Raw genomic sequence first — 56,592 nt, forward strand, 5'->3', positions numbered from 1 at the left:
GGTCTTGTACCGCAATGACAACGCGTGCGATGCCCGCAGCAATCAAGGCATCCGCACAAGGCGGCGTTTGGCCATGATGCGCGCAAGGTTCAAGCGTGACATAGGCTGTGGCGCCCTGCGCCAGTAATCCGGCTTGTTGTAAGGCGACAGGTTCGGCGTGGGGGCGCCCACCGGGTTGGGTCCAACCGCGACCGACAATGCGGCCCGCGTTGACGATGACACAACCAACCGCGGGATTGGGCCCTGTATTGCCCTGTCCACGCCGCCCAAGGTTTAGGGCGGCGCTCATATAGCGGGTGTCTTCTTGTGCGTTCACTCGTCTATGGCTGTGTCGGGACGTAGTTCCTGCACGAACTTATCGAAATCGTCCGCCGCTTGGAAGTTCTTGTAAACGCTGGCAAAACGCACATAGGCGACGGTGTCGATACGGTGCAACGCCTCCATCACGATTTCGCCGATGGTGCCTGATTGGATATCGGTTTCGCCCATAGATTCCAGACGACGCACGATGCCAGAAATCATTTGATCGATGCGCTCGGGATCGATGGGACGTTTCTGCATCGAGATGCGGATCGAGCGTTCTAGCTTGTCACGATCGAAATCTTCACGTTTGCCGTTGGTCTTAACCACCACAAGATCGCGCAATTGCACGCGTTCATATGTGGTGAAACGGCCTCCGCAGGCTGGGCAAAAGCGGCGACGGCGGATGGATACGTGATCCTCCGCTGGTCGGCTGTCTTTTACCTGAGTGTCTATGTTGCCGCAAAACGGACAGCGCATTGCCCATCCCCCTATGAAAAATCTGCCTGTGGTAGGGGTTTTCCCCTGTTCCACGAAACTATAGAAGGTTCACTAGGTTTTGGGTAGTCCAGAAATTGCGCCGCTACATAAGGCGTTGCGTCGTAACATCACGCCACTAACGGCGCAGCAAAGTGTTGGGGCCTGTACGAACGGCGATGTTAGTCAGGTCGCTGCAAAACGCATAAGCATGAGAAATCCTGTAAGACAGGCCCGATCTGCGCAGCCCCGGCCAAACCGAAGGACGAGCACCCTTGATTGGCACCGTGCTAAACACAACACCCTTTCGCCCCGGCATAGATTGCGCCGGACCACGTGGCGTGGTGATCGTCAGATTGCCCTGTCGCAGCCCCAAGCCTTTGCGCGCATAAATACTTGCCGCGCACCAGATTTGAGAGTTGCCCGCGCCGTCCGCCTCGATCACTTCAAACGAGTTTGCGTCAATTTGTGCAACGGGCAGTGTGAAGTTTTCGTTAAACCGATTGCTTTGGGCGGGCAGCAACGTTGGGATCGCCAACAATGCCGCTATTGCAAAAGCCGTTTGACGTTTCCGCATGAGAAATCTCCTGTGCTGCACACATTGCTGATCGGCGAGGCCCTGGTCATCTTTTGGGGCGGTCAACCTTACGAACCAACAACACGCACTCTGACATAGAACTGGGGTTCGTTCGAGCGGCAGATGGCATAGGCGTGCGCTTGTGAGAATTCCTGACCCGCTGTGCGGATGCTTTCGGAATAGGATTTGAACGCGTCCGGAACGGGCTGAGTTGTAAAGATCACGCTTTTACGGCCCGGGAAGGTCGTCGACGGGCCAACTGCCTGCTTAACATAAAGTTTGCCACCGCGCTGTTTAAGATAGTGGCGGGTAAACCGCGCCGCAGCGCACCACATTAGCGATCCATATGCGCCATCGTTCACGACAGCCTCGAATGTATTGGCATCGATGGGCCGGACTGGAATACGTACTTGTCTTTCAAATTGAACACGTTGCGCCGCCACAACTGTCGGCAAGATAAGCGCAAGCACAAGAAGAGGCACGGTAACAGATTTGAACATGTTAAACTCCCTTAGGGCTAACGTACCTTATACCAAGTTCACGTGGGCATCAATTTTGGCGGGGTTGGCTCACAACCCGTTGATCACCCAAGATGGGCAACCACGGACCGTACCTTGGGTGCGTCACGGTGTTCGAACAGGTAAATTCCCTGCCATGTGCCCAAGGCCAATCGTCCATCCGTCACAGGAATTTGCAGGCTGACCGGTAGTAACGCCGACTTGATATGCGCAGGCATATCGTCGGGGCCTTCGTACGTGTGGGTCAGATACGCCATGTCAGGATGGGTGGTCGGCGGCACAAGGCGTTTAAAGAAGTTGGTTAAATCAACTTGGACCTCGGGGTCCGCATTTTCCTGAATGAGCAAAGAACACGACGTGTGTTGCACGAAAAGGGTTAGCAAACCGGTCCCTTGCGCCCAAGTCATCACATCTCGGGTGAACTCATAAAGGCCTTGGCCCGAAGTGCGCATGTCGAAGGTGGTTTGACGCATCACTTGCAGCCCCGCGTCACCGGAAAATCCGGTCGCCCTGCTCATCGATCATCTGTTTGGCCTTGGCGATTGAAGTCGCCTCCGCTTGGCTCAAATCGCCGATGGTATCGGCCCGCACAAGCGTGTGGATTTTCGTCTCATCATCGATCTGCTTTTCGATGCGGGCCGAAACACGATAGGCCGTGCCCTCGCGGATAGGTGTCGGTGTAATAGAATAGTCTTTGTAGGATTCTGCCGTGGCTTTCGCAGGTGTTTCAGCGCCACTGCCACCAAAGAGCTTTTTTAGAAACGACATCGAAGACCTCGATTAACAAACGTGTACCCCGGCCGCCAACGACGTGTCGGCCGGGGTACTAAAATCACTGATCCAAGAACGAACGCAGCTTGCGGCTACGGCTTGGGTGTTTGAGTTTGCGCAGCGCTTTCGCCTCGATCTGACGGATACGTTCGCGCGTCACGCTGAACTGTTGGCCAACTTCTTCCAGCGTGTGATCGGTGTTCATCCCAATGCCGAAACGCATGCGCAGCACACGTTCTTCGCGCGGCGTGAGTGAGGCCAGAACCCGCGTCGTTGTTTCCTTGAGGTTTTCCTGAATGGCGCTGTCCAAAGGCAGCACGGCATTCTTGTCCTCGATGAAATCGCCAAGTTGGCTGTCTTCCTCGTCCCCGATAGGGGTTTCGAGGCTGATCGGTTCTTTGGCGATTTTCATCACCTTGCGGACCTTTTCCAAAGGCATTTGCAGCTTTTCTGCCAATTCCTCTGGGGTGGGTTCGCGACCGATTTCGTGCAGCATCTGACGACCTGTACGGACCAGTTTGTTGATCGTTTCGATCATGTGCACTGGAATACGGATCGTGCGCGCCTGATCTGCAATAGACCGGGTAATCGCCTGACGGATCCACCACGTCGCATAAGTCGAAAATTTGTACCCGCGACGGTATTCAAATTTGTCCACGGCCTTCATCAAGCCGATGTTGCCCTCTTGAATGAGGTCAAGGAATTGCAAGCCGCGGTTGGTGTACTTTTTGGCAATCGAAATAACGAGGCGCAGGTTGGCTTCGACCATTTCTTTCTTGGCCTGACGGGCCTCTTTTTCGCCCTTCTGAACCTGCTGCACGATCCGGCGGAATTCAGAGATATCAAGGCCGACGTATTGACCAACTTGCGCCATGTCGCCGCGCAGTTCTTCGACTTTTCCGGTGGAGCGTTCGATGAACATCTGCCAGCCGCGTCCAGTCTTTTCGCCCATTTCCTCAAGCCAAACCGGGTCAAGTTCACGGCCACGATAGGCGTCGACAAATTCCTTGCGGTTGATGCGCGCTTGGTCGGCCAACTTCACAATCGCAGAATCGATCTGCATGATGCGCCGGTTGATGCCGTAAAGCTGGTCAATCAGTGCTTCGATACGGTTGTTGTGCAGGTGCAATTCGTTGACCAGCAGAACAATTTCCGACCGCAACTTTTGATACCGGTCCTCTTGGGTATTCGAGAACGTGTCGTCTTCGTTCAAGGTCGCAGAAATCCGGCTGTCCTGCATTTCGGACAACAGACCGTAATGGTCGGCAATAACTTCCAAAGACTCCAAGACTTGCGGCTTCAGCGCGGCTTCCATTGCCGCCAGCGACATGTTGGCCTGTTCATCCTCGTCATCGTCGTCGTCTTTGGCGATGGGGTTGCCATCCGCGTCAAGTTCTTGCGCGTCATCGGTTTTTGTTTCGGCGTTTGGATTTGCCTCAACGACAGGGGCTGTGACGGTTTCGCCCTCTTCGCCCATTTGGGTACCAAAGGTCGCTTCAAGGTCGATCACGTCGCGCAGCAAAATGTCTTCGCTTAGAAGTTCGTCGCGCCAAATGGTAATCGCTTGAAAGGTCAGTGGGCTTTCGCAAAGCCCAGCGATCATAGTGTTACGACCGGCCTCGATACGCTTGGCGATGGCGATTTCGCCCTCGCGGCTGAGCAACTCAACCGAACCCATCTCGCGTAGGTACATCCGTACGGGGTCGTCTGTACGGTCCAGTTTTTCTTGGCCTGTTGCGCCAAGTGTCAGATCGCGCGTGCCCTCGGTGGCCACAACATCGGTCGAACCTTTCAGTTCTTCTTCTTCAGCTTCTTCGTCTTCGATGATGTTGATGCCCATTTCGGACAACATCGACATCACGTCCTCGATCTGCTCAGAGCTGACCTGATCGGGCGGCAAGACGGTATTCAACTGGTCGTAGGTGATATAGCCCTTTTCACGGGCCTCGCCGATCATCTTTTTGACGGCGGCCTGACTCATATCAAGCGAATGCTCGTTGTCCTGATCGTCAGTCTTTGAGTCTTCGTTCGTGTCTTTCGCGGCCATTCTGGGCTCCTTTACGGGGGCTCATGAGCGATTCGTTTGACCGATTCGCTAAAAGAATCATTTCGTGATCTGGGTGATTCGGCCACCCTCTTACATGCATTTTCTTAAGCGTTCGCGGCTAAAACGCATCACCGCCCCGGTTTGGAAAAAGTTATCTGGTCCATTAAGGACGCAAAGGCATCGCGTTCGCTCTTGCTCATACGTGCGCCATTTTCCCCTGTGTCGTATTCTGCGCTGTCTTCTTTGCTGGTTTGGCTGGCATTTGCTGCCGCCGCCGCGGCCTGACTTAAGCGCCAAGTCACCCCTTCATCTGCGACCCCTTCCAGGTCCTGCACCGCATCCGCGATTTCCGCATCCAGTCCCTTGGCCGCATTTATCTTGGCCAGTTCCTCGGCCACTGTCATGCGGGCCGTGTCGGCGTCGCCAGGTGTGCGGATGCAAGGTACTAGTGCCACATGGCGTGAACCCATAAGGTTATCAAGGGCATCTGGGCCCAGAGCGTTCAAAATATTTTCGCGCAACACCTCTGGTCCGGCGTGGGCATGGCGCAAAATCATGTCGCGCAGAACCGCATGATCAGGATCGGCGCAAGCCAGCGTTTCCAACCCGCTTTCGAAGTCTTCGGCAATGGTCGGCGAACAAATCAGCGACGCAAGGATGACCATTTCACGCAAATGCGCGGTAACTTGTTCGTCCCCGGCCGCAAGCGCGGATGACTTTGTGCTGGGCATCGGCGTGGGTGGTTCCTGCCAACTGCCGCCGCGTTTGCCTTTGCTGGGTTGCCACCCGCCGCTGCGTTGTGCGGGTGCGCGTTTGGCGCGGAACAGATCCCAACGCAGGTCTTTGATTTCCTGACCATAGTGTTGCCGGATCGAAGGGTCTTTGATCAGCTTGATCTTGTCGCGCAGGTTTTTATCAAGCGCTGCTTTGCGTTCGGGGCTATCAAACACGCGCCCTTCGGTTTCGCGTTGCCACAGCAAGCGGACCATCGGCACCGCTTCGTCCAACAATTTCTGCAACGCTCCTGCCCCTTGGGATTTCAACAAATCGTCCGGGTCTTGCCCTTCGGGCATCAGAGCAAAGCGCAAGGATTTCCCAGCCTCAAGAGCAGGCAGCGCCAAATCGATCAGCCGCATCGCGGCGCGCAGGCCTGCCGTGTCGCCATCGAGCGCGATGATCGGTTCATCCGCGACGCGCCACAACATAGCCAGTTGATGCTCGGTGATCGCAGTGCCAAGCGGCGCAACCGACGCACCAAACCCGGCTTCGGCCAGCGCAATCACATCCATGTACCCTTCGGCCACGATCAGCGGTTGCCCCTTCTTACCCGCCGCAGTGCGTGCGGGGCCGTGGTTGTACAGACTGCGCCCCTTGTCGAACAATTCAGTCTCGGGCGAGTTCAGATATTTGGCGTTGTCATTTGGATCCATCGCGCGGCCACCAAAGGCGGTACAACGTCCACGTGCATCACGGATCGGGAACATGATCCGCCCGCGAAAGGTGTCATAGGGCTTGCCGCCCTTTTGACTGGGCTTGCCCAAACCGGCACCAAGGATCAAATCATCCTCGACCCCTTTCGCCTTCAGCGCATCCCACAACCCTTGCCACGCATCCGGAGCAAACCCGATTTCCCAACGGTCTTGCGCCGCAGTACTTAATCCGCGCCGATCAAGATAGTCGCGCGCGGCGGAAGCGCCACCGGTTTTGAGTTGCAGGCGGAAATGCTGCACCGCCTGCTCCATCACCTCGGCCAATAACGTGCGACGGTCTGACTTTTCCTGCGCACGTGGATCGCGTGCCGGCATCTGCATGCCCGCTTCGCCCGCCAAAATCTCGACCGCTTCCATAAAGCTCACGTTTTCGGTTTCGCGCACAAAACTGATGGCGTCACCTTTGGCCTGACAGCCAAAGCAATAGTAATAGCCCTTGCGGTCATCGACGTGAAAGCTGGCCGTCTTTTCGTGATGGAACGGGCACGGCGCCCACATGTCGCCCTTGCCCTGATTGGATTTGCGCGCATCCCACATGACTTTACGCCCGACAACCTGCGTCAATGACAGGCGGGTGCGTATCTCGTCAATAAATCCCGGAGGCAGGCTCATGCCTTATAATATTGGGCGGCAGGGGACAAAGTCGAGTCCCCGCCTGCCCGATCTGACTATTGCTGTAGGCAAAGCTCGTTCCACGCCGCACTCAGATCTTCGTTGCGGATGGTTTTACGCTTTTGTTCGTACACCCAAGGGGTGATCAGCGGGATGGCGTTGTTGAACTTTTCGGGCCATTCAGGCGAAGACGCGATGATATGGTCCTGCACCTCACGTTCGCCCACACGGTCAAGGCGCGCGGCCTGAATGGCAGCCACAACTTGCGCCTGATAACCACAAGACTCTTCTTTTGTCTCTTGGGCCAGCGCGGGACTGGCAAAAGCGACGGTGGCAAGGATCAAGGCGAAACGGATCATGAGATACTCCAACAAAATAGAATCGTCGCGCCACGTTATCCGCGCGCGGCGACGCTTGCCATGGCTCTTTCAAGATCGTGAAGCAAAGTCCCCGCCATGGCGCGAAACACAAGAATGACAAAACGGTCCGCGCCAATGCGTGTCAGCGACCCATTCATGTGCTGAATTTGCGTGCGCGCCGTGTGCCCACGCTTAAAGGTCGCCGCCGATAGTTCGATGGGAACAAGGCGCGCAAGCACGTCCTGCACTCCCACCCCAGACAGCTGAACTGCGCACCACGCATCGGATTGATCGGTAAGTGCTGCATACTTTGACAACTCGGCATCCGGCGCAGGCCCTGCCAACAACACCATGTCGCGCCCAAACCAGATCGCGCGGACCCCGTCCTTGCCCGTGGCGCGCAATGGGGCCGGCCATGCGATGTCATGGGCCGCTTTCAGTGCATCACCTGCCGCCTTGTCCTGCCCTTTGTAGGGAGCAACTGACGTCAGCACGCCCAGATCGATTTCGGCCAATGTCACAGTGCCAATGGTACGTGGGCTGACTCCATCCAGCGGTGTTTTTGCAATCAACTCAACCACGCACGCGCCCTCCTTCGGGATCAAAGACCACGGGGTCACACAATTCCAACCGTGTTTGGACACCACGCAAATGATCGACCATATTCAACACCTCGCCGTGGCGGCTTTGCCCGTCCTTAACAAAGCCCATCCCGAGGAAATGCCCCATCGTCGGAGAAAACCCAACCGAAGTCACATAGCCCTGGTCATGGGCACGCACCGCTTCTTGGTCATCACTGTATATATGCGCGCCAGCCGTCAGTTGCTTGACCGGGCCGATAGGTTTCATGCCAACCAGTTGTTCGCGCCCCTCTGCAACAAAACCGGGGCGCATGGCCATAGTTTTGCCGATAAAGTCCTTTTTCTGCGACAGCATCCGCCCCATCCCGATGTCTTGGGCCGTCACACGGCCGTCGATCTCGCTGTGGGTGATAAAGCCCTTTTCGATGCGCAACACATTCAGCGCCTCCATGCCATAGGCGCCGCCTTTCAGCGCCTCGGCCTGCGTGACCAGCGTGCGGAACAGCGCGTCGCCATAACGCGATGGCACCGCAAGTTCATAAGCATGTTCCCCGGAAAACGAGATGCGGAACAACCGGCCCTTTATGCCCTGCACGGTTACATCGCCGCACGCCATAAAGGGCCAAGAACCGCCATCAATCGGCGCATCAAGCAGCCCATTTAAAAGGTCGCGTGCTTTGGGGCCTGCAACCGCAAACTGCGCCCATTGTTCGGTCACCGACATAATCCGCACGTCCCATTCGGGGTGCAATGCTTGGGTCACGAACTCAAGATGGCGCATGACAAGCCCGGCGGCGGCAGTGGTCGTGGTCATCACATAATGATGCGGCCCCATCCGCGCGCAGGTGCCATCGTCCATGACATGACCATCTTCACGCAGCATCAACCCATAACGCACGCGCCCTTCTTTCAGGGTCGAAAACAGGTTGGTGTAAACGAAATCCAGTAACTTGGCCGCATCAGGCCCCTGAATGTCGATCTTACCCAATGTTGAAACATCACACACACCCACCGCTTGGCGGACATGGCCGACTTCGCGGTCGCACGCCTGCCGCCACGTGGTTTCGCCCACCGTTGGAAAGTACGAAGGACGATACCACAACCCAACAGCAATCATCGGCGCGCCCATGGCAACGCTGGCCAAGTGGCTTGTGGTTTTACGTTCCGGCGCAAAACCCGCACCCTGCGCACCAGCACCAAGGGCCGCCAACGCCACAGGACTGTAAGGCGGACGAAAAGTGGTTGTGCCAGTTTCTGGAATTCCGCGGCCAGTGGCGTCCGCCAATAGCGCAAGCGCCGTGACGTTGGAGTTTTTGCCCTGATCGGTCGCCATCCCTTGGGTGGTATAGCGCTTCATATGCTCGACCGAAGTGAAATTCTCGACCGCCGCCTGCTTGACGTCCTTAACGCTAACGTCATTCTGAAAATCAAGCCACGCACGCCCTTTGCCCGGAACAGCCCAAAGCGGGGCAATATTATAAGGCGCATCATCCGCCACAGGCATCTCAACCACAGCCGGTTTTATTCCCAAAGCCTCAACACTGACGCGAGCCACAGCCGCCCCTTCGGCCAAACAAGCAGCGGTCGAAAACGCGCCATTGCATACGCCAGCCACATCCATACCCGGAATGGAACCAGGAGTGGGCACAAAACTGACAATGTCAGCATTCCACGTCGGGCGCTCGTTCATATGGCACGTCATATGCACCGTCGGGTTCCAGCCACCTGAGACCGCCAGGCAGTCCGTTGCAATCCGTTCTGTGCCCGATGCACTTTGCACAGTGATCGATTCCAACTGCTTGCGCCCGGCACTGCCCGACACCATAGCACCCGCCATGACACGATAATCGCCCAGCGCCTTTGCATCCGCGCGACTGTCGATGACTGCCGCCACATGCACACCTGCCTCGACCATATCAATGGCGGTGCGATGCGCGTCATCATTGTTGGCAAACACCGTCACAGCCGACCCCGGCGCAACGCCCCAACGATTGAGGTAAGCACGCACAGCCCCCGCCCCCATGATGCCGGGACGATCGTTGTTCTGAAAGGCGATGTGGCGCTCAATCGCGCCAGCGGCCAGCACCGAACGCTTGGCGACAATGCGCCAGAATGTTTCTTTTACCGCACCACGGGGCACACCTTGGCGATGATGGTTTACCCGCTCAAGCGCCCCAAAGGTGCCGCCATCATAGGCACCTGTCACAGTCGTGCGCGACATCAGACGAACGTTGTCCATCGTCGCAAGGTGCGCAACCGTATTGGCCGCCCATTCAGCCCCCGCAATCCCGTCAACAAACTGCGTTTCGCCGTTCAGGCGGCCACCCATCACGCTGTCTTCGTCCGCCAAAATCACCTGCGCGCCCGACTGAGCAGCAACCAACGCCGCCATCAACCCCGCAGGCCCGGCCCCAATCACCAACAGATCGCAGAACGCATAGGCCTTTTCATAATGATCTGTGTCCTTGACCGGCCCCAACGCACCAAGTCCCGCCGCACGACGGATCGCAGGCTCATAGACCTTTTCCCAAAACGCGCGCGGCCACATGAAGGTCTTGTAGTAAAACCCAGCCCCCAAAAACGGCGCTGCCAAATCGTTGACGCTTAGCAGATCAAAACCCAATGACGGCCAAGCGTTCTGCGGGCGCGCCTCTAAACCATCATAAATCTCTTGCACGGTCGCGCGCACATTGGGATCCGTCGCAGGCCCGTTGCCAACTGTGACCAGTGCATTAGGCTCTTCGGACCCCGCAGTCAGAATCCCGCGCGGGCGGTGATATTTAAATGATCGACCCACCATGCGGACATCATTGGCCAACAACGCCGAGGCCAAAGTATCACCATCAAAACCGCGGTACGTGTTGCCATCGAACCGAAACGAAACGGGGCGCGAACGATCGACTAAACCCTTGCCTTGAATTCTCATCGCGTGACCTCCAAAGCCAATTCAGCCCCCTTGACCTCATGGGTCACGGTGTCACGCACAACTTTCAACCACGCACCACACCCCGCATCATGGCTCCACAACTCCTCTAAATCGCCCGCCGGATTTTCGCGCAGATGCAAATACTCGTCCCACGCGGCTTCCCCTGCATCGGCAGAGGGGCGGTTCAACATGACAGCCGCCCCCTGATAATAAAATTCGCGCACATCCCGCGCGCCACAGATCGGACAGGGCAGCCGCATCAGAACTCTCCCACAGGCTCAATAGCCTTCATCTTCATTGTTCCCAAAATACTCATGTCCACGCCATCCTCTCAGTGCAGATTGTGCTGAGAGCCAGTGGCCTCTTCATCCATAATGCCCGAACCGGTACGAAAACGATCCAAACGATGGCGTACAGTGGTTGGATGCGGATTGCCCGTCGCCAGCAAATGCGCAAACGTATGGCCCGAGGCAGGCGTCGCCTTGAAGCCGCCGTAACACCAGCCCGTATTCACGTACAAACCCTCGATATCCGTGCGGTCCATGATGAATGTTCCATCAGGCGACATATCCATAATACCCCCCCAACTGCGCAACATCCGCGCCTTACCGATCTGCGGCATCAACGTCATCGCGGCCTCAGACACGTGTTCAACAAGCGGCAAATTACCTCGCGCGGCGTAACTGGAGTACATGTCGAGATCGCCACCAAAGACCAATCCGCCCTTGTCGGATTGGCTGATATAAAAATGGCCCATGCCGTAGCTGACCACATGATCCAAACAGGGTTTCAAGCCCTCGGTCACAAAGGCTTGCAACACGTGGCTTTCAATGGGCAATCGCATCCCCGCCATCGCCGCCACCTGAGAGGACCGCCCCGCAGCCACCATGCCCACCTTTTTCGCCCGGATTGGGCCGCGTGTGGTCTGAACGCCTTTCACGACACCGCCTTCGACATCGATGCCCGTAACTTCGCACTGTTGGATCAAGTCCACGCCCCGATCCGAGGCCGATCGTGCAAACCCCCACGCCACCGCATCATGGCGCGCCGTGCCGCCACGGGGATGGTAAAGCCCACCAAAAATCGGAAAACGCGTCTGATCGAAATCCAGCATCGGAAGAATTTTCTTCACGCCCTTCGGATCAAGCAGAACAGCGTCGTCGCCTTGACCCACCATTGTGTTACCGCGACGCGCAAAAGCATCGCGCTGACCGTCAGAATGGAACAAGTTGATCAGCCCACGTTGCGAGTGCATGACATTGTAGTTCAGGTCTTCTTCCAGCCCTTCCCACAGCTTTAGTGAATGGGAATAGAATTCAGAATTGCCCGCCAGCATGTAATTGGCGCGCACAATCGTGGTGTTGCGCCCCACATTGCCACCACCAAGATAGCCCTTTTCCAACACGGCGATATTGGTCAAACCATGTACCTTGGCCAGATAATGCGCCGTGGCCAATCCATGCCCACCGCCGCCAATAAGAACGATGTCATACTCGTCTTTAGGTTCGGGGTTACGCCAATGCGGCCCCCACCCCTTGTTGCCGGTCAGCCCTTCGGCCAGAACCTTCAGCCCTGAAAACCGCATGCACACCTCCGCGTTTATCCATCATAACACCTTGAACATCCCACAACATGAAGCAAGAGCGTAAGGCGTTGCATATTTGTATTCGACATGGTTCTGCCTATCTGTGACGGGAAATAAGGCAGCTTTTTAGATACATTGTTCACGCTTTTTTTCCTATTCATCCTCCACGACTTAAGTCAGGATCACTTTCACCACTCAAAAACGGAAAACTATCCATGCTCAAAAACCTGCTTCGCGGATTGACGCTTGCAACCCTGATGACCACGGCGGCCAATGCGCAAGACTCAGGATTTGAGTCTCCGACAATTCTGATTCTAGGGGACAGCCAGATTTCTTTTGGCTCTGGCCCGGTTTTTCTGGAGTTCTTTGAGAATATCAAAAGCCACTGCCCCCCTTCGGCCAAGCAGGCCAAAAATCTTGAAGCGCTGGCGGATATGAAAGTGGCCGTGATCGGGGTGCGCTCAACTTCATTGCCATCTTGGACCGCGACCATGGGGCGCGCCAAGGGCGCAATCTGCGATGTTGATCCCAAATGGCAAGTGAATGCCGGCACCTATGGGTTCATCAACACGACTGGCAACAAGTACAAGCAAATCGGAAGGGGCGAAAACTATCAGTTCTGCGCCAAGAACAAATCGGCCTTCGAGGTCATGTTCCGATCTGACTATTATGACCCAAAGTTGATCTTGCTGTCCTTCCTTGGCAATTCGGCCAAAACTTGGGCGAACGATTATAAAAAGGCGCTTCGGGATGTACGCAAGATGAACGCACAACTGCCTGCAGGCACGCCATGCATCTTTATGACAACCGCCCCCAGTTATTCCAAAAAAATCACGGACTTACGCATCAAAGCACAAGCCAATCTAGAACGCGCATTTGTCGAATCCGGCAGCCAGTGTAGTTTTATCAAGGGTGCAACACCGGAAACGGTCGCAGCCAATCAAGGCAACCGCCACTATTTTCGTGTGAACAAGTCGGGAAAGGTCAAAGACCCGTTCCACCCGAACACGAAGGCCGCCGAAAATTTCTTTATGATCGCGATGGATGACATTTGCACCGCAGTCTACGATCAAATTGATGCGGCCATGCCTGCCTTAGGCAAATAAGTATCAGGCGGGGCGTTAACCTCGCCTGATAGCTAATCAAAGAACTTACAATCCCTTGGCGCGATAGCTGTCCGCGATCTTTCCAATCGACACAAGGTACGCCGCCGTGCGCAAATCATCGACATCGTCGCGTTCATGCCAAACGGACGCCATCGACTGATAGGCCGCGCGCATCGTGTCATCGAGGCCCGAGCGGACCAATTCCAGCTCCCCCGCGCCGCGCAGATATTTCTGTTTGAAGTTCGGGCTTAGTTCCCAGCCGATGCCACTGTCAGAACTCAAACGTTCCAGTTCATCAATGATAAGTTGGTGGCGTGCCTCTTCTTGGCGGCGCTGCATGCGACCAAAACGAATGTGGCTCAGGTTTTTGACCCATTCGAAATAGGACACGGTCACGCCGCCCGCATTGGCATACATGTCGGGAATGATAACTGTTCCCTTCGCACGCAAAATGTCGTCAGCGCCCGCGGTAACAGGGCCATTGGCCGCCTCAATGATCAAAGGTGCTGTGACGCGTTCGGCATTGCTTAGATTGATGACACCTTCCAAGGCCGCCGGAATCAGGATGTCGCAATCCTGCTCCAAAACACTTGCGCCATCTTTCACATAAGTCCCGCCGGTATATCCGCTCACGCCGTCGTTCTCCGCGATCCATGTACGGACAGCTTCGACATCAAGCCCGTCTGGATTGACCAACGCGCCGTCACGTTCAATGATCCCCGTGATCTTGCAACCGTCTTCTTCGCTTAGGAACTTGGCAGCATGGTAACCAACATTCCCGAGGCCCTGCACAACCACTTTTTTACCGTCCAGCGTGCCCTCTAACCCGGCTTTCTTCTTGCCTTCAGAGTCGCGGAAGAACTCATGAAGCGCATATTGCACGCCGCGCCCCGTTGCTTCGGTGCGACCTTGAATACCGCCTGCATTGGTCGGCTTGCCGGTCACACAGGCAGACCCGTTGATGTCGGTTGTGTTCATACGTTTGTATTGGTCCGCGATCCAGGCCATCTCGCGTTCGCCTGTACCCATATCGGGGGCGGGTACGTTTTGGCTTGGGTTGATCAGATCGCGCTTGATCAGTTCATAGGCAAAACGCCGGGTGATCAATTCCAATTCAGATTCGTCATATTGGCGCGGGTCAATGCACAATCCCCCCTTGGACCCACCAAAGGGTGCTTCGACCAAAGCGCATTTATAGCTCATCAAAGCTGCCAAAGCTTCGACCTCGTCTTGGTTGACCCCCATTGAATAACGGATGCCGCCCTTGACCGGTTCCATATGTTCCGAGTGAACCGAGCGATATCCCGTGAAGGTTTGGATCTGGCCGCGCAGACGCACACCAAAACGCACTGTGTAAGTCGCATTGCAAACGCGCACCTTTTCTTCGAGCCCAGGGGATAAATCCATAAGTGCCACGGCACGATTGAACATGATGTCGACGCTTTCTCGAAAGCTTGGCTCATTCGGGGTATTCATGTTGGCCTCCTGATAATGACGCGGCGGTGCATCTTGGATCACTCTGTCACTTCGACGACAGCGATCAACCATAAACTGCCAACATTTTGTGCAAACTTGAAAATGCTTGGTCCACAGCCTTGGAACGACGTCTTCGTTAACAAATCGTCAACAATCGCCCCAAACGCCTTAAACTAGTGACAATCATCTTAAAAACACCTTAGCACTTTCCCGATTTCGCCCGAATTCGAACACATTCGAAGGTCATCAAAGCAATTGGAAAATTAGGCATACCCGCCAGGAAACCATCGAAAGCAAGGTGTATCATGTTAGTGAACACGACATCGAAATCGAAAGAAAAGTGCGCTCTGAAACGCTGCGCCGTTCATTTTGTGCATGACGAGAGCGGCACAATGACAATGTTCGGGACTATGATGATCCTGATGATGATCCTTGTGGGCGGTATCGGCGTCGACTTGATGCGAAACGAAATGGAACGGACACGCGTCCAAGCCACGCTCGACCGGGCAGTATTGGCCGCGGCCGACCTGGATCAAACCCTTGAGCCAGAGAACGTTGTTAACGACTACTTTAACAAGGCGGGCATGTTGAACTACCTGACCTCGGTCACCATCGACGAAGGTTTGAATTTTCGCACCGTAACGGCAAATGCACTGTCGACGACCCCGACACAGTTTATGCGCCTGATGGGCGTCAGTGAACTGAGCGTCCCCGCAAGTGGTCAAGCCGAAGAACGTATTTCCAACGTAGAGATTTCGGTTGTGCTTGATATTTCGGGCTCGATGGGCCGGAACAACAAAATGGAGAACTTACAAGACGCCGCCAAGGCATTTGTAGACTCTGTCATCCGAGATGAAACTGAAGACCTCATTTCGGTCTCGTTGATCCCATACACGGCGCAAGTTAACGCGGGCTTTGAGATCTTTGACGAATTGGACATTAACCACGTTCACGACTTTTCGTATTGCGTCGACTTTGAAATCGAAGACTTTGACATGGCCGCGCTGGACTTTGGCAAAACCTACGAACAAATGCAGCATTTTGAGGCAAGCTCGACCTTTTCACGGCCAATTGCCAATCCCGGCTGCCCGCAGCAACAATACGAAGAAATCCTGCCCTTCAGCCAAAGTGAAAGCGGCCTCAAGGCGCGCATCGATGAATACCGCGCGCGTGCTAACACCTCGATCCATTTGGGTATGAAGTGGGGCGTGGCCATGCTTGACCCAAGCTTCCGCCCTATTACTCAGGCCCTCGCGCTTGATAACTCGATCGACTCGGCTTTCGGCACCCGTCCAGCGTCCTATAATGACCCAGAAACGCTGAAAACTATCATCTTGATGACGGACGGCGAAAACGTGGACACCGTGCGCATCCACCCTCAGTACTATGCCCAAGAAAGCCACTATGTTCACTGGTCACGTTTCCCGCTGTACTGGTACTACAACAACTTTGTTCGCAGAAATCCGCAAAACTGGTACAATACAAAGTACACCGCCAGTCAAGCTGACACGATGTTAGGCAACATCTGCACCGCAGCCAAAGCCCACGGCATTGTTGTCTGGTCTGTCGGCTTCGAGGTGACCAACACTGCCGCCACCATCATGGAAGACTGCGCCTCCTCCCCTAGCCACTTCTTCCGAGTGGAAGGTGTTGAAATCAGCGAAGCTTTTGAAGCCATCGCCACACAAATTAACCAACTGAGGCTGACACAATGATACGCAAAGCCAAGCATTTTCTGCGGCGCTTCCGCCGCGAGGAAGACGGTCAAATGGTGATTGAATTCGCCCTCGCCGTGCCCCTGATCTTCACGCTGTTTTTGACTTCGGTTGAAATGGGCATCTACGCCCTGCGCCAGAACTTTCTAGACCGTGGTTTGGATTTGGCAGTGCGTAACGTCCGTCTGAATACCAGCGCCAACTTTACGCACGACGACATCAAACAGATGGTATGTGACTTCTCAGGCTTCTTGCCTGACTGCGATGTCGCTCTGAAGCTCGAGATGAACCCGATCAACCCACGTTCGTTCAACGGGTTCCCCAGCACAGCCGACTGCGTCGACACCTCGCAGCCCGTAACACCATCGCGGTCCTTTGTGAACGGTGGTGAGCACCAGCTGATGTTGCTGCGCGCATGTTACAGTTTTGACCCCGTCTTCCCATCCACGGGACTTGGATTTGCGTTTACCAAAGACGGCTCTGGCCGCGCAAAAATGGTATCGCTGTCCGGGTTTGTACAGGAGCCAGGATAATGAAACGCTTGAACACCTATTTGCGCAATTTTCGCGACGACGATCAAGGCAGCATCGCGGTTGAGACAATTATCATCCTACCCGTTATGTTCTGGGCCTATTTGTCGATGTTCGCGATATTTGATGCGTATCGCCAACACGCAATCAATCAAAAGGCAGCTTATACAATTTCAGACGTCATCTCTCGGGAAACGAACGGGATTGATGATGCCTATATGAACGGCACGCGTGACTTGTTGGGATACTTGACAGCCAATGAATCGGCGGACGTTGCTCTTCGGGTCACAAGCGTTCGGTATAATGCAAATGACGACGCCTATCGACGCGATTGGTCCGAGGCTGAAGGGTGGGTAAACCCACTTAGCAACAACGACGTGTCAGCGCTTGAAGACGATCTACCTATCCTGCCGCACAACGAACGGGTTGTGGTTGTTGAAACCTTTGTGCGGTACGAACCGCCCTTCAACACTGGGCTAAAAAATCGCACGATCCACAACTTTGTTTTCACCCGCCCGCGTTATGCGCCTCAGGTGCTGTGGGTGGGCGAATAAGGCTTAATCAGGATCTTGTTCGGCCAATATGCTTGCGATCACTTCGGCCATGTATTTGGCTTCGTGGGCGGGGGTCATTCCCCCCACTCCGACCCGAGACCACAAAGACCACCAAAGCCCCGGGCGCCATGCGCGGGGCTTTGGGCTGTTAAGGCGCAACAAAAAACCGTTGGACGGTTTGAAAGCGAACATGCCGCGATCTAGGCCTGCTACCTCGTCCATGCGCGCCAAAACAAAACCCGTCTTTTCACGCAGTTCTTGCCGCGTGAGTTCCAGCGTCACGGACGTCGACCGCCGCATTTGTTCCGCGATCCAGATCGACCCAGCCCCCAAAGCCACTAGAAATAGCTGCCATCCAAAGGACGGAGGGCGGGCAAAGGCCACATAGATCACCATCAGCGACAGTATCCAAAGTGAACCAATGCCAAGAATGCGCCGCCCAGGCGAAGCAGTGATCGTGGCCAAAACGGTTTCGGTATCGGGGTCAGTGTCAGAATTTTGCATATTCTGCACCTAGCCCGCCGCTTTCCGGCTCACAAGCCCTCTCAGCGGCGCACGATCACCTCGTCGCCTTGTTCTTCGGGTTCGTCATCGGTCATTTCCGCAGGAAAACCCGGGGCGGTGACATCAAGGCCCGTGGATTCTTCGAGGCGTTTAATGATGTTGGGCGACAGCTCGCGCGGGCCGAACCGTTCAATCCGGTCGTTAAAGATGTTGATCAGCAGCGGGTTCAGTTCAAGCGGCACGCCCGCCCGGTCGGCCACGTTTTGAAACAGGCCGATGTCCTTGGCCACCAGATCCATGGTGAACGAAATATCGCGACTGCCGTTCAAAATCACCTGACCTTCGGTTTCATGCACAAAGGAAGTGCCCGAGCTGATCGCCATTGCCTCGTAAGCCACGCCAAGATCCATGCCAGCCCCTTTGGCCACAGTCAGCGCTTCGGCCACGCTGACCAAATTTGCGGTCGCCAAAAAATTTGTCAGCACCTTAAGAACCGAAGCCGACCCCAGATCACCCGTATGCAGCACCCGCCGCCCCATTGTCGTGAGCAGCGGCAAAATGCGTTCGAAGGTAGGGCGATCGCAGCCCGCAAAAATCGCAATGTTGCCGGTGTCGGCGCGGTGACATCCACCAGACACCGGGCAATCGACGGCCGTCCCGCCTGCCGCGATAACTTGGGCGCTGATGCGTTTTACTTCGGCTTCATCGGTGGTCGACATCTCCATCCAGATTTTGCCGGGGCCGATATGGGGCAACATTTGTTCCAGCACGGCGGCAGACGCCGCCGGGCTTGGCAAGCAAGTGATCACCGCATCACAGGTTTGCATCAGATTTGCAGGGCTTTTGCCGTCTTTCGCACCAGCCGCGACCTTTTCAGCCACAAAATCCGCGTTCAGATCATGCACCGATACATCATGCCCATTGCGCAACAAGCTGCCCGACAGTTTGCCGCCAACGTTACCCAGTCCGATAAATCCGATTTTCATGTGACACCCTTGATTGTTTGGCGACACACAAAGACGCGGCGGCCCGCCTGTCCGTCCTGTTTACGACATGCGCGCCGCTTACAGACTTGGCGTGAAATTGTCCGCGTAAAAGCGATACCAATTGCCGCCCATGATGGCCGCGACCTCAGCCGCGTTCATGCCCGTCGCCTTCAGGCCGCTTTCGATGTTCCCAAAATCACGGTTATCGCGGAACCAATCCGGTTGCAGTGGGAAACCGGGGGCCGCGGCAGAGCCTTCGCCATAATCGATTTCTTTGCTCCAACGTCCCACGCGCATCCATTCGACAATTGAATCAGGTTGATCTTGGCACAAGTCAGACCCAATGCCGATTTTATCAGTGCCGTACCGTTCGGCGGTGCGGGCAATCGCCTCGCAAAAATCCTGAAGCGTGCAGTTCGACCCACCCTTAAGGTGGTGCGGATAAAGCGAAAAGCCCAACATCCCGCCCCGTTCCGTCACCGCGCGGATCACGGCGTCGCGTTTGTTGCGCAAAGCCGGGTGCCAGTCATGTGGATTTGCGTGGGTGATCGCGATGGGGCGGTCGGAAATCTCTGCCGCCTCGATGGTCGAACGATCGCCAGAATGGCTCATGTCGATGACCAGCCCAACGCGGTTCATTTCCTTGATAACCTGACGACCCATGCGGGTGATGCCAGTGTCGTCGTCCTCATAACAACCCGTCGCCAGCAGGGATTGGTTATTGTAGGTCAACTGCATGAAACGCGCACCAAGAGTGTGCACGATTTCAACCAAGCCGATGTCGTCCTCGATCGGGCTGGGGTTCTGAAAGCCAAAGAACACCGCCGTTTTGCCAGCCGCACGCGCAACATCAATGTCGGATGCCCAAAGGCCCTTGGTGATCAAGTCCGGGTACTCTTCGAACCAACGGTTCCAACGTTCAAAATTCAGCACCGTTTCGCGAAAATTCTCGTGATAGGCGATGGTAACGTGGATAGCATCCACGCCCCCCGCCCGCAGCTCACGAAACACTTTGGGTGACCAGTTGCAATATTGCAGGTTGTCGATACGCATCGGCTAGTCTTCGTCTGCTTTGTCAAAATTGAACTGATCCATCGCGCTTTGGCCCAGCGGAATGCCCGCAAATGGCCCGCCATGGCGGTAATGCGATGGGTTTTGCGGATCCAACGGTTCTGCATCGGCAAATATCTTTTCCGCAAATTGTTCGGCGTTGTCTTTGGGGCGATATCCCAGATGGCGCGCAGCTGTGTTGTCCACGGGCGCGCGGTCATTGTCTGACACGCCATAGATGACCGAAAATCCAGTGATCGGCGTATTAATAGCCCGTTCAACTAAGTGGATCATGTCATCATAACTCAGCCAACTGCCCACGGCGCGCGGGTTGGTGACTGGCGCGCAGGACAGAATGCGCAAACATACGGCCTCAAGCCCGCGTTTTTCCCAATACATGCGGCCCAAATCTTCGGCAAAGCACTTGGCCAGACCATAGAACGTGTCAGGGCGGTGGGCGACGTTGATGTCGATGGCTTCGTTTTTGGGGTACATCCCAACGGCATGGATGGAAGAGGCATAGACCACGCGGCGCACGCCATGAATGTGGGCCGCTTCCCAGATGTTGTAAGCGCCGATGAAGTTCGGGCCTAACATTTCCTCAAACGGGACTTCGTCGACCAGTGCGCCGAAATGGATGACCATATCGGCCCCTTCCAGCAACGGTTTGATCGCGTTCATATCAGCAAGGTCGGCCTGAACGTAGGTCTCGTTCGCACCCAGTTCACCGACGCTTTCGGCGATGTCAGTGATCAACAATTCATCACACATCGCCGCCAAAGGCGCGCGCAACCGCGACCCCAGACTGCCCGCCGCGCCTGTCAGAACCAGTTTCTTCATGTCGATGTCTCCTGTGCGCCTTTAGATGATGGCTTTTTCGATGATGGGGCGGTTATTGGTGATCCGCTCATAATTAAACGCGCTCAGATCAAGCGCACGGTATTCGCCATAGGTCAGCCATTCGGCAGTGCCGCGCCCCATGGCGGGGGATTGTTGCAAACCATGGCCGGAAAACCCGTTGAGGAAAACAAAGTTCTCCACCTGATCATGTGACCCCATGATCGCGTTGTGATCAAACGTATTCATAGCATAGTGCCCGCCCCATTCATGGGTGACTTTGATGGCCTCAAATTGCGGAATTCGGGTCGCGAGGGCGGGCCAGATGTGATCCTGCCAGATCGCGTGGTCCATAGCATAATCGTCAAAGCCTACAGCCGGGTCGATGTCAGAATGTCCGCCCGCTTGATAAGTGCCCCCGCCGTTTTCGCGCACATGCACGCCGGATGGATCGATCGTCAGTGGCAGATCACGATCCAGAGGCGTTTCGGCCGTAAAAATCCACGTAAAGCGTTTGCGCGGCTCAACCGGCACGTCAATCCCGGCCATTTCGGCAGTCCGTGCCGCACGCGGGCCAGAGGCGTTGACCAGCTGACCACAAGACACAATTTCACCGCTGGCCAGTGTAACGCTGTCGATGCGGTTGCCTGTACGGGTCATGGCGACGACTTCGTTTTGGATGTATTCCACACCGCGCTCGCGCGACTGGCGACGCCACCAATCAAACAGACCTGCGCCGTCAAAATACCCTTCGTTTTCGGTGTTGATCGACCCAAGCACGATGTCGTCAACATTGTAAAACGGATAGGCCTGTTTAATCTGCTCAGGGGTCATCAATTGGGTCGCAGCGCCCGCCGCGCGCTGCACCTTTTGGCTGTCTTTTAACACGTCGGCAAAGGCAGGCGTATCGGCCAGATACATATAACCAAAGTTGTGGACGCCCAAATTGGGCACGCGTGGGTCATTGCCCATATAAGAACGGATGTTATTCACAAAATCAGCTGCAAACTGGCTGATGCGCACGTTTAATTCTGTCGAAAACTGCTGACGCATGCAGCTGTTGGTGTGCGCCGTCGAACAGTTTTCGTAAGCCAAATCTTTTTCAACAACCAAAACAGACCCATCAAAGTCAACATTGTCACTTAGGAACCATGCCGTGGATGCGCCCATAATTGCACCACCGATGATCACAACGTCATAGCTGCGGTTTTGCGGAGTGGATTGCTGTGCAGCCATTGGCGTTCCTTTCGGCGTTGGTTTGGGCCGCACACTGGGGGTAAAACCCGCACGGCGCTAGTGGGTATTTTCAACTGCCTGCAAATCAGGCGTACTGCCTTAGAACTTCGCATGACGGTGTCGGATGTTGTGAACATTTGGCTTGGCGCAGGGTGCGATCTTGGCAAGGACGGTGACGTCATTAATGGCTCGGACCGTGGACAAAGACATTAAAATTGCCGTGGTCGAATCTGACCCTTCGCGGGCGCGCGATATAATCGATGCGCTCAAGGAAGACGCTTGGGAAAATGTTGTGGTGCTGGGCGATGTGATCGGCCTTGCGCGTAAGCTGGCTGCGTTGGACCCCGACCTGGTGCTGATTGATCTGGCCAACCCCAGCCGCGATGCGTTGGAACAGATCAGTGCCGCCTCGAATGCACAAAGCCGACCGGTCGCGATGTTTGTTGATCGCTCAGACGATGAGATGACCCAAGCGGCTGTTACCGCCGGTCTGTCCGCCTATGTAGTGGGCGAATTGCAACCCGAACGCATCCGCCCCGTTTTGAAAACCGCCATTGCGCGGTTCCAAATGATGAGCCAGATGCGTCTGGAATTGGAAGCCGCCAAACAGGCCCTTGCGGATCGCAAGACGTTGGACCGCGCTAAGGGCATGATCATGCGGGCACGCGGGATCGGCGAAGAAGAGGCCTATGCGCTGCTGCGCAAAACGGCCATGTCACAGAACCGCAAGGTCATCGACGTCGCGCAAGCGCTGCTAACAGCGTCGGATTTACTGTCATGAGCACCCGGCTGAACTGCGGCTATGTTCCGCTTGTGGACAGTGCGCCGCTGATCGTGGCGCAGGACATGCGCTTTGCTGCCGACGAAGGGATCGAGCTGAACTTGCTGCCCCAACCGTCTTGGTCGGCGCTGCGCGATTTGTTGGCCTTGGGGCATTTGGATGCCGCACATATGTTGTCGCCGATGCCTGCCGCCATGTCTTTGGGCCTTAGCGGCGCGCCTGCACAAGTTGACGCGCTTATGGTGTTGTCTGCCAACGGAACAGTGATCGGCGTATCGTCGCAAATGGCCGATGCGATGCGGACCAAGGGATGGCACGGCAGCTTTGACGACCCATCGGGCACGGCAACGCCATTGCTAAATGCGCTAGATCGCCCTTTGCGGGTCGGGGTGCCCTTTCCTTATTCTATGCATCGGCTGCTGTTTGAATACTGGATCGATGCAGGTGGCCAAAGCCCCTATGCACCCGAAATCATAACCACGCCGCCGCCCCTTATGGCCGATGCTGTCGGGGCCGGGGAATTAGACGTTTTCTGTGTCGGAGAACCGTGGGGGTCCGTTGTTGTCAGCGCAGGTGTTGGCGAATTAATCCTGCCCGGCGGCGCGATCTGGGCACAAGCGCCTGAAAAAGTACTGGCCGCACGGCGATCCTGGATTGAGGCCAACGACAAAGCTGTCGGAGGCTTGATGCGCGCGGTCTGGCGCGCGGCACGTTGGCTGGATCAACCTGAAAATCGCGTTCTTGCCATCGAGATCTTGGCCCGAAGCGCGCATTTAAACCTGCCAGTGCCGGCAGTCGAACACGCATTGACCGGACGCTTTGCCACTCGGCTTGGCGGACCGCCCGTGCATGTGCCGGACTTTGTTTTGTTCCATGATCGTGCCACCAATTTCCCCTGGCGCAGTCAGGCCGCATGGATTGGAGCACAAATCGCACAGATCACAGGTATTGAGCGAACCCACGCGATTGCAGTGGCACAAAACAGCGTGCGCCCAGATTTTTATCGCGCACACCTTGGTCAGATGGGTGTCGACATGCCAGGTGCCTCCTCCAAGATCGAGGGCGCGCTCAGCAATGCCACCGCGGTTGCCTCGACCAAGGGGCAGATGATTCTTGGGCCGGATGCTTTCTTTGACGGCAAAACTTGTGACTTTGGCGCGGATTTTTGACTAAAAAATGGGCGCTCGCTGCATCGCAGCAAAAATCCCTGCGTGAATCGCCAAAACCTTATTGTTCTGCCGCTAATCTAAACCCTAACATGATTTTAACGAAGCAAAGTTGCTTCTGACCGCCCCCATCGCTGGAGGCACATAACAAGAGCAAAGCCGCTCACCCCGGGTCACGCGTTCCTCCTCCCTCGCGTCCGGTGTGGGCGGCTTTTTTGTTTTCGAAAGGACAAAACGTAATGACACGATTTTTAGCCACTTTTGGGACGGTTGCCGCCCTTCTAAGCACGACGGCACATGCCGAATTGCTGGACCTTGAAAAGGACGAATTGACGTTCGGCTTTATCAAGCTGACGGACATGGCCCCGCTCGCGATTGCATACGAGAACGGGTACTTTGAAGACGAAGGTCTGTTTGTCACCCTTGAAGCGCAAGCCAACTGGAAAGTGCTACTCGATGGCGTGATTGACGGCCAACTTGACGGCGCGCACATGCTGGCGGGTCAGCCCTTGGCAGCCACCATTGGGTACGGCACCGAGGCGCACATCATCACGCCTTTTTCCATGGACTTAAACGGCAACGCCATCACGGTATCCAACGATATTTGGGACGAAATGAAGCCCCACGTGCCGTTGATGGACGACGGTCGTCCGCAGCATCCTATCAGTGCAGAAGCGCTTGTACCTGTTGTTGAAGATTACAAAGACCAAGGTCTGCCTTTCAACATGGGCATGGTGTTTCCGGTCTCTACCCACAACTACGAAATCCGCTACTGGTTGGCCGCTGGCGGTCTTCAGCCCGGTTACTATTCGCCCCAAGACGTGTCTGGCCAGATCGGTGCGGATGTACTGCTGAGCGTAACACCCCCACCACAAATGCCCGCCACAATGGAAGCAGGCACTATATATGGATACTCGGTGGGTGAACCTTGGAACCAACAGGCAGTGTTCAAAGGCATCGGCGTGCCGGTCGTCACCGACTATGACATGTGGAAGAACAACCCCGAAAAAGTGTTCGGCCTGAACGCAGAGTTCGCGGCAGAAAACCCCAACACAACGTTGGCGGTCACCAAGGCGCTGATCCGCGCGGCGATCTGGCTGGACGAAAACGACAACGCCAACCGCGAAGCAGCGGTCGAAATCCTGAGCCGTTCGGAATATGTAGGCGCGGATAGCGAAGTCATCGCCAACTCGATGACCGGTTTCTTTGAATTCGAAAAAGGCGACCGTCGTCCGGCACCCGATTTCAACGTGTTCTTCCGTTACAATGCGACCTACCCATTTTATTCTGACGCGATCTGGTATCTGACGCAGATGCGCCGTTGGGGTCAGATCGCTGAGGCCAAATCGGACCAGTGGTTTTTCGACACGGCCGCCGAAGTGTACAAACCTGCGATTTACCTTGAAGCGGCGCGTATGTTGGTCGACGAAGGCTTGGCAAACGAGGCCGACTTTCCTTGGGACAGCGACGGGTTCAAAACACCGACACCTGCCGCCGATATCATCGACGGGATCGGCTATGACGGCAAAACCCCCAACGCCTATCTTGAGAGCCTGCCGATTGGTTTGAAGGGTGAGCAAAAGATCGTCGGTAACGAAGTCGACGGTTAACCCAAAAGTGGGGCGGGCAGATATGCCCGCCTTACGCTGCGTCGCAGCAACTCAACATCGCACACCGCCTTGCCGCCCAATTAAGCGGCACTTTTCATCACGACCCATGCGTTAAAATTCACGACTGACAAACTGTGCACTGAAACGACATCAGACCGCCCTGCGGTATCTCGGAGAACCCTAACATGACCGCCATTGACCCTTCCGAAATCGCCGCACAGGACAGTGCCGATCGCGAAGCCCGCCGCCAGCGCCTGTTCACGAAAATCAACGCCGCGGACAAATGGTTTCAGGTCCTGGGCCTTGCATGGCTGACGCCGATGGCAAAAGCCGCCGCCGGGGACAATCCACGCGCACAAGGCAAAGAAATCTGGCGGCTTCTGGGTGTTCCGCTACTGGCAATCGCACTGTTTCTAGGCGCATGGTCTGCTCTGGCGCCAAAAGTACAAACCTCACTTGGGGCGATCCCCGGACCGATGCAAGTTTGGGAACAGGTTGGCGTTTTGAACGACGACGCTGCGCGCGAGCGTGACAAGGAAGCGGCCTTTTATGTGCGTCAAGACGAACGCAACGCCAAGCTGATCGCAGACGGTCAAGAAGACCGCGTCAAACAGCGCATCTATACCGGGAAACCGACCTATTACGACCAGATCTGGACGTCGATCAAAACCGTATTCTTTGGATTTTTGCTGGCATCGGCTGTTGCCATTCCGCTTGGCATTGCCGCGGGTCTTAGCCCGATGGTGTCTGCCGCCATCAACCCGCTGATCCAGATTTTCAAACCTGTGTCGCCGCTGGCTTGGTTGCCCATTGTAACCATGGTTGTGTCGGCCACTTATGCCAGCGATGGCTTGATGTCGAAATCCTTTTTGACATCGGCCATCACTGTGACCCTGTGTTCGCTGTGGCCCACGCTGATCAACACAACACTTGGTGTCGCGAGCATCGACAAAGACCTCGTCAGCGTTTCAAAAGTTCTAAAGATGAGCACATGGACCAAGATCACAAAGCTGGTTCTGCCCTCGGCTTTGCCCTTGATGTTTACCGGCCTGCGGCTGTCGCTTGGCGTGGGCTGGATGGTGTTGATTGCCGCCGAAATGTTGGCGCAAAACCCCGGTCTTGGAAAGTTTGTCTGGGACGAGTTCCAGAATGGATCATCGCAATCGCTGGCCAAAATCATCGTGGCTGTGCTGACCATCGGCATCATCGGCTTCCTGCTTGATCGGTTGATGTATGCGATCCAATCCCTGTTCACATTCACGAACAACCGGTGATCGATATGAATGTATTATCCTTTAAAAATGTCACCAAATCCTATGGCTCGGGCGAACATCGCGTCGATGTGCTGAACGACATCAGCCTTGACGTACAAGAGGGAGAATTCCTTGTTTTGCTTGGATTTTCCGGCTCGGGCAAGACAACTTTGATCAACCTGATGGCTGGCCTAGATACGCCCACGCAAGGCGAAGTGAGCTATCGCGGAGCGCCAATCAAGGGCCCCGGCCCTGAACGTGGCGTGATCTTTCAAAGTTATTCGCTGATGCCTTGGCTCACTGTGAATGGGAACGTACGCCTTGCCGTTGACACGGTGCATGGCGGGCTTTCCAAAGAAGAACGCGCGAAAAAGGTCGACCATTACGTCAATATGGTTGGTTTGGGCCATGCTGCCATGCGTCGCCCGGCCGAGTTGTCCGGCGGAATGCGTCAACGCGTGAACGTGGCGCGTGCTTTGGCGATGAACCCCGAGATGCTGCTGCTAGATGAACCGCTCAGCGCGCTCGATGCTTTGACGCGTGCCAATCTGGCGGATGAGATCGAACACATTTGGGATGCCGACAAGAAAACCTGCGTTTTGATCACCAACGATGTGGACGAGGCGATTATTCTGGCCGACCGCATCATTGCCCTAAATCCGGATGGGACTTTGGGCGCAGAATTCAAAGTCAACATCCCCCGTCCCCGCGATCGGATGGACATGAACACCGACGAAACGTTCAAACGTCTGCGTGCTGATGTGACCAAATATCTGATGGATGTCGGCATCGAAGCCAAGATCGAAGAAACACGCGCCCTGCCCGACGTGACCCCTATCCACGGTGTGCCGACGGCGGTGGCAGATGCGCAATCTGGTATGATCGAAAACCGGTTTTTGGACTTTTCGCAACTGCACAAAGTGTACCCAACCCCCAAAGGTCCGCTGACGGTGGTCGAAGACTTCGACCTTAAGATCAACAAAGGGGAGTTTATATCCCTTATCGGGCATTCGGGTTGTGGTAAGTCAACTGTTTTGACGATGGCAGCCGGACTGAATGAGATTTCCAAAGGCGCAATCAAACTGGATGGCCGCCACGTCGAAGGGGCTGACCCTGAACGCGCCGTGGTGTTTCAATCGCCAAACCTGTTTCCGTGGCTTTCCGCAAAGGAAAATGTCGCGATTGGGGTGGACAAGGTTTACCCAAATGCGACCCGGATCGAACGCCAAGAGGTCGTCGAATATTACCTTGAACGGGTGGGTCTGTCTGATGCGATGGACAAGCAAGCCGACAGCCTTTCCAACGGCATGAAGCAACGTGTTGGCATTGCCCGCGCTTTTGCCTTGTCGCCGAAATTGTTGTTGTTGGACGAACCCTTTGGCATGTTGGATTCCCTCACGCGTTGGGAATTGCAAGAAGTGCTGATGGAGGTCTGGAGCCGCACCAAAGTCACCGCCATTTGCGTCACCCACGACGTGGACGAAGCAATTTTGCTGGCAGATCGAGTCGTGATGATGACCAACGGGCCGCAAGCCACCATCGGTAAAATCGTTGACGTCGACCTGCCCCGCCCGCGCACCCGCAAAGCTCTGTTGGAGCACCCTGATTATTATTCCTACCGGCAAGATGTTCTTGATTTTCTTGAGGAATATGAACACGGCGCAAAGCCCAAGGCGAAACCCAAAGCCATCGCAGCGGAGTGACCCATGACACCTGACCAGATCGCACTTGTCCCCCCCCTGTGCCTAGGGCCGAGCTTTCGAAAAGATGCCACCGAACGTGGCCTTGGCTCAGCCGCAGCACCCTTCGACTTAGGAGGACGAAGTGACTAAAAAACTCGTAATCATCGGGGCCGGAATGGCCACAGGCCGGTTGATCGAGGATGTGATGGAACAGGCCCCCGATGCCTATGACATCACCCTTTTCAACGCAGAGCCGCGCGGCAACTACAACCGCATCATGTTGTCGCCTGTTCTGGCTGGCGACAAAACCTACGCCGAAATCGTGACCCATGACGATGCGTTTTACGAAACACATGGGATCACCTGTCGTTTTGGCGAAGCGATCACATCCATTGATCGGGCTGCCCGCACGGTCACAGCGGCCAATGGGGACGTTGTGGCCTATGACAAACTTGTTTTTGGGACCGGGTCCAACCCCTTTATCATCCCTCTGCCCGGCCACGATTTAAAAGGCGTGATTGCGTATCGCGATCTAGAAGACACCGAACAGATGATGTCACTTGGTGCAGGCAACAAGGTCGTTGTCATCGGTGGTGGTTTGCTGGGTCTAGAAGCGGCGGCAGGTATGGCCGTTCGCGGTGTTGATGTCACGGTCGTGCACATCATGGGCCACTTGATGGAACGCCAATTGGATGAAGCCGCCGGATACCTTCTGCGCAAGGCGCTGGTCGACAAAGGGATTACAATTCTTTGCCAGGCCAATTCCAAAGAAATCCTAGGTGCCGACGGGCATGTCAAAGCCTTGTTGCTGGATGACGGCACCGAATTGCCCTGCGATCTTTTGGTCATGGCTGTCGGCATTCGGCCCAACGTGGCGCTTGCCGTCGGCGCCGATTTGGCGGTCGGGCGCGGCATTCACGTCGATGATCAGATGCTGACATCAGACCCAGATGTTTTGGCAATCGGAGAATGTGTTGAACATAACGGTGCGATCTTTGGCCTTGTCGCCCCACTTTACGATCAAGCCAAAGTCGCCGCGCAGACGCTTCTTGGACAGCAGGCGGCTTTTGTCCAAAGGGAACTCAGCACGAAATTAAAGGTCACAGGCTGTGATCTGTTCAGTGCGGGAGACTTTGCCGACGGCGAGGGGCGCGAAGACATCGTATTCCGCGACCCCGGACTTGGCGTGTACCGCCGCCTTGTGATCAAGGACAGCGTGATCGTCGGTACGGTCATGTATGGCGACACGGCCGACAGCAATTGGTTCTTTGGGCTGATCCGCGACAAGACCGATATTTCTCACATGCGCGAGACGGTCATATTCGGGCCCGCCTATCAAGGAGGCCCCCCCTTGGACCCGTCAGTGGCCGTTGCAGCCTTACCGCATGATGCGGACATCGATGGCAGCAACGGCATTTCCAACGGAACACATATGGATGCGATCAATGGCGGCACGCCTGATCTAAAGGCTATGCGCAGCCTAACCTATGACCGGATTGCGGATCGATTGCAGGGCTATTTGGGTGCCCGCTTTGACCAACCTCAAACCGTAAGTCAGCAGGACCGGTCGGCAGAACATGTCGCGATGGCACCTCAAATTTACCAAACTATTCCCAACCTGACCTTGGAGGCCGCATAATGAGCGACCGGATTGATATTGTCTGCTTTTCTGACGTCCCACTGCGCGGCGCGCCTGTCGTCAAAACACAATTGAAACGCGTTGTAGCGCTTCAAACCGCGGCGGATCAGATCTTTGCCATCCACAATAGTTGGCTGCACAAGTTTAGCCCACAAACCAAAGGGATCATGCAGCGCGCTGACGATGCAGGCCGCATCTCGTTTGCCAACAGCCATTTGCGCGCGGGGTGTACAACATGAGCACGTGCACCACTTGTCCATACTGCGGCGTAGGGTGCGGCGTGCTCGCATCGCCTGATGGCACCATAAAGGGCGATCCGAACCATCCGGCAAACTTTGGGCGACTGTGCTCAAAAGGTTCAGCGCTTGGGGAAACCATCGACCTCGAAGGGCGTTTGTTGGCCCCGCAGATCGACGGCACGCAAGCGGATTGGGACACAGCCATTGATCTGGTCGCCGCGAAATTCCGCGACGCGATCCGTGATCATGGTCCCGATAGCGTCGCGTTCTATGTCTCGGGTCAATTGCTGACCGAAGATTACTATGCTGCCAACAAGCTGATGAAGGGTTTCATTGGATCGGCGAATATCGACACGAATTCAAGGCTTTGCATGGCCTCCTCTGTGGCGGGTCACAAACGAGCCTTTGGCAGTGATACCGTGCCGGGCACCTACGAAGACTTGGAACAGGCCGATCTGATTGTCCTTGTGGGATCAAATTTGGCGTGGTGCCACCCGGTTTTGCATCAACGCATCGCCGAGGCTAAAGCCGCCCGCCCCAATATGCGCGTCGTCAACGTTGATCCACGCCGCACCGCGACCACGCAACTGGCTGATATACATCTGCAAATTGCGCCAGACGGCGACATAGCACTGTTCAACGGTTTGCTGACGCATCTGGTCGCCGAAGGGCACGTGGACGCCGATTATGTCGAAAAACACGTTAACGGGTTCGACGCGGCAACACTGGCCGCGCAGGCCACCGATCCCGCTGAAAGCGGATTAGACCCAGACGCTTTGCGCCAGTTTTACTCGCTATGGGCGGACACCCAAAAAGTCGTTACCGTCTATTCTCAGGGCGTTAATCAGTCGTCTTGCGGGTCAGACAAAGTGAACGCGATTCTGAATTGTCATCTGGCGACAGGCCGCATTGGCCGCCCCGGATGTGGGCCGTTTTCGGTGACTGGCCAGCCCAACGCCATGGGTGGCCGCGAGGTGGGCGGATTGGCCAATATGTTGGCAAATCATCTCGACATCGAGAACGCAGATCATCGCACAGCCGTGCAGAATTTTTGGGACAGCCCGACGATGTGCACCGCCCCCGGGCTAAAGGCCGTCGACCTCTTTAAGGCCTGCGCAGATGGTAAAATCAAAGCGCTGTGGGTCATGTCGACCAACCCCGCCGCCAGTATGCCAGATGCGGAAACTGTCGCCGATGCAATTGCAAACGTCCCGTTTACGGTTGTGTCCGACATCATGGCCCGCACCGACACAGGCGATCTGGCAAATGTGCTATTGCCCGCCACGGGATGGGGCGAAAAAGACGGCACTGTCACAAATTCAGAACGACGGATGTCTCGTCAACGCGCCTTCCTTCCTGTGCCCGGATCGGCCCGGCCCGATTGGCGCATTATTTGTGATGTGGCCTGCGCAATGGGCTTTGACGCGGCGTTTTCCTACGACAGCCCTGCCGCGATTTTCCGCGAATATGCGGCATTAAGCTTGGCCGCAAAACCGTTCGATCGCGATTTTGATATCAATGGCTTAGTTGATATTTCTGACGACGCATACGCACACTTTGAGCCCGTACAATGGCCTGTTCCAGCCAAAGGTTCTGGGCGTGCTCGGTTTTTTGCGGATGGCCAGTTCTTCCATGCCGATGGCAAGGCACGGATGTTGCCTTTGACAGCGCCCGAGCGGTCTGTGTCCGAAGGGTTTCACTTGAACACTGGGCGTATTCGCGACCAATGGCATACGATGTCCCGCACGGGAAAATCACCCCGCCTTGGCGCGCATTTGGCTGAACCTTTCGTCGAGATTTGCCCAGAAGACGCACGCAACATGGGTCTTGATATTGTTGAACTTGTCGAACTTGAATCTGGTGGGCGGACATCTGTGTTACGTGCTCTTCCGACGGACCGCGTCGCGCAAGGCCAGCTGTTTGCCCCAATGCATTGGACGCGGCAACGCAATGCGGCAGGGCCCGTCAATTCAGTTATACGCACCCGTACGGATCTCGTATCTGGTCAACCTGCCTTGAAGGCCGGGCGGGTATCAGCCCGGCGATTTGAGGCGAAGTGGTATGGATTTATCGCATCGGCGGAACTGATAAAACCACAAGGAGAATATTGCGCCGTGGCACGCAGCGCGACGGGGTGGCAGGCTGAAATGGCAGGCTCAACAATGCTAGAAGATCCACAGGGGTTGCTGGCGGATTTGGTTGCTTTGTCCGGCGATGATATCAGCCAATTGCATGACCCGGCGACGGGGATGACGCGCATCGCTTATCGCGCGGATAGCGTCCTCCATACGGTAATGTATTGCGCGGCGTCTCCGGTGGCCGTGTCACGCGGTCATGCTGTGTCGCTGATCGGCACGCAAGTTCCGATGTTGGACGCGCTGTCAGGGCGCAATCGCGCCAACGCGAAAGACCCCGGGGCGACCGTTTGCGCTTGTATGGGCGTTGGTATGAATGATCTGCGGCAGGCGATTTCCGCCGGGGCCACAAGTGTCGATGCTCTTGGCGCGGCAACTGGGGCGGGCACCAATTGTGGGGCATGTCGACCAGAACTGGCAGCACTTTTGCCCACGCAAATCAAAGCAATGGCGGCTGAATAATCAAATGAAAAAAACGTTTAGATGAAAACCTTTCCGATGTTTCTGACCATGTCAGGTCGTTCCGTCGTGATCGCGGGCGGCGGTGAACAAGCCGCGCAAAAGTGTCGCTTGATGCTTAAGACCGAGGCACGAATTGTCGTGTTGGCAGATGCTTTGGACGTCGAATTGCAAAGCCTTGCCGACACGGGCCGCATCATCTGGCTGCGTGGGGCGATCAGCCCTGCCAGCTTTGAACACGCGGCATTGGTGTTCATTGCGACCGGGTGTCCGGGGCTGGATGGTTGTTTGCATATGCTCGCAAAGGCGGCTGGTGTCGTAGTTAATGTCGTGGACCGCCCCGACTTATGCGATGCGATCACCCCTTCGATCATTGATCGTGACCCGGTCGTCGTGGCCATTGGCACCGAAGGGACAGCCCCCGTTCTGGCGCGCCAAATCAAGACGCGTCTGGAAGAAATGTTGGAACCGCGTTTGGGCGACCTCGCAGCCCTTGCGGGACGACTGCGCGGGTTCGCGGCCCGCCGTTTGGGACCGCGCGAACGGCGCGACCTTTGGGCTTGGGTGTTTAACGGACCATTGCGTGCGCAACACAATGTTGAGGGCGATGAACCCATTGCGACGGCCATCAAGGCGGCGATTTCTTCGGGCCAAATCCCGCAAAGCGGCCCTACCCCCGTGGCTCTTGTCGGTGCTGGGCCGGGCAGCAGCGATTTGATCACATTGCGCGGGGTCCAACGCTTGCAAGAGGCCGATGTGATTTTCTATGATCGGTTGGTGGATCCAGGGGTTTTGGAACTGGCGCGTCGCGATGCCGAAAGGATCTATGTTGGCAAGGCACCCGGCTGTCATAGCTGGCCGCAGGATCGCATCAATGCGTTGATCGTGTCAGCTGCATTGCGCGGGCAGCGGGTTGTGCGTTTGAAATGTGGGGATCCCGGCGTATTTGCACGCGGTGCCGAGGAAGCCGAAGCACTCAGCGCCGCCGGGCTGACCTATGAGATCGTGCCGGGTGTCACGGCGGCCAGCGGTGCCGCAGCGGCGTTAGGTGGTTTTCTAACTGAACGGGGAAAGACCGACACGCTGGTCTTGACCACGGGGCGCAAAGTCGATGCGCACACACACCCCGATTGGGTTCAACATCTTAGCACCCGCAGTCATGTTGCCGTCTATATGGGCGTGCAAACCGCTGGGCAGATTGTGGATGTTCTTTCCAATGCAGGGCTGCTTGACCATGTGCACGTCACTGCCGTCGCCAACGCCCAGCGCGCCGATCAAAAAGTGCTAGACTGTCCAGCGCGTGATTTGGTCGCGCGCATTGCTGCCAAAGGTTTAACAAGCCCTGCAATCCTGTTTCTGCGCCAGATCGATACCACCAATGCAAGCACAGCTTTGCGCGCCGGATAACCCCCAAGGCCTTCTTTTGGCAAACCATGCAAAGATCAAAGCCTGTGACGGAAGGCCACGCATCGGCCTATCTGGTTGTCATGCCGATGGCATTCCGCATAGTGGACATCAACAAAGGTGCCCACGACAGGCAAACTCAGGACAAATGTAGGAGAACCTAGATGCGCGAATGGTGGCGGGATGCAGTAATCTATCAGATTTATCCCCGGTCGTTTCAGGACGACAGCGGGAACGGCATTGGTGACTTGCCCGGCATCACGCGGCGTCTAGATCACGTGGCCAACCTTGGGGTGGATGCGATTTGGTTGTCGCCCTTCTTTACGTCCCCTGACAAGGACATGGGCTATGACGTGTCCGATTACACCAGCGTAAACCCGCTGTTCGGCACGATTGAGGATTTTGACGCGCTGATCGCGCGCGCCCATGAATTGGGGCTAAAGGTCATCATCGATCAGGTGCTCTCGCATACCTCAGATCAACACGCGTGGTTTCAAGAAAGCCGTCAGGACAAAACCAACGACAAGGCCGATTGGTATGTTTGGGCTGATCCAAAGCGTGATGGCACAGCCCCGACAAACTGGATTTCGGTCTTTGGCGGGTCGGCGTGGATGTTTGATGCGCGCCGCAAGCAATATTTCTTGCACAACTTCCTGACCTCGCAGCCGGACTTGAACTTTCACAACACCGAAGTTGTCGATGCACTGCTGGAAGCGATGGATTTTTGGCTTAAGCGCGGGGTGGATGGGTTCCGTTTGGATACCGTGAATTTCTATGTGCACGATCAAGAACTGCGCAACAACCCAGTGGCGAAATACAAAGAATTCCCCGGCCACCCCTACGGTGCGCAACGCCATGTCTATTCCAAGTCGCGCCCTGAAAACATCGACGTGCTGCGCCGTTTGCGCGCGTTGATGGACAAATACGACGACCGCATGTTGATCGGCGAAGTGGGCGATGATGGCTTTCGTCAGGTCGAATTGATGGGCGAATATACCGCCGGCAATGACAAGCTGCACATGGCCTATTCCTTTGCCATGCTCAGCCACGACCACAGCCCCGAACATTTCAAACGCTGCATCCAAGGGTTCATGGACGAGGCCCCCGATGGTTGGCCCTGCTGGTCGCTGTCCAACCACGATGTGAACCGCCATGTGACCCGCTGGGCGCCAACGCCCGAGTTTGAGGACACAGTGGCCAAGCAGGCCATCAACATGCTGATCAGCTTTCCCGGCACCTTGGGCGTCTATCAAGGCGAGGAACTGGGCCAAACCGAAACTGATATCGAGTTTCACGAGCTGACCGACTTGGGCTATGTGGATTTCTGGCCTGACAACAAAGGCCGCGATGGCTGTCGCACGCCGATGGTCTGGGATGAAAGCCAGCCCAATGCCGGCTTTTCCACTGGTGACACATGGTTGCCGGTCAAAGCCCCCCAAGCCGCACGCGCAGTGGCAGGGCAAGAAGGCGACAACTCGTCCGTGCTGGGCGCATACCGGGCTGCGTTTGCCTACCGGAAATCGCGCATTGAACTGACGCAGGGCGAAACGACATTCCCCAAGCTGCCCAAGCCTTTGTTAGCTGTGTGCCGCACCCATGAAGGCACCAGCCTGACCGGTGTGTTCAACCTGTCGAACAAAGCCAAATCCGTACGCCTTGGCGAAGGGGCGACCTTGACCGGCCCCACCACAGGTGAGGTTGTCAAAGGCCGTTTGAAACTGCCACCCTTTGGCTATGCATATGTGGAAACCAAAGGCGATGACGCACCTTTCGCCTGACACCACACTAAAATCAAAATGAAGGGCTGACATAAGCGCGCAGTTTCGGGTTAGTCTTTCAAAAGCAATACAGGCGCTGCGCATATTTTATGCCCAGCGCGGCAATCCGGAAAGACCAAACATCGCTATGGCAAAACGTCCTACGCTTGAAACGGCCCTAAGCGCTGCCCCACCAGCGGATGTGACGGCTGTTTTGCTAAACGGACATCTTGGCGATCCGTTCCACTTTCTTGGTCTGCGCGACCACCCGGACGGTTTTGCGCTGAATGTCTTTGTGCCCGGTGCAGACACCGTGACCTGTATCACCGGAAAATCCACGCGCATCCCGTTGGAACCTGTGCCAGATGCACCGGGTCTGTTCTGCACTTTGCTAACAAAACACACGCCTTACCGTTTCACCGCACGTGCGGGCGAAACAGAATGGACCTTTGAGGACCCCTATCGCTTTGACCGCGTTCTAAGCGATGATGACCTGTACTTCCTTGGCGAAGGGTCGATGCACCGTCTGTGGAAGACCCTTGGCGCCCATGTCATGACCATTGATGGCGTCTCTGGTGTGCATTTTGCCGTCTGGGCCCCCAACGCTGACCGTGTTGCAGTTGTTGGCGATTTCAATGTGTGGGACGCGCGCCGCCACGGCATGCGCCGCTTAGGCATTTCCGGCGTTTGGGAGATTTTCATACCCGGTGTTGTGCCCGGTGATGTCTATAAATACGCGATCCGCGCCAATGACGTTGATCTACCGCTAAAGGCCGACCCCGTAGGGTTTGGGTCAGAACACCCGCCCAAGACTGGGTCGGTCGTACGCGATATCACACATTACAGTTGGGGTGATGCCGATTGGATGAAAACGCGCGGCGCGCGGCACAGCACCGACGTGGCGATCAGCATTTACGAGGTCAACCTCGCCAGCTGGAAACACGCCGAGGGCAATCGCCCGCTATCTTACGAAGAACTCGCCGCTGATCTAGTGGATTATGTGGCCGACATGGGGTTCACCCATATCGAGATGATGCCGATCACCGAACACCCTTTTGACGGTTCGTGGGGCTATCAGCCCATCGGCATGTATGCGCCCACCATTCGCCACGGCACACCGGATGAATTCCGCGCGCTGGTGACGGCGGCTCACAACAAGGGCCTTGGCATATTGCTCGATTGGGTGCCTGCGCACTTTCCCACTGACGAACATGGGCTGGCGCAATTTGACGGCACGCATCTGTACGAACATGCTGACCCACGCGAGGGGTTCCATCAAGATTGGAACACTCTCATCTTTAACTTTGGGCGGCGCGAAGTCGTGAATTTCATGCGGTCTAACGCCCTGTATTGGCTTGAGGAATATCATCTGGACGGCATCCGCGTCGATGCCGTTGCGTCCATGCTGTACCGTGATTATTCGCGCAAAGATGGCGAATGGGTGCCCAATAAAGACGGCGGGCGCGAGAACTACGAAACCATCGACTTTCTGCAAAGCACCAACAGCTTTGTTTACGGCGAAGACGACAGCGTCATGACCGTGGCCGAGGAAAGCACCGCCTTTCCCGGCGTGTCGCGCCCGGTCTATCACGGCGGTCTTGGATTCGGGTTCAAGTGGAACATGGGGTGGATGAACGACACCCTGCGCTACATGGAAGAAGACCCGATCAATCGCAAACACCACCATCATTTGATGACCTTTGGCATCGATTACGCGTTTACCGAAAACTTTGTGCTGCCCATTAGCCACGATGAGGTCGTGCATGGCAAAGGATCGATGCTGGAAAAGATGCCCGGCAACGATTGGGAAAAGTTCGCCAACTTGCGCGCCTATTATGGCTTTATGTGGAGCCATCCGGGTAAGAAGCTGCTGTTCATGGGCCAAGAATTCGCGCAAAGGGATGAATGGAACCACAATCAAAGCCTTGATTGGCATCTGCTCGATGCACCTTTGCACAGCAGCATGCAAAAGCTGGTGCGTGATCTGAATACGCTCTATCGCGCCACGCCCGCCCTTTATGTCAACGACTGCCGCCCATCGGGTTTTGCATGGGTTGATGGCGGTGATGTCGAAAATTCGATCTATGTGTATCAGCGCAACGGCGGGCCTGATGATCCGCGTGTGGTGGTGATTTTGAATATGACTCCGGTTGAGCGGCCCGACCACCGTGTCGGCCTTCCGGGACCCGGATTTTGGCGCGAGGCGCTAAATACAGATGCAGCCGAATACGGCGGTGGTGGACGTGGCAACCTAGGAGGGGTGCGCGCCGAAGGTGTTGAATGGATGGGCCAATCCCATTCGGCCAACGTCACGCTGCCGCCACTTTCGGCCGTGATATTAATCGAAGGGGAGGACGACCAATGAAACCGACACCTAACCAAAGGCTATCCAATCGCGCGATGGCCTTCGTGCTTGCAGGCGGGCGGGGCAGTCGCCTCAAGGAATTGACAGACAGCCGGGCCAAGCCTGCGGTGTATTTCGGCGGCAAAACCCGGATTGTGGATTTTGCGCTGTCCAACGCGCTGAATTCCGGCATTCGTAAGATGGCCATCGCGACGCAGTACAAGGCCCACAGCCTGATCCGTCACTGCCAACGCGGCTGGGGTTTTCTGCGAGCTGAACGGAATGAATACCTTGATATCCTGCCCGCAAGCCAACGCACATCCGAAGATAAATGGTACCTAGGCACCGCAGACGCCGTGGCGCAAAATATTGATATTATTGACAGTTATGACGTTGATTACATCGTCGTCCTGGCGGGCGACCACATCTATAAGATGGATTACGAAATCATGCTGCAACAGCATGTGGACACCGACGCCGACGTCACCATCGGCTGTTTGACCGTACCTCGGGACGAGGCCAAAGCCTTTGGCGTGATGCATTGTGACGAAAAAGACCGCATCACCAATTTTCTTGAAAAACCAGCCGATCCGCCATCCATTCCGGGCGACCCGGATCATGCGCTTGCGTCGATGGGCATCTATGTTTTCAAATGGAGCTTCCTGCGTGATTTGCTGATCAAGGACATGGCAGATGACAATTCCAGCCATGATTTTGGCAACGATATCATCCCGCAAGTTGTCAAAGGCGGCAAAGCACAGGCGCACCGTTTTGTGGACAGCTGCGTGCAATCGGGATTGGAAACCGAACCTTATTGGCGCGATGTAGGCACCATTGATGCGTTCTGGCAGGCCAATATTGACCTGACAAAGTTCACGCCGCCGCTGGATATTTATGACAATACGTGGCCGATCTGGACTTATTCAGAAAGCGTGCCACCAGCCAAATTCATTCACAACGAAGACAAGCGACGCGGTATGGCCGTGTCTTCGATGGTGTCGGGTGGGTGCATCATTTCTGGCTCAGAAATCAGTGAATCCCTATTGTTTACTGGCGTGCGCAGCCATTCATTTTCGTCACTCCATCAGGTCGTGGCCCTACCCTACGTCCAAGTGGGGCGCGAGGCTGCGCTTTCAAAATGCGTGATCGATCGCGGCGTGATCATCCCCGAAGGATTGGTCGTCGGCCAAGACCCGGTCGAAGATGCCAAGTGGTTCCGCGTCACAGACAGCGGCGTTACGTTGATCACTGCGCCAATGATTGCGGCACGCGCTGCGGCACTGGACTAAGCCCATGCGCAATGTTTTGTCCGTCACGTCAGAATGTGTCCCCCTGATCAAGACAGGGGGGCTGGCCGATGTGGCGGGCGCATTGCCTGCGGGCTTGGCTACGACGGGTTGGCAGGCCCGCACCTTGCTGCCTGCTTATCCCGGCCTGCTTGAAAAGGCAGGTGCCAAACAGCAGGTTTTAACCTTTAAGGACTTGATGGGCGGCAAAGCACGCGTGATGGCGGGCACCGTTGATGGCCTAGACGTGCTGTTGCTAGATGCACCGCACCATTATGATCGGCCCGGCGGTCCCTATGGCAATCCGACCGACTTTCCCGACAATCCTGTGCGCTTTGCAGCACTTTCCTATGCCGCAGCACAAATCGCACGCGAAGGGCTTTCAGATGGTTGGAAACCGCAAGTGCTGCACGCCCATGACTGGCAGGCAGGCCTTGCGCCAACCTATCTGAATCTTGGCGGGCCGCATGACGTGGCCACTGTGATGACCGTGCACAACATCGCCTTTCAAGGCTTGGCACCTGCCGCCATGCTCGGCGTCCTCGGGTTGCCAGTCTCAAGCTTCACCTCTGAAGCTTTGGAATATTGGGGCCAGATTAGCACGTTAAAAGCGGGATTGGTGGATGCAGATGCGATCACCACTGTCAGCCCAACCTATGCGGCTGAATTGATGCGCCCCGAGTTCGGCATGGGACTAGAAGGATTGATCGCGCACCGCGCAGGCGACTTAAGCGGCATCCTGAACGGCATCGACATGGACATCTGGAACCCAGCGACCGATCCCGAAATCGCCTCCTATTCCGTCACGTCCTTGAAAGGGAAAACCAAGAACCGCAAGGCGCTGATGGCCGAATTTGGCCTGTCCAAGATCGATGGCCCTTTGGGCATCATCGTCAGCCGGCTGACCGCGCAAAAAGGCATGGATCTGATCGCCGCCACCGCCGAACAATTTATCGCAGAGGGCGGTGGCCTTGCGATCCTTGGCAGCGGTGATCCCGCCATCGAAGACCAGATGCGCCTGTTGGCGCGCAATCACCCGGGCAAGGTCGGTTTACGGATTGGCTATGACGAAGCGCTTTCGCACCGCATGTTCGGTGGTGGCGACATGGTGCTGGTGCCGTCGCGTTTTGAACCTTGCGGACTGACGCAACTTTATGGACTGCGCTATGGCACGGTGCCGGTTGTCGCCGCGACGGGCGGTTTGGCTGACAGCGTGATCAACGCCAACACAATGGCCAATGCGTCAAATGCGTCCACTGGTTTTCAATTCCATCCGATTGACGCGCTGGCCTTTGGCCATTGCTTGCGCAACGCGGCCCTGATGTTTAGGGACAAGGCGGCATGGTCGCGTTTGCTAAAACGGGGCATGAAGCAGAGCTTGGGTTGGGAGGCCTCATCGACTGCATATGCTGCGTTGTATGAAAGGTTGACCAAGTGAACGTCTCCGCCCCTCACGATCTACCAAAGACCTTAAAGCACCATTCCATGTCAGCCGGACGCCCCTTTCCCATCGGGGCGACCTTTGATGGTGAGGGCGTCAATTTTGCCGTGTTTTCAGAACATGCCGAACAGGTCGAACTATGTCTGTTTGACCGCGATGGCTGGATCGAAATCGCACGCATTCCTTTGATGGAACGCGACGGTGATGTTTGGCACATCTACATCGCAGGCCTCACACCCGGCGCCAGCTATGGTTACCGCGTGCATGGGCCCTATGACCCCGAAAACGGGCATCGTTTTAATCCCAACAAGTTGCTGCTGGATCCTTATGCCAAGCGCATCAACGGCGAAGTGGCGTGGAACGACGCGGTTATGGGTTATACCATTGGTGCCAAAACTGGCGATCTTAGCTTTGATCGGCGCGACAGTGCGGCCTATGTGCCGCGTTCCGTCGTGGTGGATCCCAGCTTTGAGTGGGGCAAGGATGCGCCGCCTGAAATCAGTGCCTCAGACACCCTGATCTACGAAGCTCATGTCAAAGGCATGACTGCCGAATTCCCCGGTCTACGCCACACCCAGCGCGGGCATTTTCTGGGGATGAGCAGCGAACCGGTACTAGAGCATCTGAACAAGCTGGGTGTGACGACCGTCCAGCTTTTGCCTGTGCAGGCGTTTATCGATGACAAGTTTCTGGTGGATGCAAACCTGCGCAACTACTGGGGCTATCAATCTATTGGCTTTTTTGCGCCCGAACCGCGGTATATGGATCAGGCCGGCATCTGGGAATTCCAGACCATGGTGCGCCGCTTTCATGCCGCCGGAATCGAAGTAATCCTCGACGTGGTGTACAACCACTCAGGCGAAGGCAATCATATGGGCCCGACCCTGTCGTTTCGCGGGCTCGACAACAAATCTTATTACCGCCTGACGGATGACCAGCGTTATTACATCAACGACACAGGCACCGGAAACACGTTAAATGTGCGCCATCCGATGGTGCTACGCATGATCATGGACTCGCTTCGCTATTGGGTCGAAGTCATGCATGTCGACGGCTTCCGCTTTGATCTGGCCACTGTGCTCGGGCGCGAGATTGACGGGTTCAACCGCAATGGCGGTTTTTTGGACGCGCTTGGGCAAGACCCCGTGTTAAGCCGCGTCAAACTGATCGCAGAACCTTGGGACCTTGGCCCCGGCGGGTATCAGTTGGGCAACTGGCCCCATCCGTTTATGGAATATAACGACAAATTCCGCGATGGTGTGCGCAAGTTTTGGCGCGGTGATGACGGCTATATCGGGCGGTTGGGCGGTTGCCTGACTGGTGCGGCGGACACGTTTGACCATTCGGGGCGCGCGGCAACCTCTTCGATCAACTTTATCACCTGCCACGACGGGATGACCCTGCGCGACCTTGTCAGCTATGAAAAGAAGAACAACCACGCCAATGGCGAAGACAACCGCGACGGCAAGGACGACAATTATTCCGACAACATGGGTGTTGATGGGCCGACGGACGACGGCGCCGTAAACGCAGCCCGCGCCCAACGCCAACGCAATATGCTGGCCACCGGGTTCTTATCCCAAGGGACGCCAATGTTGTTGGCGGGTGATGAAATCGGCAACACCCAAAACGGCAACAACAACACGTTTGGCCAAGACAACCCGTTGGGTTGGGTCAACTGGGGCAGTGCGGATCAAGACTTGTTGGCTTTTGTTGAGCGCCTAAGTGCGCTGCGTCGCAACAACAAAGTGCTGCGTCAAACGCGGTTCCTGCATTCGCGTCCGCGCAGTGCCGATGGCAAACCGGATATGTTCTGGCGTTTGCCAAGTGGCGTGGCCCCGACCCGTAAAGATTGGGAAGACCCCAAGACCAAAGCCATGGGTGTTGAACTGCGCACCTCTTCCACAACGCCACATTATTCGGCGTCTAACGATGTGATATTCTTGATGTTTAACAATGGGAATGACATCGAAATCGCGCTCCCCCCCTGTGCGCCCGACACCTCATGGGAGCGTATCTTGAACACCGCCGATCCCGACGAAGGCGACAATTGCGTCGTTGGTGACATGGTGCCTGTGGCCGCAGCCTCGGTGTGTGTGTTCACGTTGACCGACAATACTTAAAGGATTTGCCCAATGACCAAAGCGACGATTGCCACCACCCCCATTGAGGGACAAAAACCCGGCACATCCGGGCTTCGCAAAAAGTGCCGCGTGTTCATGGGGGACCATTACCTTGAAAACTTCGTGCAAGCGATGTTTGACGGCATCGGTGGCGTTGCGGGCAAGACGCTGGTTGTAGGCGGCGATGGGCGTTTTCACAACGATGTCGCAACGCAGACGATCCTTGCGATGGCGGCGGCCAATGGGGCGGCGCGCGTCATTGTGGGCCAAAACGCCTTACTGTCCACGCCGGCCGCATCGCACCTGATCCGCCTGAACAAGACAGACGGCGGCGTGATTCTGTCTGCCAGCCACAACCCCGGCGGCGAAGACGAAGATTTTGGCATCAAGTTCAACATGTCCAATGGCGGCCCCGCCCCCGAAACCATCACAAACGCGATGTTTGAACGTACCAAAGTAATTGATGCCTATCACATCTGGCAGGGTGATCCGGTGGACTTGTCAACCATTGGCACAAGTGCTTTGGGCAACATGAAAGTCGATGTGGTTGACCCCGTCGCGGCCTATGTCGACCTGATGCAGTCGCTGTTCGATTTCCCGGCCATCGCCAAGATGATCAAAGGCGGCTTTCGCATCCGTTTCGATTCCATGTGCGCCATCACCGGCCCATATGCCCGTGCAATCCTCGAAGACACGCTAGGTGCGGCCAAAGACACCGTCGCCCACGCCACCCCCCTGCCCGATTTTGGCGGCATGCACCCCGACCCCAACCCCACATGGGCGCACGAGTTGATGGACGAGATGATGGGCAGGGATGCGCCCGACTTTGGCTGTGCCTCGGATGGTGACGGCGATCGCAACATGATCGTTGGGCCCAATTGCTATGTTTCACCCTCTGACAGTTTAGCCGTAATCGCAGCAAATGCACATCTGGCACCGGGCTATAAAGATGGGCTGAAAGGTGTGGCCCGGTCTATGCCGACATCTGCGGCTGTGGACCGCGTGGCCCAAGCATTGGGGCTGGATTGTTACGAAACTCCAACAGGCTGGAAGTTTTTTGGCAACCTGATGGACGATGGGCGCGTGTCTTTGTGTGGCGAAGAAAGCTTTGGCACAGGGTCAGATCACGTGCGTGAAAAGGATGGCGTGTGGGCTGTGTTGATGTGGTTGAACATCATGGCAGCGACAGGCAAGTCCGTACCAGAACTGATGGAAGATCACTGGGCGCGCTTTGGGCGCAATTACTATTCGCGCCACGATTTTGAAGCGATCGAAAACGAAAAGGCCGATGCTTTGATGACCGCCTTGCGCGGATCGCTGGATGGGCTCGCCGGACAAAATTATGGGCCACTGACAGTCGAAAAAGCCGACGATTATGCGTACCTTGATCCTGTCGACGGAAGCACCTCGGCCCAACAAGGTGTGCGCGTTGTGTTTGAGGGCGGCTCACGTTTCGTTGTGCGCCTGTCCGGTACTGGAACCAGCGGGGCCACCTTGCGTCTGTACTTGGAAAAGGTCGAAGCCAAAGCGCTGAGCCTTGAACCTCAGGCAGCCTTGGCAGAGGTCATCGCGGCCGCGCACAGCATCATCGGCATCGAAGGTTTCACAGGGCGTACTGCACCCGACGTGATTACCTAACCGCTTAACCTGTGTCACAGAACACAAGGGCGCACCGCGTGCCCTTGTGGGCGTGGCGCTCAACCCATGCGATGTGAACCTCGTCCCGAATACGCAGTCATTCCAAATGTTTTGAACCAAAAACAGCGTCATCGCCTAAGGGTCGACAAAGAACCCCGCATTGGGGTTATCGAAATGCAAATTGGTTTTCACGCGTGTTATGCCATCGGCGTGGGTAACTCTTACAAGCGACCATAATCGCTCACCAACAAATGTGTGGGTTCTGCGTCTTCGTCGATGGATGCAAAGCGGCCAACAGGATCACGGAAGACATTGTCGGTTTCGTCATCATTGACGGTCGATACTTCGCCAATCAGAACATCACCGCCTTCACCCCAAAACGCGTGCCAATCCCCAGGGCGTAGGGTCACGGATTCGCCAGGGGCAAAGGACAGTTTTTCACCGGGGCCGTAATCGCGCATCACCCCATCACACATCACCTGCCCGCCGCGATCTGGCGCAAAGTTACCGTCGTCGTCCGACCCACAAAGCTCAACGACCAATGTCGCGCCGCCACGGTTGATGATGTCTTCGGCCTTCAGCACATGGGTGTGCATGGGCGAAAGCTGATCCTGTCGCGAAATCAGCAGCTTTTCCGCGTAACACATCCCGCCGCCCCGAGTGAGATCGCCTTGCAATCCATTGCGCAAGGTAAACAGGAACAAGCCTATTTTATCAAAATCGCCAGCGCCATAGTCCGTGATATCCCAACCACAGCGCGCGTCGATGACGTGGCGCGCAGCCTTTGCGTTGGACGCGAACGCATCAGGGGTCCAATACGCAAATGGAGGCAAGGCAAAGCCATGGCGGCGTATCATTGCGTCGGCTTGTGCCATGATGTCGTTGATTTCAGATCGTTTCATGCAGCACGTCCTGGCATACGTTGACCTGCGGCGTCAAACAAATGCAGACGGGTTTCATCAAATCGCAACCCCACAGTTTGACCTTCAAGGCTGTCTTGCGCGCCAGCAGTGCGCAGGGTGATCAGGCCAAGATCGCCGCAGTCGATGTAGTGAAAATAATCCGCACCCAGATATTCGCTGACTTGTACTTGCCCGGTACAATGGCCTGCGTCTGGCGCGACAATGTCGATATGTTCTGGGCGAATTCCCAAGTGAGCGACATCCTGCGCCGCTTTTGGCAACCGCGCGTCTGTCCCATCAGCCAGCGCCATCAAGTTCATTTTCGGGCTACCGATGAACTGAGCAACAAATGCGTTTTGGGGGTTTTCATACAACTCACGTGGACTGCCGACTTGCATAATCACCCCGTCCTTCAGAACTACAATCCGATCCGCTAACGTCATCGCTTCGACCTGATCGTGCGTGACGTAAACCATCGTGCTGGCAAGCGTTTTGTGCAGGCGTGCAATCTCAAACCGCATATCGACGCGCAAAGAAGCATCAAGGTTGGACAGCGGTTCGTCAAATAGAAACCCTTTGGGTTTGCGCACAATGGCACGCCCAATGGCAACTCGCTGGCGTTGCCCGCCTGACAGGTCCTTGGGGCGACGATCAAGATAGTCGTTAAGTTTCAGGATATCTGCAGCTGCGTCGACTTTCTGCGCGATCTCAGATTTGGGCGCGCCTGCAGTCATCAAGGCAAAACCCATGTTGTCGCGCACGCTAAGGTGCGGATACAGCGCGTAAGATTGGAACACCATCGACAGCTCTCGCTCGGACGGAACCTTATGGGTTACATCCTCACCATCAAGCAGGATGTGCCCCCGGCTGGTTTCTTCAAGCCCCGCGATCATGCGCAATAGCGTTGATTTTCCACACCCCGACGGGCCAACAAAGATGATCAACTCACCGTCAAGAATTTCAAGATCGATACCCTTGATGACCTGCACATCGCCGAACCATTTTTCGACCGCGCCCAATGTGATGGATCCCATGACTAAGCAGCCCCCTTCATACATGTCTCGTGCTGCCAAGACAGCCAAACAGCCGCCGTCCACGAGAATTTCTCGCCCACACAGCCTTCACCGGTCACCGGATTGAAGCATTCCCAAAAACCCGATTTTTCAATTGCGCGACATAAATCGCCACGGATTTTGGCGGCCATCTCTGGTGCGCCCTGTTCGTCTAAACCCAAAGCCGTCATATAATTCATCTGCGGCCAAAGCGGGCCGCACCAATAGCGCTGCGCCTCAAAGTCAGTCGCATCGGGGTCCCAGCTGGGCAACATGTAATCCACGGCTGCATCTATACGTTCCAGATGTGCCAACGTTCGACTTCGCTGCTCGGCCGTGCCTGAATTTGCGTAAAAACACAAAGCACTACAGTTGCTGAATCCATTCGAAAAACGCCCGGTACGGACCTCTCGGGCCGTGAACGCCCCAACTTCGTTGTTCCATAAATACTCACTCGCCGCATGACCATTTACGATCCAACCTTCGATCTGGTCCAACACCGCCCGCGGCTTGCCTAGGCCCTGCGCCATCGCCAGCAAATCCTGATCTGCGCGCAGCAGAACAAAATGAATGTTCGGGTCAGCCATCAAAAATGGCCCTTCATCCGTCAGCCGCCGTTGATCCCAGCCGACGCTGGCGCCAAAGGTCATGATCGTCAGATACTTGTCATATTGATCCTGCGTTGGACGAAAGCTGGGGTCGACATGTTTGTTGTCCATTCGCGTGTAGGGCGCAAGATCAGGCGAAACTTCCATCAAGTCCAACCCGATATTCCATTCCGGGCAATTGTCGCGCCCGGTTTCCCACGGGTGCACAGTGCATACGATGCCATCAACAGATCGCGCGTCGTGAAACCATCTGTGCCAGGCGAAAAGCGCGTCAAACACGGCAGCGCGGCGTGAGCCATCACCCTTGGTGATTGCACGCACAATCGTTGCAAGCACAGGAGGCTGCGACACGCCCGTCGACGGGATCGGCCCCGGCGTTTTTCCCCAACGGGACGGGCCGGGAAAATAGTCTGGATCATCGCTGCGAAAAAGGATGCTAGGGATCATGCCATCGGGCCACTGGCCTGCGATCAGTGACGTGACCTCGGACCACGCGCGATCCATATCATAAGTCGCAAGGCCCAGCGCCACAAACGCGCTGTCCCAATTCCATTGGTACGGATACAGCCCCGCCGTCGGAATCGTAAAACCACCCCGATCATTCTGCGTCAGCACGTCAATTGCGGATTGGATCGCGACCATGGTTTATCCTTTCACACTTCCCGCCGTCAGCCCGGCGACAAGGAACCTTTCAAACCACAAGAACAGGGCAAGCACGGGGACCGTTGCGATGACAGCGCCCGCCATCAGATGCTGGCGTGGCACCTCGGATGAATTCAGTTCGGCAATGCCGCGCGACAGTGTGTAAAGATCAACATTATCAAGAAACATGAACGCAAACAGAAACTCGTTCCACGCGATCATAAAAACGTACAACGCGACCGACGCCAATGCCGGCAATGCCAATGGCATCGTAATTTTGCGGATGACATTGATACGCGTCAGGCCATCCATCAGCCCGGCCTCTTCTAGTTCGGCAGGGATGCCGCGAAAGTAGCCTTGCAGCATATACAGCGCCACAGGGATCGTTGTTGCGGGGTACACGAACAGCAGCCCCCACAGCGTATTGCGCAACCCCAATTGTGAAAATATCGCATAAAGCGGGATCACGAGGACAATCATCGGGACCATGTAAATCAGCAGAATTGAGCGCGATAAGAACTTCTGCCCCGGAAACCGAAGACGCGCGACGGCATAGGCGCCGGGCACGGCAAAAAACAACGTAATCAACACCGTCGCCACCGACACTATCGCCGAATTCAACAAATAGGTGCCGAAATGGTATTGGGTGAACAACTCGGTGTAACTGCGGAAAAGGGTCTCGGCCCCTTGTGCAAAATCAATCGAGAAATCGAGCGGGTTTGACAGCAGCAATTGTTGGTTTTTGAGGCTCATCATCACCATGACAAAGAAGGGTAAAGCCACCGCAATGGTAAAGGTCACAAGGCCCAAACCCTTGACGAACCGCAGGCAGATGACCTCAACGTTATAGCGTTTTTCGCTGCCCGGACCGAAGCCTTTGGCGATCAAGTTGACGGATTGGACCGTGAAAGCCGCCATTAGGATCACAAAAACCAATTGGCCAAACGCATAGACATCTAAGCCCAGCCCCAAAGGTTGCGCGCCCGAGGCCACGGTCAAAACCACCATAAAGATCACAGCAGCCATGACGACCACGCCCGGCGTCCGGCGTATCGGCGACAAAACAGCCAAAACGCCGGATCCGATCAACCCAGCCACCGCCCCTGCAGCCACCTGCGGCTGGAACGTCAGGCCCGACACAAACAGTGCCAGCACCGTCAGTAAAATGGACGCCAAAGCGCCCCAGATCGCGCCAACCAACAAGCACAACCAAAAGATATTGCCAAACCGGCTCATGTCTCATCCTCGGGTGAGAATTTGAAAAAGATGACCGCAAAGAACAGCAGCACGATAAACACCACAACAGCCACCGCCGCTCCCGCCCCAAGGTTGGACACCGCAAAGGCCTGCTCATAGACATTGACCGTTAGCGTACGTGTGCCCGCAGCCCCGCCTGTCAGCAGGAAAATGTCGTCGAATTTGTTGAACGTCCAGATGAAGCGCAGCAGGAATAGCACCGCCATGATGCCCACCAACTGCGGCAACGAAATAAAGCGGAATTGTTGCAAAGGGGTGGCCCCGTCGATCTCGGCGGCCTCATAGATATCTGACGACAGCGATTGCATCCGCGCAAGAATGAACAGCATCGCCAGCGGGAAATAGCGCCAGATTTCAAAGATGATCACCACAGTCAGGGCAACGGGAAATTCAAAAGTGAACAGACCAAAGACGTTGATGTCGGCCTTGCGTTGCCCAAGAAAAGAAATCGGTCCCTCGATCACGCCCATTTGTATCAGCAACGCATTCAACGTCCCCCCTGGGCCGGGATCAAGTAACAGTACCCACGCCAACGCCACAGCAATCACCGGGGCGACATAGGGCGATAAGAAAAGCCCGCGCAGAAAGCTGCGCCCGGCAAACGTTATGTTCATCAATTGCGCGGCAAACAGCCCCATCACTAGCGCACCCAAGGTCCCAGCGATGGTATAATACAGGGATGCCCAAAGCACGGGCCAGAAGTCCGACGCGGCGAATACCTTACGGAAATTGTCCAACGTAAAGTTACCGTTGGTCAGCACGTTTTCAGGAACGAATGTAAAGACGGGTTTGGTATCTTTGATGTTGGCAGGGGCGTCCAAGAACCCTTGTGTCGCCGCGACACGCAGCACGATGTCTTCGCGCTGGCCCGGTTCGTAATCGCCGAGATCGCAGCGCAGCGACAGGTCGTTCAACGTACAGCGAGCATCGACCGTCAAAATACGAAGCGTTCCCGGCAAATCATCGGTCATAACGATGTCTGCAATCGCCCCTTGGCGCGATGAATTGCGCGCGCGGTAACGGATATCGGCCTCGTCGCCCACGACCTCTAGATCACCCATAAGGCGTTCATTTATCAAAATATTCGGGGCACGCAGATCACCCAAAGTAACCGGTTTAAAGCTGATCCAAACGTTGGCCAGCAACGGGAACAGCACTACAGACAACACAATCAAGAACGTCGGCAACAGCAGTAGATAGGCAAAGCGCATCTCGCGTTTGGCCAGCGGCCCCATGCCTTTTGGCGGGCCTTTCGGAGTGGTGGTGTCTATCATGATATGTGCCCGTACATGTGCCCGTCAAAATCGGCGGCGCGACCCGAGCCGCGCCGCCAGAATTGGCTCAACGTTACAAGGCTTTGTGCTCGGCCACGATCTTGTCGGCCGCTTCCTGCACGCTCAGATCGCCATCTGTCATCTCGCGAATGACACGGCTCATGATCTGGCTATTCACGATGGTCGACGCCTTGGCAAGTTGGCCATCGGCCACACCCCAGCGGTCCCCAACAGACAAACCCGCAACGATATCGTCGATTACGGACTGCGGATAGATGTCGCCCAGCGGCGCTTTGCGATCTACCCCCACATCAAGGCCAGCCCAAAGCGTTTCAAAAGAGGTGTCTCCGGCCTCTGTTCCGCGACGCACGGGGAACTTGCCTTCGGGTGCTTGAGACAACCATTCACCATAGCCTTCGGACACGACAAATTTGACGAATTCTTGCGCCACTTCGGTGTTGGCGTCCGCCGTGATACCAAGGTAACGCACATCGGCATAGGCTGCCCCATCGGCGTTACCGGGCCCGGAAATGACCGTCGAAAAGCCCGTATTTTCCGCCAATTCCTTGGTGGTCGGGTCATCGCTGATCGTCACAGGTGCGCTGTCACGCAAACCACCAAGTTCGTCCAAAATAGACGGCGACCAAATAACCATGGCCGCTTTGCCATCAAGGTACAATTCGCGCGATTGCGACCAGAACAGATCTCCCTCGGGTGAATTTGCGACCATCTTTTTGTAGATCTCAAGCAGCTCGACCAGATGGGTCGTGTCTTCGTTGACGGATCCATCCGCGTTGATCGGCGAATAACCAGTGGCGAGCGACAGATGCTCGATCAACTGCATCATATAGCCTTCGTCGATCTTGGTGGCCGCAACAAAACCGTACATCTCTGGCGGGTTGTGCAAGGCGTCCATTGCCGCCGACATATTGGCGAAGGATGTGGGGGCCTTTAGGCCAGCTGCCTCGAACAAGTCCGAGCGGTAAACAACCAACTGCGTCCAACCATCAGTGGGCACCGAAACGATTTCACCATCCGACATCGCCATACGCACGGGGCCTTGGGCAAAGCTTTCAACGCCAAGGTCTTCGACCACTTCGGTGGCGGCGGCTGTGTCCAAAATACCCGCCTCGGCATAAGGCAACAATGACTGCACCGTGTGGTTTAACACGTCAGGCAAGTCACCTGCTGCAAACGCTGCCGTGGCGCGGGTTTGAATATCAGATTCTTCAACGGGAATAATTTCGACGGTGTGACCGGATGCGGCCTCGAATTTCTTGGCCATTTCTTCTTGAATGGCCATGCGTTCGGGTTGGACCTCTAGGGTCCAGAAACGGATCGTGTCGGCAGCCGCAGCGCCCGCAAGGGCCGTCGAGACCAGCAAACCGGCCATAAGTGTTGTCGTGCGTTTCATTGAATGTCCTCCCTTTCAGAAACGTTGTCTTGAACCGCACCTTGCAGGGGCGGACCGTCAGTTTTGCGACGCACCAAATGGGCGCGTTGCAATTCTTGATGCGCTTTGGGGTCACCGCCATCGACGATGGCCAGAAGCATGTCGCCCAACCGCCGCCCTGCATGGGCTTGTGGTTGGGCCATCGTCGTGAGTGGTGGATTCGCGTGGATGCCAAAATGCAAACCGTCATAGCCGATAACCGATACATCCTGCCCCGGCTGCATGCCTCGTGCACGGATGCCTGCCAGCACGCCGAACGCAACAGTATCCGAAACGCAAACGATCCCCGTCGGCGGCTCTGACAGGTCAAGCAGTATAGAGGCCGCCATTTCGCCGCCGTCATCGCTGAAATTAGCGATTTGGATCAACTGCGGATCCGGCGTCAGCCCGTTGTGAAGAACCGCGCGATTGTACCCGTTCAACCGTTCTTGCGCGAATTGATGCTGCAAGGGGGCGCCCACGTAGGCAATGCGACGATGTCCCAAATCGACGAGATGATTGACGGCCGTGACCAAGGCGTCTTCTCCGTCGACGTCATACCACGCATAATCGGCGAACTCGGCCGTGCGCCCATGCACAACAAACGGACAGCCAAGGTCTTTTAACAGTTGAACACGCGGATCATTCTTCAGCGGGCGTGAAATAACGACGCCACCAACGCGCCCCGTGCGCACCAATCGATCAATGCGTTCCAAATCATCCTGCGAAGACTCTGCGTGATGGACCAAAAGGTCCCAATTGCGCCGCCCCAATGCCTCGCCCAGACCTTGCAGCAACTGGGCAACAAAAGGTTGTATTGTAACGCCCGTTTGCCGCGGCATAAGATAGCAAACCGTTTCAGGTTGCCCCAACGAGAGACGGCGCGCGTTCTGGTTTGGTCGATATCCCAGTTCGGCGGCGGCCTTTTGAACCCGCTGGCGTGTGGCGATACTGATGTCAGCGTAATCATTCATCGCACGGCTGACAGTCCCAACCGTCAAGCCAAGGTGCGCCGCAAGCGATTTCAAATTGACCGGTTTGTCAGGCATCGAATCTCCCCTAACATCAACGCTAACCGAAACCGGTTTCGGAACGCAAACAATTTGACAACTTGTGCGTGTTGAACCGTTTGACCGGACGAAAATCAGAAGTGCAAAGTCCTGCATCCACAGAACAATCGGAGCCATCGAAAGCCGCACGCAACCAAGTTCTGCATACATTTACCTTTGTGTTCACATCAAAATGACGACGTGGACTAAATGGTAAAGTTTGCAAAACGCCCATAGGTTGGGCATCTTGGCCCGCATGGATTTTCTAAACGTTCACCACAGCGGCTTTTTGATCGTGATGTCTTGTGTCGTGGCACTTGTCGCCGGGTTCACCGGACTGTCGCTGACACGGGACCTGTCGGAAAAACCCATGTTTCAGAAAAAGGTGTCTGTGGCTTTAGCGGCTGTCGCGCTGGGTGGTGGAATCTGGGCGATGCACTTTGTGGCCATGTTGGGTTTGCAAATGCCAATCCTGTTCTTTTATGACGCGGCGATCACACTGGTCTCTGCGCTGTCGGCCATTCTCATTGTAGGGGCGGCCCTGATCTTAATGCATTTCACCGCCCGCACACCGACCATCATCACGCTGGCGGGTGGTATTGTGGGTATTGGCATTTTGGTCATGCACTACATCGGCATGGCTGGGCTTGAAATGTGCCGCGCGGTTTACACCCCGACGGGGGTCATCTTTTCATCCATCGTGGCCATCGGGCTGTGTATTCTGGCGTTCTGGATCGCCTATGGGCAGCGAACCAACCGGAACATCGTACTGGGCACCTTCTGCTTTGCCATTGCAGTGGCCTCTGTGCATTTTCTAGCCATGGCGGGTACCAATTTTGTGGCAGAACCGGACGTGGCAGAATTTGGTCCTTCGATGAGCAACGAAACACTGGCCCTTGGCGTTATCTTTTTCAGTTTTGTCATCTTTGGGGCATGTCTATGGGTCAGCGTGACCTATCTTGTTGCGCCACGCACCGCAAAAAGCAGTGCTAACAAAGCCCCCGAAAAATCCCACCACATTCCAACAACAGACGTACAAGTCCCCTGCGAACGCGACGGTACCAAAGTCTTTGTCCGCTCAAGTGATGTACTGTTTGTTCGGGCAGATGGCCACTATACCCAAGTCTACACCCAGGACGAGCGCCTGTTTTGCGCATGGCCCGTGACCGAGGCGTCAAAACGATTGCTGCCAACTGGTTTTTTGCAAACGCACCGCAGCTATTTGGTCAACCCGGGTCGCATCGCCCGCTTTGAACGGACCAAAGACAAGGGGCGCTGCATCTTTGATGGGACCGATATGCCGCCCGCCCCGGTGAGTCGTTCAAAACTGAAGGCGATACAGGATGCGCTTGCCGCACAAGCCAGCGCACTTCGTGCTTAACGACGCGCATTTCGTGCAAAACCCTCGTGTTTCATTGATTTCGTAGTGCCGTTGCATGCAATCGCATGCAGCCTCCGTGCAAGCCAGACATTCGCTTTCAGGGAGGGACGCGCAGATGATTCCAGCTGCATTTGACTATTATCGACCAAAAGACATGGCAGGTGTTCTGTCATTGCTTGAGGAACACGGCGACGACGCGCGCGTCATGGCAGGCGGGCACAGCCTAATACCCATGATGAAGCTGCGAATGGCCGATGTGCCCCACTTGATCGACCTGCAAGACGTCGGCGGTTTGTCGGGTATCGAGGTCACCAGCGACAGCATCAAAATCGGTGCCTTGGTCACACAAGCAAACCTCATTGATCACGCAGGTCTGGCCGATGCGGCGCCCATCTTGCGCGAGGCCGCGTTGCAGATCGCTGACCCGCAGGTGCGTTACATGGGGACAGTTGGTGGCAACATTGCCAACGGCGACCCTGCCAACGACATGCCCGGTTTGATGCAATGCTTGGATGCCACTTTGACCGTGGTTGGTCCAAACGGAACACGCGATGTTTCTGCCCGGGACTTTTACGAAGGTGCGTTTGTAACAGACCGCGAAGATGACGAGGTTCTGACTTCTGCGTCATTCCCGCTGCCCAAGGGCGGTCATGCCTATGAAAAACAAAAACGTAAGATCGGCGATTACGCAACTGCCGCCGCTGCCGTTCAGATCATCAAGGAAGGCGGCAAATGTACGTTCGCCGCGATCGCGATGACAAACCTAAGCGACACGCCTGTGTTTTCCGAAGATGCCTGTGCCGCGCTGGTCGGTACGTCCGTGGATAACGCCGCCATCAAAGCGGCCGTTAAAGCCATGCTGGGCGACATCGACCCAACCGAGGACAACCGCGGCCCCGTCGCATTCAAAAACCACGTGGCGGGTATCATTCTCAGCCGCGCCATCGAACGCGCTTGGTCGCGGGCGTAAGGGAGAGAGACATATGTCAAAGAAATCGCACGTCACACTCACGGTAAACGGCAAGCAAGAAGAGTTCCTCGCGGAACCGCGCGAGTTGCTCATTTACACGCTGCGCGAGCGGCTGAACATCACAGGACCACACATCGGTTGCGAGACGTCCCATTGCGGTGCCTGCACCGTCACCATTGATGGCAAGTCGGTTAAATCCTGCACCATGTTTGCGGTTCAGGCCGAAGGGTCCGAAATCACAACAATTGAAGGCATCGGAAACCCCGACGAACTGCACCCCTTGCAGAACGCGTTCAAAGAACATCACGGGCTTCAGTGCGGGTATTGCACGCCGGGCATGATCATCCGCGCCACCAAATTGTTAGAAGAAATCCCAAACCCCACCGAAGAAGAAATTCGTTTCGGCATGGCTGGCAATATATGCCGCTGCACAGGGTATCAGAACATCGTAAAATCCATTCAGGCCGCGGCGTCTGAAATGAATGCAGCCAAGGAGGCCGCAGAATGAAGGACGAAATTACACGCGAAGAACGGGTTGATAACCTTAAGGGCATGGGGTGCTCGCGCAAACGGGTCGAGGATGCGCGTTTCACCCAAGGCAAAGGCAACTACGTTGATGATATCAAGCTAGACGGCATGCTGTTTGGCGACTTCGTCCGCTCGCCCTATGCCCATGCGCGCATCACCAGCATCAACACCGAAGCGGCCCTTAAGGTCCCCGGCGTTCTGGCGGTTCTGACAGCCGATGATCTGCGCCCACTTGGCCTGCATTGGATGCCGACACTTGCTGGCGACAAACAGATGGTACTGGCGGACGGCAAGGTTTTGTTC

47 protein-coding genes and 2 pseudogenes are annotated in these 56,592 nt (G+C 55.9%); 23 read left to right on the plus strand and 26 right to left on the minus strand.

Going from position 1 to position 56,592, the window contains the following annotated elements; translation table 11 throughout:
- The 13 genes from ABJF76_RS08260 to ABJF76_RS08320 form a co-directional block, all read right to left on the minus strand.
- Nucleotides 1-289, minus strand: a 289-nt coding sequence (locus tag ABJF76_RS08260; RefSeq protein ID WP_413822550.1) for a bifunctional diaminohydroxyphosphoribosylaminopyrimidine deaminase/5-amino-6-(5-phosphoribosylamino)uracil reductase RibD, incomplete at its 3' end; no start/stop codon positions are given.
- A 23-nt stretch (nucleotides 290-312) separates the two neighbouring features.
- Nucleotides 313-780, minus strand: a complete 468-nt coding sequence (nrdR, locus tag ABJF76_RS08265; RefSeq protein ID WP_413821841.1) for a transcriptional regulator NrdR — start codon at nucleotides 778-780, stop codon at nucleotides 313-315.
- A 136-nt stretch (nucleotides 781-916) separates the two neighbouring features.
- Complete coding sequence (locus ABJF76_RS08270; RefSeq protein WP_413821840.1) at nucleotides 917-1,354, minus strand: hypothetical protein; 438 nt, start codon at nucleotides 1,352-1,354, stop codon at nucleotides 917-919.
- Between the two features lie 68 nt (nucleotides 1,355-1,422).
- Nucleotides 1,423-1,854 (minus strand): hypothetical protein, encoded by a 432-nt coding sequence (locus tag ABJF76_RS08275; protein ID WP_413821839.1) that lies wholly within the window; start codon nucleotides 1,852-1,854, stop codon nucleotides 1,423-1,425.
- A gap of 83 nt (nucleotides 1,855-1,937) precedes the next feature.
- Nucleotides 1,938-2,345, minus strand: coding sequence for a secondary thiamine-phosphate synthase enzyme YjbQ (locus tag ABJF76_RS08280; protein ID WP_413821951.1), 408 nt, complete (start codon nucleotides 2,343-2,345; stop codon nucleotides 1,938-1,940).
- A gap of 16 nt (nucleotides 2,346-2,361) precedes the next feature.
- A complete protein-coding gene (locus tag ABJF76_RS08285) occupies nucleotides 2,362-2,640 on the minus strand; it encodes an HlyU family transcriptional regulator (RefSeq protein WP_413821838.1) in 279 nt (92 codons plus the stop codon).
- 64 nt (nucleotides 2,641-2,704) lie between these two features.
- A complete protein-coding gene (rpoD, locus tag ABJF76_RS08290) occupies nucleotides 2,705-4,690 on the minus strand; it encodes an RNA polymerase sigma factor RpoD (RefSeq protein ID WP_413821837.1) in 1,986 nt (661 codons plus the stop codon).
- 128 nt (nucleotides 4,691-4,818) lie between these two features.
- Entirely contained in the window at nucleotides 4,819-6,792 is a 1,974-nt protein-coding gene (gene dnaG, locus ABJF76_RS08295) for a DNA primase (RefSeq protein ID WP_413821836.1), read from the minus strand.
- A 56-nt stretch (nucleotides 6,793-6,848) separates the two neighbouring features.
- A complete protein-coding gene (locus tag ABJF76_RS08300) occupies nucleotides 6,849-7,151 on the minus strand; it encodes a hypothetical protein (protein ID WP_413821835.1) in 303 nt (100 codons plus the stop codon).
- Nucleotides 7,152-7,186: 35 nt separating this feature from the next.
- Nucleotides 7,187-7,732 (minus strand): sarcosine oxidase subunit gamma, encoded by a 546-nt coding sequence (locus ABJF76_RS08305; protein WP_413821834.1) that lies wholly within the window; start codon nucleotides 7,730-7,732, stop codon nucleotides 7,187-7,189.
- The gene (locus ABJF76_RS08310; RefSeq protein ID WP_413821833.1) at nucleotides 7,725-10,658 is read right to left on the minus strand and encodes a sarcosine oxidase subunit alpha family protein; all 2,934 of its coding nucleotides are present in this window, start codon (nucleotides 10,656-10,658) and stop codon (nucleotides 7,725-7,727) included. The genes ABJF76_RS08305 and ABJF76_RS08310 overlap by 8 nt, the downstream gene beginning before the upstream one ends.
- The gene (locus ABJF76_RS08315) at nucleotides 10,655-10,918 is read right to left on the minus strand and encodes a sarcosine oxidase subunit delta (RefSeq protein ID WP_413821832.1); all 264 of its coding nucleotides are present in this window, start codon (nucleotides 10,916-10,918) and stop codon (nucleotides 10,655-10,657) included. The genes ABJF76_RS08310 and ABJF76_RS08315 overlap by 4 nt, the downstream gene beginning before the upstream one ends.
- A 71-nt stretch (nucleotides 10,919-10,989) precedes the next feature.
- On the minus strand, nucleotides 10,990-12,243 hold the full coding sequence (locus tag ABJF76_RS08320) for a sarcosine oxidase subunit beta family protein (protein ID WP_413821831.1): 1,254 nt from the start codon (nucleotides 12,241-12,243) through the stop codon (nucleotides 10,990-10,992).
- 215 nt (nucleotides 12,244-12,458) lie between these two features.
- Between ABJF76_RS08320 and ABJF76_RS08325 the strand changes: the two genes are divergently transcribed.
- Nucleotides 12,459-13,349, plus strand: coding sequence for an SGNH/GDSL hydrolase family protein (locus ABJF76_RS08325; RefSeq protein WP_413821830.1), 891 nt, complete (start codon nucleotides 12,459-12,461; stop codon nucleotides 13,347-13,349).
- Nucleotides 13,350-13,394: 45 nt separating this feature from the next.
- Here ABJF76_RS08325 and ABJF76_RS08330 read toward each other — a convergent pair whose 3' ends face one another.
- Nucleotides 13,395-14,825, minus strand: coding sequence for a Glu/Leu/Phe/Val family dehydrogenase (locus tag ABJF76_RS08330; RefSeq protein WP_413821829.1), 1,431 nt, complete (start codon nucleotides 14,823-14,825; stop codon nucleotides 13,395-13,397).
- Nucleotides 14,826-15,217: 392 nt separating this feature from the next.
- On the opposite strand from ABJF76_RS08330, the gene ABJF76_RS08335 reads away from it, so the two are divergent.
- The 3 genes from ABJF76_RS08335 to ABJF76_RS08345 are packed head-to-tail and all read left to right on the plus strand — an operon-like array spanning nucleotide 15,218 to nucleotide 17,624.
- Nucleotides 15,218-16,540, plus strand: coding sequence for a pilus assembly protein TadG-related protein (locus tag ABJF76_RS08335; RefSeq protein ID WP_413821828.1), 1,323 nt, complete (start codon nucleotides 15,218-15,220; stop codon nucleotides 16,538-16,540).
- Nucleotides 16,537-17,073: a TadE/TadG family type IV pilus assembly protein gene (locus tag ABJF76_RS08340; RefSeq protein WP_413821827.1), complete on the plus strand. Its 537-nt coding sequence runs from the start codon at nucleotides 16,537-16,539 to the stop codon at nucleotides 17,071-17,073. The genes ABJF76_RS08335 and ABJF76_RS08340 overlap by 4 nt, the downstream gene beginning before the upstream one ends.
- On the plus strand, nucleotides 17,073-17,624 hold the full coding sequence (locus ABJF76_RS08345; RefSeq protein ID WP_413821826.1) for a TadE/TadG family type IV pilus assembly protein: 552 nt from the start codon (nucleotides 17,073-17,075) through the stop codon (nucleotides 17,622-17,624). The genes ABJF76_RS08340 and ABJF76_RS08345 overlap by 1 nt, the downstream gene beginning before the upstream one ends.
- 3 nt (nucleotides 17,625-17,627) lie before the next feature.
- Here the strand turns inward: ABJF76_RS08345 and ABJF76_RS08350 are convergent, their stop codons facing one another.
- From ABJF76_RS08350 to ABJF76_RS08370, 5 genes are all read right to left on the minus strand, one after another.
- On the minus strand, nucleotides 17,628-18,128 hold the full coding sequence (locus ABJF76_RS08350; RefSeq protein ID WP_413821825.1) for a hypothetical protein: 501 nt from the start codon (nucleotides 18,126-18,128) through the stop codon (nucleotides 17,628-17,630).
- A gap of 41 nt (nucleotides 18,129-18,169) precedes the next feature.
- Nucleotides 18,170-19,114 carry an NAD(P)-dependent oxidoreductase gene (locus ABJF76_RS08355; protein ID WP_413821824.1) on the minus strand — a complete coding sequence of 315 codons (945 nt, stop codon included), beginning with the start codon at nucleotides 19,112-19,114 and terminating at the stop codon, nucleotides 18,170-18,172.
- Between the two features lie 78 nt (nucleotides 19,115-19,192).
- Nucleotides 19,193-20,167: a membrane dipeptidase gene (locus ABJF76_RS08360; protein WP_413821823.1), complete on the minus strand. Its 975-nt coding sequence runs from the start codon at nucleotides 20,165-20,167 to the stop codon at nucleotides 19,193-19,195.
- Nucleotides 20,168-20,170: 3 nt separating this feature from the next.
- Nucleotides 20,171-21,004 carry an NAD-dependent epimerase/dehydratase family protein gene (locus tag ABJF76_RS08365; protein WP_413821822.1) on the minus strand — a complete coding sequence of 278 codons (834 nt, stop codon included), beginning with the start codon at nucleotides 21,002-21,004 and terminating at the stop codon, nucleotides 20,171-20,173.
- A gap of 21 nt (nucleotides 21,005-21,025) precedes the next feature.
- Complete coding sequence (locus ABJF76_RS08370; protein WP_413821821.1) at nucleotides 21,026-22,237, minus strand: NAD(P)/FAD-dependent oxidoreductase; 1,212 nt, start codon at nucleotides 22,235-22,237, stop codon at nucleotides 21,026-21,028.
- Nucleotides 22,238-22,421: 184 nt separating this feature from the next.
- On the opposite strand from ABJF76_RS08370, the gene ABJF76_RS08375 reads away from it, so the two are divergent.
- The 15 genes and pseudogenes from ABJF76_RS08375 to ABJF76_RS08445 all read left to right on the plus strand — a co-directional run bounded on the left by ABJF76_RS08375 (nucleotide 22,422) and on the right by ABJF76_RS08445 (nucleotide 45,194).
- The gene (locus tag ABJF76_RS08375; protein ID WP_413821820.1) at nucleotides 22,422-23,018 is read left to right on the plus strand and encodes an ANTAR domain-containing response regulator; all 597 of its coding nucleotides are present in this window, start codon (nucleotides 22,422-22,424) and stop codon (nucleotides 23,016-23,018) included.
- Nucleotides 23,015-24,187, plus strand: coding sequence for a CmpA/NrtA family ABC transporter substrate-binding protein (locus ABJF76_RS08380; protein WP_413821819.1), 1,173 nt, complete (start codon nucleotides 23,015-23,017; stop codon nucleotides 24,185-24,187). The genes ABJF76_RS08375 and ABJF76_RS08380 overlap by 4 nt, the downstream gene beginning before the upstream one ends.
- Nucleotides 24,188-24,423: 236 nt before the next feature.
- Nucleotides 24,424-25,794: a CmpA/NrtA family ABC transporter substrate-binding protein gene (locus ABJF76_RS08385; protein ID WP_413821818.1), complete on the plus strand. Its 1,371-nt coding sequence runs from the start codon at nucleotides 24,424-24,426 to the stop codon at nucleotides 25,792-25,794.
- Between the two features lie 185 nt (nucleotides 25,795-25,979).
- Entirely contained in the window at nucleotides 25,980-27,068 is a 1,089-nt protein-coding gene (locus ABJF76_RS08390; RefSeq protein ID WP_413821817.1) for an ABC transporter permease, read from the plus strand.
- 5 nt (nucleotides 27,069-27,073) lie between these two features.
- Nucleotides 27,074-28,750: an ABC transporter ATP-binding protein gene (locus tag ABJF76_RS08395; RefSeq protein ID WP_413821816.1), complete on the plus strand. Its 1,677-nt coding sequence runs from the start codon at nucleotides 27,074-27,076 to the stop codon at nucleotides 28,748-28,750.
- Nucleotides 28,751-28,871: 121 nt separating this feature from the next.
- Nucleotides 28,872-30,215: pseudogene (locus ABJF76_RS08400) on the plus strand (NAD(P)/FAD-dependent oxidoreductase); the annotation flags it as partial.
- Between the two features lie 152 nt (nucleotides 30,216-30,367).
- On the plus strand, nucleotides 30,368-30,607 hold the full coding sequence (locus ABJF76_RS08405) for a hypothetical protein (protein ID WP_413821815.1): 240 nt from the start codon (nucleotides 30,368-30,370) through the stop codon (nucleotides 30,605-30,607).
- A complete protein-coding gene (locus tag ABJF76_RS08410; protein WP_413821814.1) occupies nucleotides 30,604-33,204 on the plus strand; it encodes a molybdopterin-dependent oxidoreductase in 2,601 nt (866 codons plus the stop codon). Before ABJF76_RS08405 ends, ABJF76_RS08410 begins: the two co-directional genes overlap by 4 nt.
- 21 nt (nucleotides 33,205-33,225) lie before the next feature.
- Nucleotides 33,226-34,608: a siroheme synthase CysG gene (cysG, locus tag ABJF76_RS08415; RefSeq protein ID WP_413821813.1), complete on the plus strand. Its 1,383-nt coding sequence runs from the start codon at nucleotides 33,226-33,228 to the stop codon at nucleotides 34,606-34,608.
- Between the two features lie 161 nt (nucleotides 34,609-34,769).
- On the plus strand, nucleotides 34,770-36,383 hold the full coding sequence (locus ABJF76_RS08420; RefSeq protein ID WP_413821812.1) for an alpha-amylase family glycosyl hydrolase: 1,614 nt from the start codon (nucleotides 34,770-34,772) through the stop codon (nucleotides 36,381-36,383).
- A gap of 127 nt (nucleotides 36,384-36,510) precedes the next feature.
- A complete protein-coding gene (glgB, locus tag ABJF76_RS08425) occupies nucleotides 36,511-38,727 on the plus strand; it encodes a 1,4-alpha-glucan branching protein GlgB (RefSeq protein WP_413821811.1) in 2,217 nt (738 codons plus the stop codon).
- Nucleotides 38,724-39,995 carry a glucose-1-phosphate adenylyltransferase gene (gene glgC / locus ABJF76_RS08430; RefSeq protein ID WP_413821810.1) on the plus strand — a complete coding sequence of 424 codons (1,272 nt, stop codon included), beginning with the start codon at nucleotides 38,724-38,726 and terminating at the stop codon, nucleotides 39,993-39,995. Before glgB ends, glgC begins: the two co-directional genes overlap by 4 nt.
- A gap of 4 nt (nucleotides 39,996-39,999) precedes the next feature.
- Entirely contained in the window at nucleotides 40,000-41,430 is a 1,431-nt protein-coding gene (glgA, locus tag ABJF76_RS08435; RefSeq protein ID WP_413821809.1) for a glycogen synthase GlgA, read from the plus strand.
- A 47-nt stretch (nucleotides 41,431-41,477) separates the two neighbouring features.
- On the plus strand, nucleotides 41,478-43,556 hold the full coding sequence (gene glgX / locus ABJF76_RS08440) for a glycogen debranching protein GlgX (RefSeq protein WP_413821808.1): 2,079 nt from the start codon (nucleotides 41,478-41,480) through the stop codon (nucleotides 43,554-43,556).
- A 12-nt stretch (nucleotides 43,557-43,568) separates the two neighbouring features.
- On the plus strand, nucleotides 43,569-45,194 hold the full coding sequence (locus ABJF76_RS08445) for an alpha-D-glucose phosphate-specific phosphoglucomutase (RefSeq protein WP_413821807.1): 1,626 nt from the start codon (nucleotides 43,569-43,571) through the stop codon (nucleotides 45,192-45,194).
- Nucleotides 45,195-45,415: 221 nt separating this feature from the next.
- Here ABJF76_RS08445 and ABJF76_RS08450 read toward each other — a convergent pair whose 3' ends face one another.
- The 7 genes from ABJF76_RS08450 to ABJF76_RS08480 form a co-directional block, all read right to left on the minus strand.
- Nucleotides 45,416-46,096 carry a D-lyxose/D-mannose family sugar isomerase gene (locus ABJF76_RS08450; RefSeq protein WP_413821806.1) on the minus strand — a complete coding sequence of 227 codons (681 nt, stop codon included), beginning with the start codon at nucleotides 46,094-46,096 and terminating at the stop codon, nucleotides 45,416-45,418.
- Nucleotides 46,093-47,130, minus strand: coding sequence for an ABC transporter ATP-binding protein (locus tag ABJF76_RS08455; RefSeq protein ID WP_413821805.1), 1,038 nt, complete (start codon nucleotides 47,128-47,130; stop codon nucleotides 46,093-46,095). The genes ABJF76_RS08450 and ABJF76_RS08455 overlap by 4 nt, the downstream gene beginning before the upstream one ends.
- Nucleotides 47,131-47,132: 2 nt before the next feature.
- On the minus strand, nucleotides 47,133-48,398 hold the full coding sequence (locus ABJF76_RS08460) for an MGH1-like glycoside hydrolase domain-containing protein (protein WP_413821804.1): 1,266 nt from the start codon (nucleotides 48,396-48,398) through the stop codon (nucleotides 47,133-47,135).
- A gap of 3 nt (nucleotides 48,399-48,401) precedes the next feature.
- On the minus strand, nucleotides 48,402-49,634 hold the full coding sequence (locus ABJF76_RS08465) for a carbohydrate ABC transporter permease (protein ID WP_413821803.1): 1,233 nt from the start codon (nucleotides 49,632-49,634) through the stop codon (nucleotides 48,402-48,404).
- Entirely contained in the window at nucleotides 49,631-50,929 is a 1,299-nt protein-coding gene (locus ABJF76_RS08470) for a carbohydrate ABC transporter permease (RefSeq protein ID WP_413821802.1), read from the minus strand. Before ABJF76_RS08470 ends, ABJF76_RS08465 begins: the two co-directional genes overlap by 4 nt.
- A gap of 73 nt (nucleotides 50,930-51,002) precedes the next feature.
- Nucleotides 51,003-52,343, minus strand: coding sequence for an ABC transporter substrate-binding protein (locus ABJF76_RS08475; RefSeq protein ID WP_413821801.1), 1,341 nt, complete (start codon nucleotides 52,341-52,343; stop codon nucleotides 51,003-51,005).
- Complete coding sequence (locus ABJF76_RS08480) at nucleotides 52,340-53,410, minus strand: LacI family DNA-binding transcriptional regulator (protein ID WP_413821800.1); 1,071 nt, start codon at nucleotides 53,408-53,410, stop codon at nucleotides 52,340-52,342. The genes ABJF76_RS08475 and ABJF76_RS08480 overlap by 4 nt, the downstream gene beginning before the upstream one ends.
- 256 nt (nucleotides 53,411-53,666) lie before the next feature.
- Here ABJF76_RS08480 and ABJF76_RS08485 point away from each other — a divergent pair, with 256 nt between their 5' ends.
- The 4 genes and pseudogenes from ABJF76_RS08485 to ABJF76_RS08500 all read left to right on the plus strand — a co-directional run.
- Nucleotides 53,667-54,791, plus strand: coding sequence for an MHYT domain-containing protein (locus ABJF76_RS08485; protein ID WP_413821799.1), 1,125 nt, complete (start codon nucleotides 53,667-53,669; stop codon nucleotides 54,789-54,791).
- Between the two features lie 115 nt (nucleotides 54,792-54,906).
- The gene (locus ABJF76_RS08490; RefSeq protein ID WP_413821798.1) at nucleotides 54,907-55,761 is read left to right on the plus strand and encodes an FAD binding domain-containing protein; all 855 of its coding nucleotides are present in this window, start codon (nucleotides 54,907-54,909) and stop codon (nucleotides 55,759-55,761) included.
- 13 nt (nucleotides 55,762-55,774) lie between these two features.
- Nucleotides 55,775-56,269 carry a (2Fe-2S)-binding protein gene (locus ABJF76_RS08495; protein ID WP_413821797.1) on the plus strand — a complete coding sequence of 165 codons (495 nt, stop codon included), beginning with the start codon at nucleotides 55,775-55,777 and terminating at the stop codon, nucleotides 56,267-56,269.
- A pseudogene (locus tag ABJF76_RS08500) lies at nucleotides 56,266-56,592 on the plus strand (carbon monoxide dehydrogenase); the annotation flags it as partial. The gene ABJF76_RS08495 and the pseudogene ABJF76_RS08500, both read left to right, overlap by 4 nt.

The sequence above is a fragment of the Tateyamaria sp. genome, assembly GCF_039940735.1.
GTDB lineage: Bacteria > Pseudomonadota > Alphaproteobacteria > Rhodobacterales > Rhodobacteraceae > Tateyamaria.

Excerpts from the sequence above, each read along its gene's own strand:
- nrdR (WP_413821841.1), bottom strand. The coding sequence starts at position 780 with ATGCGCTGTCCGTTTTGCGGCAACATAGACACTCAGGTAAAAGACAGC.
- ABJF76_RS08270 (WP_413821840.1), bottom strand. The coding sequence starts at position 1,354 with ATGCGGAAACGTCAAACGGCTTTTGCAATAGCGGCATTGTTGGCGATC.
- ABJF76_RS08275 (WP_413821839.1), bottom strand. The coding sequence starts at position 1,854 with ATGTTCAAATCTGTTACCGTGCCTCTTCTTGTGCTTGCGCTTATCTTG.
- ABJF76_RS08280 (WP_413821951.1), bottom strand. The coding sequence starts at position 2,345 with ATGCGTCAAACCACCTTCGACATGCGCACTTCGGGCCAAGGCCTTTAT.
- ABJF76_RS08285 (WP_413821838.1), bottom strand. The coding sequence starts at position 2,640 with ATGTCGTTTCTAAAAAAGCTCTTTGGTGGCAGTGGCGCTGAAACACCT.
- rpoD (WP_413821837.1), bottom strand. The coding sequence starts at position 4,690 with ATGGCCGCGAAAGACACGAACGAAGACTCAAAGACTGACGATCAGGAC.
- dnaG (WP_413821836.1), bottom strand. The coding sequence starts at position 6,792 with ATGAGCCTGCCTCCGGGATTTATTGACGAGATACGCACCCGCCTGTCA.
- ABJF76_RS08300 (WP_413821835.1), bottom strand. The coding sequence starts at position 7,151 with ATGATCCGTTTCGCCTTGATCCTTGCCACCGTCGCTTTTGCCAGTCCC.
- ABJF76_RS08310 (WP_413821833.1), bottom strand. The coding sequence starts at position 10,658 with ATGAGAATTCAAGGCAAGGGTTTAGTCGATCGTTCGCGCCCCGTTTCG.
- ABJF76_RS08315 (WP_413821832.1), bottom strand. The coding sequence starts at position 10,918 with ATGCGGCTGCCCTGTCCGATCTGTGGCGCGCGGGATGTGCGCGAATTT.
- ABJF76_RS08320 (WP_413821831.1), bottom strand. The coding sequence starts at position 12,243 with ATGCGGTTTTCAGGGCTGAAGGTTCTGGCCGAAGGGCTGACCGGCAAC.
- ABJF76_RS08325 (WP_413821830.1), top strand. The coding sequence starts at position 12,459 with ATGCTCAAAAACCTGCTTCGCGGATTGACGCTTGCAACCCTGATGACC.
- ABJF76_RS08330 (WP_413821829.1), bottom strand. The coding sequence starts at position 14,825 with ATGAATACCCCGAATGAGCCAAGCTTTCGAGAAAGCGTCGACATCATG.
- ABJF76_RS08335 (WP_413821828.1), top strand. The coding sequence starts at position 15,218 with ATGACAATGTTCGGGACTATGATGATCCTGATGATGATCCTTGTGGGC.
- ABJF76_RS08340 (WP_413821827.1), top strand. The coding sequence starts at position 16,537 with ATGATACGCAAAGCCAAGCATTTTCTGCGGCGCTTCCGCCGCGAGGAA.
- ABJF76_RS08345 (WP_413821826.1), top strand. The coding sequence starts at position 17,073 with ATGAAACGCTTGAACACCTATTTGCGCAATTTTCGCGACGACGATCAA.
- ABJF76_RS08350 (WP_413821825.1), bottom strand. The coding sequence starts at position 18,128 with ATGCAAAATTCTGACACTGACCCCGATACCGAAACCGTTTTGGCCACG.
- ABJF76_RS08355 (WP_413821824.1), bottom strand. The coding sequence starts at position 19,114 with ATGAAAATCGGATTTATCGGACTGGGTAACGTTGGCGGCAAACTGTCG.
- ABJF76_RS08360 (WP_413821823.1), bottom strand. The coding sequence starts at position 20,167 with ATGCGTATCGACAACCTGCAATATTGCAACTGGTCACCCAAAGTGTTT.
- ABJF76_RS08365 (WP_413821822.1), bottom strand. The coding sequence starts at position 21,004 with ATGAAGAAACTGGTTCTGACAGGCGCGGCGGGCAGTCTGGGGTCGCGG.
- ABJF76_RS08370 (WP_413821821.1), bottom strand. The coding sequence starts at position 22,237 with ATGGCTGCACAGCAATCCACTCCGCAAAACCGCAGCTATGACGTTGTG.
- ABJF76_RS08375 (WP_413821820.1), top strand. The coding sequence starts at position 22,422 with ATGGCTCGGACCGTGGACAAAGACATTAAAATTGCCGTGGTCGAATCT.
- ABJF76_RS08380 (WP_413821819.1), top strand. The coding sequence starts at position 23,015 with ATGAGCACCCGGCTGAACTGCGGCTATGTTCCGCTTGTGGACAGTGCG.
- ABJF76_RS08385 (WP_413821818.1), top strand. The coding sequence starts at position 24,424 with ATGACACGATTTTTAGCCACTTTTGGGACGGTTGCCGCCCTTCTAAGC.
- ABJF76_RS08390 (WP_413821817.1), top strand. The coding sequence starts at position 25,980 with ATGACCGCCATTGACCCTTCCGAAATCGCCGCACAGGACAGTGCCGAT.
- ABJF76_RS08395 (WP_413821816.1), top strand. The coding sequence starts at position 27,074 with ATGAATGTATTATCCTTTAAAAATGTCACCAAATCCTATGGCTCGGGC.
- ABJF76_RS08405 (WP_413821815.1), top strand. The coding sequence starts at position 30,368 with ATGAGCGACCGGATTGATATTGTCTGCTTTTCTGACGTCCCACTGCGC.
- ABJF76_RS08410 (WP_413821814.1), top strand. The coding sequence starts at position 30,604 with ATGAGCACGTGCACCACTTGTCCATACTGCGGCGTAGGGTGCGGCGTG.
- cysG (WP_413821813.1), top strand. The coding sequence starts at position 33,226 with ATGAAAACCTTTCCGATGTTTCTGACCATGTCAGGTCGTTCCGTCGTG.
- ABJF76_RS08420 (WP_413821812.1), top strand. The coding sequence starts at position 34,770 with ATGCGCGAATGGTGGCGGGATGCAGTAATCTATCAGATTTATCCCCGG.
- glgB (WP_413821811.1), top strand. The coding sequence starts at position 36,511 with ATGGCAAAACGTCCTACGCTTGAAACGGCCCTAAGCGCTGCCCCACCA.
- glgC (WP_413821810.1), top strand. The coding sequence starts at position 38,724 with ATGAAACCGACACCTAACCAAAGGCTATCCAATCGCGCGATGGCCTTC.
- glgA (WP_413821809.1), top strand. The coding sequence starts at position 40,000 with ATGCGCAATGTTTTGTCCGTCACGTCAGAATGTGTCCCCCTGATCAAG.
- glgX (WP_413821808.1), top strand. The coding sequence starts at position 41,478 with ATGTCAGCCGGACGCCCCTTTCCCATCGGGGCGACCTTTGATGGTGAG.
- ABJF76_RS08445 (WP_413821807.1), top strand. The coding sequence starts at position 43,569 with ATGACCAAAGCGACGATTGCCACCACCCCCATTGAGGGACAAAAACCC.
- ABJF76_RS08450 (WP_413821806.1), bottom strand. The coding sequence starts at position 46,096 with ATGAAACGATCTGAAATCAACGACATCATGGCACAAGCCGACGCAATG.
- ABJF76_RS08455 (WP_413821805.1), bottom strand. The coding sequence starts at position 47,130 with ATGGGATCCATCACATTGGGCGCGGTCGAAAAATGGTTCGGCGATGTG.
- ABJF76_RS08460 (WP_413821804.1), bottom strand. The coding sequence starts at position 48,398 with ATGGTCGCGATCCAATCCGCAATTGACGTGCTGACGCAGAATGATCGG.
- ABJF76_RS08465 (WP_413821803.1), bottom strand. The coding sequence starts at position 49,634 with ATGAGCCGGTTTGGCAATATCTTTTGGTTGTGCTTGTTGGTTGGCGCG.
- ABJF76_RS08470 (WP_413821802.1), bottom strand. The coding sequence starts at position 50,929 with ATGATAGACACCACCACTCCGAAAGGCCCGCCAAAAGGCATGGGGCCG.
- ABJF76_RS08475 (WP_413821801.1), bottom strand. The coding sequence starts at position 52,343 with ATGAAACGCACGACAACACTTATGGCCGGTTTGCTGGTCTCGACGGCC.
- ABJF76_RS08480 (WP_413821800.1), bottom strand. The coding sequence starts at position 53,410 with ATGCCTGACAAACCGGTCAATTTGAAATCGCTTGCGGCGCACCTTGGC.
- ABJF76_RS08485 (WP_413821799.1), top strand. The coding sequence starts at position 53,667 with ATGGATTTTCTAAACGTTCACCACAGCGGCTTTTTGATCGTGATGTCT.
- ABJF76_RS08490 (WP_413821798.1), top strand. The coding sequence starts at position 54,907 with ATGATTCCAGCTGCATTTGACTATTATCGACCAAAAGACATGGCAGGT.
- ABJF76_RS08495 (WP_413821797.1), top strand. The coding sequence starts at position 55,775 with ATGTCAAAGAAATCGCACGTCACACTCACGGTAAACGGCAAGCAAGAA.